Origin of the sequence: Nonomuraea typhae, assembly GCF_009760925.1 — a bacterium.
In the GTDB taxonomy this organism is placed as follows: Bacteria; Actinomycetota; Actinomycetes; order Streptosporangiales; family Streptosporangiaceae; genus Nonomuraea; species Nonomuraea typhae.
The window spans coordinates 111,943-169,613 of sequence record NZ_VRLV01000023.1; the positions used below are offsets into that span (position 1 = coordinate 111,943).

The window sequence follows — 57,671 nt, forward strand, 5'->3', positions numbered from 1 at the left end:
GTGAGGTAGCCGGTCTCGCCGGTCGATCGCGAGCACGCGTGCGCTAGATCACACCTGGCCTTGCGGAGACGCGGCGTCGTCCTAAGCCGGCACGGGCGGAATGGTCATTCCTGGATCCTCCTGCACACGCCGCCCGTCCGGCCCGTGGCGCTGGCGCCGCTTGCATCGGTGACGGCGATCTGGACATCGAAGGACCGGCCCACCACGCAGCCGACCCGCAAGGTGGATGAGTCTCTGAAGAAGGGCTGTTCCACTCCGTTGACCTTCCACGTGATGCCGAACGGCGGCGTCCCGTCGATCGTCGCGGTGCAGACGATGAGAGCGGCACCGGAGTCGCAGTCGAAGTAGGAGATGCCGGCGGTCCTCGACGAGAAGTCCGCGGCGACGGCGGGCGCGGCTCCCGTGAACAGACCTCCGACTACTGCGGCCAGCAGCATGAAGATGGCTATGGTTCGTCGGCGCATCTGATCTCCTCATCAGGTAGATGCTGGTTGATGGTGAGTTGTCCTCGATGGACGACGTAAGTACTACGCTCGCCGGGCATTCACGGATCACCGATTCCAGCACCCGCCCTGGGGCTTCAACACGCCCGAAACCATGGGGACCGGTTCCGCCGACCCGTAGGCCGACGGAACCGCTACGCGGGTTAGATCTCGTAGCAGATGCGCTCGTTGCTGCAGCTCTGGATGGTGACGCCGCCGCGCTCACCTGCGGTGTCGGCCTGGGCCGGAGCCGAGGCGAGCGTCAGCGCGCCGCCGACGGCCACGGTGGTGAGGGCTGAGGCGACGAGCAGCTTGACCTTGCTGGTCATGGAGTCTTCCTATCTGTTCCGGCCACCCCGGTCGGGTGGCTCGGAGTCAGCTGACACCCGCCCCATTGATGGGACATCGACACTCATGCCGGCCGGCGTCAGGACGGCGTCGCGGCGCCGTCATGGCGGCGTGAAGACGGCTGTCCAGGGCGTTTAGCTGACATTTAGGTCGCGGCTTCATCGACGAGCACGGCTGATCATCATAGGGATCTCAAGATTCCGGCAAAGACGCCTTCTCACGCTGGAAATGCCACAACAGCATCGACGGCGTCCCCGCGATCGCCGCGTGCGCCGCCTCGGGCGCCAGGTCGCGCAGGGCCCACGGCCACACATCCCACGACTGCAGAACCTCGCTTCGCTCGCCGGGCCGGCCCGGCGGGTGCAGGGGCTCCTCGCACCGCCGTACCCGGAGTCCGGCCGCGAGCGCGGCTCGCAGGTAGTCGCCGACCAGGTGGCGGTAGGTGGCCACCCGTCCCGGACGGCCGTCGGGCAGCCGCACCGGCGGGACCACCCCCAGGGCCACGCCCTCGGGATGGATGTCGGCCAGCACCAGATGCCCGCCAGGCCGCAGCACCCGGGCGAATTCGGCCAGCGTCGGGCCCAGCGCGGGCACATGTGTCAACGCCAACGAGCAGACCACCAGGTCAACGGACTCGTCGGGCATGGGCAGCGACGACAGGTCCCCCAGCTCGAACTCCGCCTGCGGCGCCCGCAGGCGGGCCCGCTCCAGCATGTCGGGCGAGCTGTCCAGGCCGCGCACCCGATGGCCGCGCCCGGCCAGATACGCTGCGATCCTGCCGGTGCCGCACGCCGCGTCCAGAGCGTCGCCGACCGGCAGCGCGTCGACGATCTCCCTGATGAAGGGCTCGTCGAGGTCGAACGAAGCGTTGGGCCCGTCGTAGGTCTGCGCCCAGATCCGGTAACCCTCCACGGTATCCACGGAGGCGACCTCGACAGCGGCGCCGGAAAGGGAGTCGCCGTCGAGGAACGTGCGAATCTCGGCCAGGCGCCTTTCGATGAACGCGCGGTCGTGCTCGCCGGCGTAGGCCCGCATCAGCGCGATGCCCTCAAGTCCGAGCACGTACGCCAGAGGATGCTCGTAGATCACCGCGACACGCTAACGGCGGCCGCTGCGGGCAGGCTACCGAATTTCCCCTCAGGGACACGATGCGGGCGTGGAGGGCGGTGAGCGCATTCCGGTAGGCGCCGACCGGGTAGAACTCACCCAACCCCCGCAGGCCGGTTGCCGGGTCCTCATGGTCAGGGCCGGCGGGATCGTGAAGGCGGTGAACACCGCGCCGCCGATCTGCTGCATGACGCGCACCTGTTTCCCTGATCGCCGCGGTCGCCTGGGCCGCGGAGCGAACCCCGGCGCAGGGCGAGCACCTGCCGGCCGTCATGCTCGACGGACTCCGGCAGCCGACCGTGGAATGCCGTAATTCAGCTGGGCGGTAGGGTGATCGTCCTTGCCGTGAAGGATGACGGGGGTGCGCGGGCATGGGCGATGACCTCGGGTTTTCGGTGCTTGGCCCGGTGCGGGCCTGGCGTGGTGGCCGGGAGTTGGAGCTCGGCTCGCCGCAGCAGCGCCTGGTGCTGGCCGTACTCCTGCTCGCCGAAGGCAGGACCGTCAGCGGCGACCAGCTCATGGACGCGGTGTGGGGTCAAGAGCTCCCGCGTACCGCGGCCAATGTGCTGCGCACCTATATCTCGCGGTTGCGTGCGGTGCTGGGGGCGGAGGTGGTGGTGTCCGTTGGCGATGGTTATGCGGTGCGGGCGGGCTCGTGTGATGTCACCGAGCTGCGGATGCTGTACGGCGAAGGCCGCTACGCCGAGGCGCTGGCCCTGTGGCAGGGCGAGCCGCTGGCCGGCCTCGGCGGCGACTACGCCGAGGCCCAGCGCGCCCGTCTGACCGAGCAGCGGCTGACCGCCCTCGAACACCGCCTCGGCCAGGATCTCGACGAAGGCAAGGACGCCGTGGTGGTCTCCGAGCTGACCGCCCTGTGCGCCGAGCACCCGACCAGGGAGCGGCTGCGCGCCCTGCTCATGCTCGCCCTCTACCGCACCGGACGGCAGGCCGAGGCCATCGGCGTCTACACCGACACCCGCAGGCTGCTGGCCGACGAACTCGGCGTGGACCCCTCGCCCGGCCTGGCCGAGCTCTACCGGCAGATCATCAGCGCCGACCCGGCTCTCGGCCGGGCCCCCATCCGGCAGAGAGCCGCCGCCACGCCGGCCGCCCAGCACGTTCCGCGGCAGCTGCCCGCCGACGTGGCCGACTTCACCGGCCGCGAGGGCGAGGTGGAGGCGATGGTGGAGGCGCTGCGCTCCGGGGAGACCTCGGCGCTGGTGGTCTCCGCGGTGGCGGGCACGGGCGGGGTGGGCAAGACCACGCTGGCCGTGCACGTGGCCCACCGGCTGGCCGGGGACTACGCGGACGGGCAGTTGTTCGTCGACCTGCGCGGCTCGGGCGCCGAGCCGCTGGAGGCCGAGCTGGTGCTCGGTTCGTTCCTGCGCGCGCTGGGCGTGGAGGAGGCGCCGGAGGAACCGGCCGAGCGGGCGGCGCTGTATCGCTCGATGCTGGCCGATCGCCGGGTGCTGGTGGTGCTCGACAACGCGGCCGGGGTGGCTCAGGTGGGGCCCTTGCTGCCCGGCTCGGCCACCTGTGGCGTGCTGGTCACCAGCCGGGCCCGGCTGAGCGGGCTGACCGGCGCCCGCCAGGTGGATCTGGAGGTGCTGGGGCCGGTGGCGGCGTTGCGGCTGTTCACCGGGATCGTGGGTGAGCAGCGGGCGACGGCCGAGCGGGGAGCTGCGATGGAACTGGTCGCGGCGTGCGGGTTTCTGCCGCTGGCGATCAGGATCGCCGCCGCCCGGCTGGCCGCCAGGCCCAACTGGAGCGTGGCCGGCATGTGCGACCGGCTCTCCGACGAGCGGCGCAGGCTGGCCGAGTTGCGCGCGGGCGACCTGGCGATCGAGGCCACGTTCGCGCTGAGCTACGACCAGCTCGATGAGGCGCATGCACGGGCCTTCCGGCTGCTGGCCGTACCGGATTGTGCGGATGTGTCGCTGCAGGCCGCGGCCGCGCTGCTGGATCTGCCCGAGCAGGAGGCGGAGGCGCTCTGTGAGGCGCTGGTCGACGTCAGCATGCTCGAGTCGCTCTCGCCCGGCCGCTACCGCTTCCACGACCTGCTGCGCGTGTTCGCCAGGAGCCGGGTCGAGCCCGGCGCCGACGCGGCGCTCGACCGGCTGCTCGATTACTCCGCCGCCGCCGTCGCCAACCGCTTCCGCTCGCTGTTCCCCGGCGACCTGCGCGCCGAGCTGCTGCCCACCGGCGCGTGCGAGGCCGCCTTCGATCCCGCCGAGACCGACGCCCTGCTGTCGGTCGTACGGCAGGCCGCCACGCGAGACCACGCCGACCGCTACCGGCTGGCCTGGATCGTGGACATGCTGACGGACGTCGCACCCGAGTCGGTGGCCTTCCGGCACACCCTCGACCTCCTGGTCGCGCGGGCCGCAGCCGAGCCGCGGGCCGAGGGCCTGGCCCGCTACCTCCGGTCGACCCTGTCCTCGGCCGATCGCGAGGCGCGGCGGTCCGACGCCCTGGCGGCCAGCGATCTGGCCCAAGGCGACCCCTACGTGACGGCCGCCACCACCGCCTCCCTCGGCGTCCATGCCTACGACGACGGCGACTACCAGACCTCGGTCGAGCTCATCAGGCGGGGCGTGGACATCTTCGCCGGCCGCGGCGACAGGGGCGCCCAGGCTCTCTGGCTCGGCATGCTGGCCCGCTCACTCGCCGCCGCGGACGAGCCCGGCCAGGCCGTGGAGGCGGCCAGATCGGCCTACCGGGTCCACGCCGAGCTCGGCGGCGGCACCCCGCGGCACCCGTGGGCGCCCTACCAGCTCGCGGTCACGTTGCAGGCCGTGGGTTCGCTCGACGAGGCGTTGCGCATGTACGAGACCGCGGTCACGGGTTTCCGTGAGATCGGCGAGCTCGACTGGATCGGCACCGCCGGCACCCGCATGGCCGACATCCACCTCACCCTGGGCGATCACGCACGCGCCCTCGAACTCGCCGAGCAGGGCCTGGCCGCGCTGCGCGAAGCCGACGACGAGCACTGGCAGGGCAAGGCCCTGATGATCCTCGGCCGGGCCCTCACCGCCACCGGCCAGCAGGAACGCGGTCACGCCTGCTACACGGAAGCGCTGGAGATCTTCGATCGCCTCTCCCTGCCGGAGGCCGACGACGTGCGCACCCTGCTGGCCGCGGTGCACGCACAGCTGTGACCTTGACGGATGGGCCGGGGCCTCACGTCAGCAGCCGAAGCCGCCTACGTTGGTGCCGATCGCGATCGTGTTGCGGCAGTAGTACGAGCCGGCGTCGGGGCCGGAGGACAGCTTGATGACGCCGTCGCCGGATCCCTGCCCGGTGCATCCCTGACCGAGGAGATCGTCCCCCGGACGGTGCGTTCAGAAGATGAGCGCGATCTTCCCGTTCAGGCTCCCCCGCCGGAAGTGCTCGTGCGCGGCTTTCACGTTCTGCACGGCGTACTGCGCGTCGACCCGGATCTTCAGCCGCCCGCCGTCGACGGCCGCGGCGAGTTCGGCGAGTCCACGGCCGTCTTCGCGTACCTGGTTGACCGTCGTGCGCACCCCGCGATGCGACAGGTCGGGTACGGGCCCGGCCTGCGTGGCGATCGAGGCGTACCTGCCGCCATCGGCCACGGCGTCGGTGACGAAGGCGCCGAAGGTGTCGAAGACGGCGTCGTAGCCGCCCGTCGGCAGGGTGGTCCGGTCGGTGGTGGCGTGATCGGCTCCCAGCTCCCGCACCTGCTCGATCTGCGACTGCCTGGACACCAGCGCGTCCACCTGCGCTCCGCGAGCACGCGCGAGCTGCACGGCGAGTCCGCCGGCGGCTCCCGCCGCACCCGTCACCAGGAGTTTGTCTCCTTGGCCGATCTGCAGCCAGTCCAGAGTCTGCAACGCGGTCAGTCCCGGCAGGGGCACGGTCGCCGCCTCGACCAGGCTGACCGACGAGGGGGCCGCGGCGATGGAAGCAGCCGGGATGGCGACCAGGTCGGCCCATGAGCCGCGCCCGGTCGCCAGCTGGTGCGACATGCCGAACACCCGATCGCCGGCGGACAGCCCGCTCGTGCCCGGGTTGACGACGATCCCCGCGAGTTCCCAGCCCAGCGTCATCGGCAACGGTGGTGTGCCTTCACCTATGGCCCCTTCCCGGGTCTTGTCATCGACCGGGTTGATGGCGGAGGCGATGACCCGCACCAGCACCTCGCCCTCGAGCGGCCGTGGTTCCGGCGCGTCGGCCAGCGCCAGCACGTCAAGATCTCCAAAGTGTTCGATCCGCAAGGCCCGCATGTCCCACGCTCCCCAGAGTCAACATGTTCGATGAGCGTCCAACACTAACGCTGGTCTGCCGCGGCGCGGGCAGTGAGGTGCGGCGGCCCTGGGCGTTCGTGCCGCTCAGGTGTTCGGCCAGAGGACGAACAGGGGATAGGCACGCCGGCTGGGCCGGTCACCGATCTCCTTGATCGCCGCACGGATCTCGTGCAGGTGCCCGACGGTCAGGTGCAGGGGAGGCTCGTCGGGCTGGTAGGTGGTGCGGACCGGGTAGTCCACGCCTGGCTGCCTGGTCATCTCGATGTGGCAGCCGAGCACGTGGGTGACCGGCCAGCGCTCGGAGAAGTCGATCAGGCGGTCGATGGTCCGGGCGAAGGCCGGCCAGTCCTGGATGTAGAGACGGCCGGGGTAGACCGTGTCGCCGGTGAGCAGGAATCCGGTCCACCGGTCGTAGAACGTCACCGCCGCCTCGTGGTGGCCCGGGGTGGCCAGGCACTCCAGCACCCGGCCGCCCAGGTCGACCCGCGCCACGGCATCGGGATCCTCGCTGAACCCGAAGTACTCCCAGGCGGTGGCCAGGTCCGCGCCGACCACCGTGGTGCCGGGGCGGCCGGCGAACTGATCGTCGCCCGCGATGTGGTCGCCGTGCGGGTGGGTGTGCAGGACCAGCAGGTGGTAGTCCTCGCGGGGGTGGCGGGCGAGCCAGCCGGCGACGAGCTCGTCGACCACCCGGCGCAAGGGGAAGAACTCAGCGGATGCCGTGGCGCCGGTGTCGATCAGCACCGCACGCGCATTGCCCATCAGCAGGAACAGGAACGGCGCCTCATAGTTGATCGCCATGTTCTGCCGCAGGATGAACGTGTGCTCGTCGTACGCGTGGAGCTGGATGTCCGGATCGGTGTTGTGCTTGGCCGACGGTGAGCCGTGAATCCATCGGATGTCCAGCGCACCAGGCTGCGGAGTCGCTCCGGTGAAATCGACCGGGGCCGTGCCTGCATCCATGAGGTCTCCTTCGAGTGCGTCGTCTTTGCAGGCCGGGTACGGCGCACGTCTCGTCCGGGGCAAGCACTCGCGGGCTTCCACGGCGAAACTAGCACGGCCCCGGGGAGGAGCGACGAGGTGCTCCCCCGTCTGAAACAGGAGAGGGACCCGGCCGACGTCTACCAGGAGCTCGGCCCTCTCAGGGGACGATCTCGAATGCCGGAGGCTTGAGGTCCTTGAGGCAGCCGGTGTTCGGGGCCGCGGGGGCGCCGAAGAAGGAGACGGTGATGGACTGGGCGCACTTCGACGTGGCGAAGACCACGTGGGGTTCGTAGGGCACCGTGACGACGGTGGCTCGAGACAGGGTGCGGGCCACGTACCGGCCGTTCTCGGCGCCGGTCTGGGAGTCGAAGCCGCCCGACAGGACGAGCGTGGGGATGTCGCTCCGGGTGACGTCCCGGATCGAGCGCGGGGCGGCGGGGACGTCCCAGGCCGCGCAGTCCGATCGGAGGAAGGTCAGCTGCGGGGCCTGGGCCAGGACCGAGCGGGGGAAGGCCGGGAACGCGGCCTGGCCGCCCCGCATGGCTTCCGCCTCGCTTTCGTACGGCACCCACTCCCTGCAGAACACGCCGTAGGCGAGGCCGTGGGAGACGCGGCCGAAGGTCCGCGGGTCGATCCTGCCGCCCGCCCACTGCTCGGCGATCCGCCGAGGTTTGCCGTGGGCCAGTTCGTCGAGGGAGCGGGGGACGCCGGGGGCCACGTGGGTGGCGGAGGTCAGCCAGTTGACCAGCGCTCCGCCGTCCAGGACGACCTTGACCGGGTTCGGGCTGCCGGGGGGCGTGACGGTGGTGGTCACCGGCTTGGCCTCCAGCTCGCGGACCAGGCGGTCGAAGGTGGCGGACAGGTTCGGGTAGCGGCGCTTGCACGCGGGCTGCTCCGCGCAGGCCCTGAACAGGCCGTCGAAGCCCTGCCGGGCGCTGCTCCAGGTCAGCGCCGATCCTGCCGTGGACGGCGGCAGGATGCCGTCGATGCCGACCGAGCGGATTCCCTCCGGGTGGTCGCGCATGTAGACGAGAGCGAGGTGGGTGCCGTACGAGATGCCGAACACGTTCCATTGGCGAAGGTTGAGCGTGCGGCGCAGGTCGGCGTAGTCGGCCGCGCTCTCGATGTCGTCGTAGGCGGCGAGGTCGGCGCCGCGGCCCGCCAGTTGGTCGCGGCAGCTCCGGGTCGCCTCGACGTGCCGGCGCTCGGTGGCCGGGGCGTCGTGGACCAGGCCGACGACGCGCGCGTTGAACTCGTCGATGGTGCGGCAGGTGAGCACCGGGTCGGCCGAGTACGTCCCCCGCTGGGACATGAAGATCACGTCCCGGTCGCGGTTCAGGCCGCCGTCGATCGCCATCTTCGCCTCGCCGACGGCGTCGTCGCCGGGCCCGCCGGCGAGCCACACGATCGGGTCGGGTTCCGGCTCGCCGGCCGCCGCCGCCACGATCGCGACACTGAGGGTGATCGTGCGGCTGTCCCGTTTGGTGCGGTTCTCGGGCACGGTGAGCGTTCCGCAGCGAGCACCTTCGAGTACGGCGAGCGGCTCCGGCGTCCGCGGGCAAGGGCCCGGCTCGAATCGGGCCTCGCCGACCGTCCGGGCGATCGTGCCGGGCGTCTCCTCCTGCGCGTTCGCCGGAGCCGTGAGCAGACCGGTGAGGAGGATCCCGGTCGCCGCCGCGGACGACCTGGTCCCCAACCGTCGTGCGGGTGACCGTGCCATCTGTCCTCCCAGTCACTTCGGGGTGATCGTGAACGGTTCCCACCTGAGCCCCGCCACGCAGCCGGTGTCGGGCGCGGCCGGGCGGGCGAGGAAGGACGCCAGCACCTTCTGCGCGCAGGGCGACTGCGGGACCGCCCAGTGCCCGATTCCGGGCACCGCCACGACGGTCGAGCGGGACAGCGTGCGGGCCGTCCTGCGCGCCCAGCCGGCCCCGGTCTTCATGTCGAACGTCCCGTTGATGAAGAGCACCGGCACCGACTGGACGGTAGGCACCCGTTGTACGGCGGTGCGGTCCGGGACGTTCCAGATCCGGCACAGCCGATCCTGGAAGGCGAGCTGAGGCGCCTGGGCCTGGACCGCCTCCGGCCAGCCGGGGAACGCTTCGCGGCCCGCCTTCAGCACGTCGGAAGGCGAGTGACCCGGCACCCATTCGCTGCACACCACCGACTGCGTCAGACCGTGGGCGATCTGGCCGGCCACCTGGATCGCACCGGCGGCCCGGGCACGGGCGAAGCGCTCAGGACGCCCGCGGCCGAGTTCGTCGATCGCCGCCGGGACGTCGGCGAGCGGGATCGACTTGGCCACCAGCACGTTCAGGAGTGCGCCGCCGTCGAGGACGACCTTCACCGGGTCTCCGCCCTGCGGCGGCCGGGCGTTCAGCGTCAGTGGCCGGGCCGCCAGCTTGCGCACCTGCTCGTTCAGGGTCCGCTCGAGGTCCGGGTACCGGTTCTTGCAGCGCGGCTCGGCCGTACAGGCTTGGTAGAGGTTGTCGAGCCCCTCGCGGGCGCTGTGCCAGGCGAACGGCAGGGAGACGGACTGCGGCGGGGCGACCGAGTCGAGCGCCACCGCGCGGATGCCCTGAGGGTGCCGGCGCAGGTAGGTGAGGGCCAGGTCGCTGCCGTAGGAGTGGCCGTAGACGTTCCACTGCTCGATGCCCAGTGCCGTGCGCAGGTCGGCGAAGTCGGCGGCGTTCTGGGTGCTGTTGTAGGCGCTCAGGTCGGTGCCGCCGGCTGCCAGGCGGTCCCGGCAGCGTGCCGGGGCGGTTGGGGCGGGGCCCAGGAGCGTCACAAAGGTCAGAGCGGCTCCTGCCGCCGGCGCCCCGAGGTGAACTGCCATAGGATCCCGTTCCTCTGCCGATCGACGGCTGCCCCACCGGACGAGGCCCCGGCGGTGTTGGCGGAACGTACATAATCCATGTTACCGGAGGTCCGAAAACTCGACTGCGGTCTCAGGCCGCCGGTTCGTGAGGCCGTTCCAGCAGGTCGCCATTCCTCACGGGGACGCGAGCCCGGGAAGGCCGAGACTGACCAGCCCGAGGTCCGTGGCGACGACGATCTCCGATTCCCCCGTGAACGCGATCCCCAGTGGCCGCGCGGCCAGATCGATGACCAGCGGCCGCGAGCCTTCCACGTCGTCCCAGATCCGCACCGTGAGATCGTCCGCGCCCGAGACGATCACGTTCCGGTGGCCGGCCCTGCCCAGGGCGATGGCGTTGACCGCGCCGCCGTGGCCGGTGAGCGGCGCGCGCAGCGGTCGCCCCGCCGCGGCGTCCCACAGCCGGACCGTCGCGTCGGCGCCACCGGAGACGACGACGTCGCGACCGTGCAGAGAGCCGAGGACGACGGCGTCGACGGCCCCGTCATGGCCGGTGAGCGGCGCGCACGACAGCCGGCCGGCCTGCGGATCCCAGATCCGCACGGTCGCGTCGGCGCCGGACGAGACGACGAGCGTCCGTCCGCCGGCCGTGCCGATCGCCACCGACCGCACCGGCCCCCGGTGCCCGCTGAACGGATCCCCGGCGGGCGCGCCGGTCAAGGCATCCCATAAGCGCACGCTCCGGTCGTCGCCGCCGGAGACGATGACGGCACGGTCGTGGATCCGGCCGATCGCCACCGCGTTGACCGAACCGTCGTGCCCGGTGATCGGCTCGGCCTGCGCCGTACCCGTCTCGAGATCCCAGACCCGCACGGTCGCATCCGCCGATCCCGAGACCACGACCTCGCGCCCCGCGACCCGGCCCAGCGCCACGGACTGAACCCAGCCGCCGTGCCCGAGCAACGGATCGCCCAGCGGCACACCGGTCACGGCATCCCAGACCCGCACGGTCCGGTCATCGGAGCAGGAGACCACCCGGGCCCGCCCGGCGAAGCGGCCCGCGGCCAAGCCGTTGACGGCGCCGACGTGGCCGGTGAACGGCTTGCCCACGCGGACGCCGGACAGCGCGTCGCGTACGTGGAGGGTCGCGTCCGCCGAGCCGGAGACGACGAGCGCACGATCCCCGGCCCGGCCGAGGGCCACCGCGCGGACCACGTCGGCGTGGCCGTGATAGGTCCTGCCGACGGGTTCGTCCCCGCTGAGGTCCCAGACGCGCACGGTCGCGTCGGCCGCTCCCGACGCCACGACGGTACGGCCGGCGACGTCGCCGATCACGACGGCGGTCACCGCGCCCTCGTGCCCGTGCCAGGGCCGGCCCAGGCTCGCCCCGGTGCCCGCGTCCCACAGCCGGATCGTGTGATCCTCGGAACCGGACACGATCACGGCCCGGCCGCGGAGCACGCCGATGGCGACGGAGAGCACCCAGTCGGTGTGCCCGGCCAGCGGCTCGCCGATCGGCGCCCCGGTCGTCACGTCCCAGAGCCGCACGGTGGCGTCGGCCGCCCCGGAGACCACGACGGCGCGCGAGCCGATCCTGCCCACCGCGACCGTGCGAACCGCCCCGGTATGACCGGTGAGGGGCGCGCCCAGCGGCCCGTTGGCCCGCGCGTCCCACACCCGCACGGTCGCGTCGGCGCCGCCCGACACGACCACCGCGCGCCGCGACGCCCAGCCGATGGCCACGGCGTGCACGGCGCCGCGATGCCCGATGAACGGCCTCGCGAACGCGCCGCCGGAGACCGCGTCCCAGAGCCGGACCGTGCCGTCGGCCGAGCCGGAGACGATCACCGGGCGCTCGGTCACGCGGCCGACGGCGACCGACCGCACCCCGAGCGTGTGGCCGATGAGCGGATCCCCGACCGGAGCCCCGGTGACCGCGTCCCACCTGCGGATCTTCGCGTCCGCCGAACCGGACACGACGATGGCCCGCTCGTCCGCCCGGCCGATGGCGACCGCGTTGACGCTGCCGCCGTGCCCGGTGAACGGATCGTCGACGGGCGAGGCGAAGGGCGCGTCCCAGATCCGCACCGTGGCGTCGGCGGAGCCTGAGACGATCATGGTACGGCCGGCCGCCCCGCTCACCGCCACCGACCGCACCCAGCCGCTGTGACCGGCCAGCGGCTCGCCGATCGGCAGGCCGGTGGCGGCCTCCCACAGGCGCACGGTCGCATCAGCGGAGCCGGAGACGATGACGCTCCGCCCGTCGAACCTGCCGATGCCGACCGCGTTCACCGCGCCGCCGTGCGCGTTCATGGCGGCGCCGACGGGCCGGCCCGTCACGGTGTCCCACAACCGCACCGTGTGATCGGCGGAACCGGAGACCACCACGGCCCGCCCGTCGATCTCCCCCAGCGCCAAGGCGGTGACCGTGTCACCGTGACCGGCCAGGCACCCCCGCGTGAGCAGGCCCGTCACCGCGTCGCGGATCCGGATCCGCCCGTCGGCCGAGCCGGTGAGCAGCGCGGTGCGGCCGTCGATCTCGCCGATGGCCAGCGCGCGGATCGCACCGCCTGGTCCCTCCAGGGGGTCGCCCAGGCAAGTGCCGCCTGCCAGGTCCCACATCCGGATGACGCCCGTGGAACTGCCCGCCACCGCGATCGGGTGGCCGTGGACCACGCCGATGGCGACGGCCTCGACCGATCCCGGCCGCCGGAAGAACGGGTCGTCGATCGCCATCGCCGCTCCGGTGCCGACCTCCCAGAACCGCACCTTGCCGTCCGCTCCCCCGGTCACCACGATCCCGCGACCGCCCACCTCCGTGATGGCGATGGCGCGCACGCCGCCGACGTGGGCCGGCTCCGCGCCCATGAGCTCGGGCGCGGCGGAGGTCGCGTTCCAGACGCGCACCGCGCCGGCCTCGTCGCCCGAGACGATCACGTCGCGGTCGCCGATCCGCCCGAACGCCACCGCGTTCACCCCGCCGGCGTGGCCGGTGAGCGCCTGATGCGGCGGCTGGAGCCGCCACGACGCCCACTTCGTCTCCCAGGCCAGCGGCAGCCCGCTCGCGTTGATCGCATCGGCGAGCTCGGGCGCCCTGGCGCAGCGCGCGGCGAGCTGGAGATAGGCCAGATGATGGAGATCGGGACTGGCCGCGAGCCGGCCGGCCGCCCGGCGGAAGGCATCCATCGCTGCACGTTCCGGTATCGCCACGTTGCGGCCGGATGAATGACGCGCGTTTGACGCGGCGATTCGGACCGCTGTCAGCAGCCGTTGCAGATTGCTCACCAAGGCATCCAGTTGATCGGGCACCGGACCGCACGGCGACGCGGCAGCTGGGTCGTGTGCTTGTTACGGTCCATTCGCCCATCCAGTAACTGTGTGCCAGAAATTCAGCTATGTCTGCAGCGGGGCGCCATGAGATGCATAGTTGACTCTACAGAAACAAAGCGTCGCCTGCACCCATCAATGCATGATTGCCATCCGCTTAAACATGAGTCGCATACACGGATTGCGATCGAGTCAAATGAATGATCTCCGCTCGACCGCGGGGTGACCCACTGCTATCGTTTGGCCGGATATTTGCCCCCGGCGAGTACGACGGCACTCAATCCGTGGAGGTTCGCAAATGGCGCACACGACTTTCTCGGGCGACTCGATGCCGCGGGTGCTCGGCCACTACTCCCCCGCGGTCGGCTCCGGCAACCTGCTGTTCCTCGCCGCACAGGGCGGCATCGACCAGGAGACCGGGCGGCGGGTGGAGGGAGATTTCGCCGCCGAGTGCCGCCAGACGATAGCCAACCTCAGGCAGGCGCTACGGGGATGCGGCGCCGACCTCACCGACGTCGTCCGGACCACCGTCTTCTACACCGACCTCGCCAACCTGGAGGCCATCAACGAGGTCTACCGGGAGACGTTTCCCGCGGATCCGCCGGCGAGATCCGCGGTGATCGTGCAGCTGCCCGGTGGCATGCGGGTTTCCATCGACGCCATCGCCGTACTGCCGGACTGACGTCTCATTCACCCGTGTCGAGCCGATCGAGGTCCCGGGCGACCCGCCGGGTCTGCTTGTGGTTGTCGCCGAGGACCTCGCGGCAGGTGACGAGCAGCCTTTCGAGTGCGGCCAGCGCCTCCCGCCGCGTGGCCGGCGCGGGCGCGGGGCCGGAGAGAAGGGCGACGGCCAGCGTGTGCCTGAGGGCGAGCATCTCCGGATGATCCGTACGCTCGACGGCGGCGGCGTCCTCGAGGACCTGGCGCAGTTCGCCGATGGCCGCCTCGATCGCGCCGCGGGCGAGCCACGCGCGAGCGCGGGTGTATCGCAGCGTGAGCGTGTCGAAATGGGATGGCTTCCAGTGGCGCTGCCTGATCTCCATGATCTCGTCGATCATCTCCTCGGCCTCCGCCACGCGTCCGGGCGTCGCCAGGATCGCCTTGGCGAGGCTGTGCCGCGCGGTCAGCGTGTCGTGGTTCTCCGGTCCGCAGATGCGCGCCTCGCCCGCGGCGACCTCCCGCAACTCCGCCTCGGCCGCGGCCCAGCGTTCCTGCTCCATGAGCACGCGGGCGAGCTTGTGCCGGCTGAACAGGGTGTCGAGGTTCTCCTGGCCGAGCAGCGCGACCCGGAGCGGGATGATCCGCCGGAGTTCCGCCTCGGCCCACTCCAACCGGCCCTGTTCCAGCGCGGCCCGCGCGCGTTCGTGGCGCAGGTTCAGGATGGGCCGCCCGTCCATGTCCAGCCCGAGCTCCCGGCAGCGGCCGAGGCAGCGCTCCAGGAACAGCTCGGCCTGCTTCGGCAGACCGAAGGCCAGCAGGTAGCGCGCGATCAGGCGGGCGACGTCGAGGGCGATCGGCAGGAGCCCGTCCTGCCCCTGCTCCGCTTCGTCCGATGTGATCATCTCCAGATAGTCCAGGATGACCTCGACGCACTGCGGGGTCAGCATCTGCCACATCGGCCAGTGGCCGGGCTCGTCCGGATCGAAGTCCAGCTTCTTCAGCGTGAACGGCTCTCCCGGCCGCAGCCGCGCGAGGAGTTGTACGGCGAGCATCAGGTAGCTTCTTCGCTGCCCGAGAATCCCGAGCTGCCTGCGGGTGAGCTCGCGCACGAGCGGGTGCAGCGTGGCGACGTAGCAGGTCCGGCCCAGAACGGACTCGTCCAGCTTCTTCGGCTCCAGGAGCTTGAAGTCGGCGAGCCCGCCGATCGTCTCGAGGAGTTGCTCGCGGGTGATCGGGCCGAACAAGGGCGTCCGGGTCAGGCGCGCGGGATCGAGGAGGATGGCGTAGGAGATCGGCGCGTCGCCGAACGTGGACAGCAGGTAGAGGACCTGCCCCGCCCTGGTCAGCCCTCGTGTGCCGAGCTGTTCGATCGACATCTCCCAGACCTGCCACGTCTTGATCATCGCCTGGCCGAGGGAAGGCGAGTCCTCCTGTGCGCCGGCGGCGGGCAGAAGGCCGAGGCGCCGGTCGAAGCTGGTGAGGTATGCCTGGAACGTGGTGATGGAGTCGCCGGACCAGACGGTGTCCTTCTTGGCCCGCTCCAGGTACGCCCCCACTTTGGTCAGCGTCAGCGGATGGCAGCTCAGCTTGACGGCCAGCGCCTCGGCGTCCTCGGCGGAGCCCGACGACTCCCCGGCCACGTCGATGAGCACGTGCGCCCCGTCGCCCGGCTCCAGGTCGCGGACCTCGTGGAGCGCCGACCAGGTGCCCCAGGTCCGGGCGTTGCCGTCCCGCGTCGTCACGAGCACGAGACAGTCGCCCGTGGCGGGCTGCCGTAACCAGCCGGTGCCGTCCGCCACGGCGTCCTTCGCCTCGTCGCCCTCCAGGCCCTCCACCGCGCTGAGGAGCTGGGGCTGGTCGGCGTTGTCGAAGATCAGCAGCCACGGGCGCACGAAGGGCCCATCCAGCAGATCCCACACCAGGTCGACCGGGTTGCGGCCCTTCCCGGCCCAGACCAGCTCCAGCTGGCTGTCGGAGGCGCCCAGGCGGCCCGCGATCTCCCGCATTCCCGCACTGATCTGCTCAGGGTGCCTGGCATCGATCCACCAGACCTGCCAGCCCAGGTCGCTCATGCGCCGGGCCACCGCCAGGGCGATCTCGCTCTTGCCGCATCCGCCGAGCCCGTGCAGGACGTGCACCCGTGGGGCCGTCTGGTCCGGGCCGGCGGAGGTGAGGACCGCGAGCAGCGCATCGCGGCCGCGCAGGCGTGGACTCTTCCGCTGGAAGGGCGGAGCGACCGAGAATTTCCCACGCATCAACGACTCCTGCCATCGTGACTCTGGAACGGGATTCGGCGACCCTTAACAGATTCTCACTCCTCTTCGGCTGACAGTCTTACCGTAACTCCACGGAACCCGCCACGCTTTTCGATCAAGGTGGTAGGCGCGGTGCATATGAGTCACGCGACGGTCTGCGCCCTGCGATACTGGCGGCATGACCCGGCCCTATTGCGAGGTCGACGTATTTAGCGGCGATCCCTTTTCCGGTAATCCGGTCGCGGTGGTACTCGACGCCGACGACCTCAGCGACGAAACGATGCAGAGATTCGCCGCATGGACGAATCTGTCCGAAACGACATTCGTTTCTGCACCGTCAAGCAGCCGGGCGGACTATCGGGTACGAATATTCACACCGACGGAAGAACTTCCCTTTGCCGGACATCCGACACTCGGGTCCTGTCACGCCTGGCAGCGCCACACCGGTGCGCCGCCGCGCGAGGTCACCTATCAGGAGTGCGCGGCGGGGCTGATCCCGATCCGGCGGACGGACTCGGGGCTGGCGTTCGCCGCCCCGCCGGTCCGCGCCGTCGAGCTCGACGAGGCACTCCTTGGCCGTGCCGCCGAGAGCCTGGGCCTCGACCGCGCCGCGGTCGTCGCCGCGCACCACGGCGACAACGGGCCGCGCTGGCTGGTCCTGCTGCTGGCCACGGCGGCCGAGGTGCTGGCGCTCCGGCCACGCTCGATCGACCTCCAGATCGGGGTCGTCGGGCCCTACCCCGCGGGTTCGCCCGAGGCGTTCGAGGTGCGTGCCTTCGTGCCCACCGGCGGCGGGGTCGGCGAGGATCCCGTCACCGGCAGCCTCAACGCGATCGCCGGGAGGTGGTTGTTCGACACCGGGCGCGTGGCCGGGCCGTACGTCGTCAGCCAGGGGACCGCGGTCGGGCGCCGCGGCCGGGTGCACGTCGCGGATTCCGGCGGCGCCCTCTGGGTCGGCGGCGGGGTCATAACGTGCGTTACGGGCTCAGTGGAAATCGGGCCGGGTTGACGATCGTTTATAGTGACGCTGCGGACAACGGATGGGATCGCCACGCTCTATCACGGAGCAGGAGGCAGCGATGACAACCCCCGGGCCCCGAGCGCCCGAGTCCCTCGACCCGCACTTCTTCTACAAGATCGAAACCACCGAGCTCGCCCCGGACCACCTGATCAGCCTCGCCGCCGGGCTGGCGGGCGCCATTCACGTCAAACGATTGCTGGAACCGGAACAATGCGCCCGGTTCGTGGCAGCGTTACCGGCCCAGGATCTGTCCGCGTTCGACGAGGCGCGTTATCAGGTGGCCACCTTCCATTTCGGTCCCATCATCAATCATTTCCTGCCGGCCGGCCGACTCACCGACGAGTACTGGCGGCAGGCGGAGGCGGCGAACGCGTTCTGGCTGAGCTGCCCGCTCGGCGATCTCCGCAGGCACTGCCTGAGCCGGGTGGAGGCGGCCTGGCCGTACTCCGGCTCCGCCCGGCCGGCCGTGGTGGACGGCCGGGAGGTGTACTGGGGGATGATCCGTGAGAACAGCCACGGCGCGCCACCGCACTGGGACGAGATCGTCCGGGAGTTCCCCGCGGGCTTGCTCGACGTCCGGCCGATCGTGCAGCTCGTGTTCAACCTCTACCTGACCATGCCCGCCCGGGGAGGGGCGACCACGATCTGGTCGCGGCGCTGGCATCCGCAGGACGACGCGCACCGGGCCGGCTCCTGCTGGCCGACCCTCACCCCGCTGGAAGAGGCCCTGACGGTCCGCCCCGAGGCGGGCGACGCCGTGCTGTTCGACCCGCGTCATTACCATGCCGTCAGCCCGTGCTCCGGAGGCAGGCGGTTCGCGCTGGCCTTCTATCTGGGCATCACGGCCGACGGGCGGCTCACGATCTGGTCCTAGGCCGGCCAGACGTCCGTCCGTGCTCGGCCGACTACTTTCCGGACGGCACTTGCCTGTGGTAAAAGGCGGTGTTATGTTGCCACTTAGTAGATCATCTGATCAATCTCATCGAGTGGTCGCATGGCTCGGCAGCGCAATGCCGCGCGAAATCCCCAAGGGGCCGGCATGGCGAAGACCGAGGTTTTGATTCTCAGTTCCCCCGATGACCCGCACGTTTATGACGTCGTTTCCGAGCTGCGCTCGATGAACTGCGAGCCGGTTCTCCTCGACACCGATGACATTCCGCTCGACACCACGCTCACCCTCGGCCTGGCGGCCGGGCGGCCCGCCTGGCGCAGCGAGATCCTGCTGCGGCGCGCCGGCCAGACGCTCGATCCCGGCGAGATCCGCTCGGTGTGGTGGCGGCGTCCCGGCAAGTACTTCGGCCTGCCGGGCGATCTGTCGGTGCAGGAGCGGGAGTTCGCCCGCTGGGAGATCCGCCAGGTCATGCGCGGCCTGTGGGCGACGCTCGACTGCTACTGGCTGAGCTACCCGGAGCGGATCCGCCAGGCCGACGTCAAGATCGAACAGCTGCAGCGGGCCGCCTCGCTCGGCTTCGAGGTGCCGGCCACACTGGTGACGAACGACCCCGACGCGGTCCGCTCCTTTTATGACCAGCATCGCGGGAACATCATCTTCAAGGCGCTCACCGACCCCTTTCTGGGCATGACCTCGATGGCCGAGAAATATCCCGAGGAACCCCCGCACCACGCCGAACCCCACGAGCTGGCGACCACCCTCATCACCGAAGCCGAAATGGCGCACATGGAAAGCGTCCGGCTCGTTCCCTCGCTCTTCCAGGAGTACGTTCCCAAACACCTGGAGTTACGCGTCACGATTATCGGCGATGAATTGTTCGCCGCCGAGATTCATTCGCAGGAAAGAGCGGGCACGAGCGTCGACTGGCGCAACTGGGCCGACGGCGGCCTGGAGATCACCTACCGGAAGGCGACGTTGCCGGCCGACGTGGCCGAACGCTGCATGACGCTGGTCAGAGGCTACGGGCTGAACTTCAGCGCGATCGACCTCATTCTGACTCCGGACGGGCGTTACGTCTTCCTGGAGAACAACCCGAACGGCCAGTTCATCTGGGTCGAGAAGCTGGTGCCCGAGCTGAGGATGACCGCCGCGCTGGCGTCCTGCCTGGCCAGAGGGGCCAACAGCTGATGGCCGAGCTCACCGCGCAGCTGGCCGGGCTGGAGGCGCGTTACGGGCATCCGATGATCCTTTACGCGGTGGACATCGCCGACGAGACGGTCCGCGTGGTGTACGAATGCCTGCGGGCGGCCGGCCGTACCGAAAAGCTGGGGTTGGTGCTCTCCACCACGGGCGGCGAGATCACCACCGCGCGGCGGCTGGCCCTGCTGCTGCGCGAGTTCACCAAGGAACTCATCGTGTTCGTCCCCTATCGCGCGCGGTCGGCGGGCACGCTGCTCTGCCTGAGCGCCGACTCGCTGGTCCTCGGGCCCATGGCCGAGCTCAGCCCGATCGACGCGAACATGGCGTCGCTGGCCCCGCCCGCCGACGGGCCGGCAACCGTCTCGGCGGAGGAGGTGCGGCTGTTCAGGACGATGGCGGAGACGTGGTTCGGCGTCACCGGTGAGGAGGACCGCGTCCAGGTGCTCGCGCTCGTCGCGCAGCGCATGTTCCCGACCTCGCTGAGCTCGCTGTTCCGCTACGACCGGCTCGTCCGGTCCATCGCGCACGAACTGCTGGCCTACCAGCTGCCCGACGCGGGCGGAGCCGAGCGCGACCTCATCGTGAACCGCCTGGTCGAGGGCTTCTTATCGCACGAGGCGACGATCTTCCGGCACGAGGCCGCCGCGCTCGGGCTGAAGGTGCGCCTCGCCGGCGAGGCCGAGGAGTCGCTGCTGTGGGAGCTGGCCGAGACGTGCCGCCACGAGCTCCAGTCCTGGCGCGGCGAGGGCGTCACCGGCCTGATCGCCGGTCCGGGCTTCTGCGCCCGCCGGGTGCGGAACTGGGTCGACGACCCCGCCGGCGAGCAGCTCCGGACGATCTGGGAGATGTGATGGCCGAGTTGTTCCTCAGGATCACCGTCTGCATGGTTTTCGCCGTCTCCACGCTCGGAAAGGTGCCGGCCATGCGCGCCTTCGAGGTGGCGGTCGAGGGCTTCAGGGTGGTGCCGCGCCGCCTGGCCGGGCCCGCCGCGATCGCCGTGGTGGCCGCGGAGCTCGCCACGGTCGCGGCGCTGCTCGTGCTGCCCGTGGCGGGCATGGTGCTGGCGCTCACGCTCCTGACCGTCTTCTCCCTGGCGGTGGCGAGCGTCCTGAAGCGCGGCATAGGCACCACCTGCAACTGCTTCGGCCCCTCATCCCGCAACCTGTCCGTGCACGACCTGGCGCGCAACGGCGTCACGATCGCCATGTGCGCGACCTGGTTCTTCCTGTACGGCGGCGCCGCGCCCCCGGCCCCTGCGATGGTCCTCATCGCCGCCATGAGCGCCGTCGCCGCGTTCGTCCTCGTGAACACCCGCGAGCTGATCGAAACCCTGCGCCTGTAGGCATCCAGAGAGGAGGGACAGGTGGAGAGCCTGCTCCTGGTCAGCCTCACCGCCCTGTGGATCACGCTTCTGCTCACGCTGGCCGTACTCCTGCGCGTTGTCAGGTGGGTGCACGCCAGAGAGGCCGAGCGCCTGGGCCAGATCGCCGGCAACCCCGAGCTGCGCCTGAACTCCCCTGCACCCGAGTTCCAGGCCGGGGACCTGTCCGGCAGAACCGTCCGGCTGTCCGACTTCCGGGGCGCCCCGGCGGCGTTCGTCTTCGTCTCGCCGTTCTGCTCGACCTGCCTGATCGAGATCCCCAAGCTGGTGGCGCTGGCCCCGCAGGCCCGCGAAGCCGACGGAACCGCGCTGGTCCTGGTCAGCGACGCCGGCGCCCGGGAGACCAGGACCTGGCTCGACCAGCTCCAGGCTCGCGAGGGCCTGCGGCTGGAGGAGCTGACCGTGCTCATCCCGCTCACCGGCGCGAGCTTCCTGGCCGACTACAACCCGAAGGGCCACCTTCCCTACTTCTGCCTTCTCGACGGGGAATCCCGTGTCCAGGCCAGATCACTCCTGATTCACCCTGAATGGTCCCGGGTCAGACGGCTCTGGGAACGGACACCGAGACTGGCGCCCTGGATGAACGTCCACGGGCCGGGAGGAGGCGAGCGGACGAGCCCCAGGTAGGAACCGAACGAAGGAGAACAAGGATGCGCAGCCAACTGCTCGCGTTCAAACTGGCCAAGCCCATCGAAACCCATCCGACCGGCAGCACCTGGAACGGCGAGGCCAAGGCCGTCGCCGGCTGGTATTGCACCAAGAACAGCTGCTGCTGGAACCACTGCGAGGTCGGCTACTACGGCGGAACCTCGCTTGAATGCCGGGAGATGGCCTACGGCCTCGGCCGGCTCAAGTGTGACCGCAACTAGATTCGATCAGGTCACGGGTGTCGCTCCCCGGAACACCCGTGACCCCTCCCCAGCAAACGTCCGCGGACGGGATCCCCATGGGACGATGAGCGCGTCGGATGCCCCTATGCCGTGAGACATCCTTTTGCTTTTCACCAGCAGCCGGGCATGGCCTCAGATTGGCGGCATAAATGGTACATCGTCCGGAAACTAGGGAATGGTAGCTGTCATGCGTGAAAAGCTGGATTTGTCCGATCAGCAGTTTGTCGCCAACCCCTACTCCACCTACGCGCGACTCCGCGAGGAGCAGCCGGTCTGCCCCGTGACACAGCCGAACGGCTTGTACGGCTGGATAATCACCCGCTACGACGACGCATGGTCGGCATTGGCCGATCCGCGGCTGAGCCACGACCCACGACGCGGGCCGGCCGACTGGCAGCAGGCGGGCCGCGGCATGCCCCTGGAAGACCGCTCCGGGCTGGGCACCCATCTGCTCACCACCGACCCGCCCGAGCACACACGTCTGCGCCGCCTCGTAGCGTCGGCCTTCACCCCGCGCCGCGTCGAGAGGCTGCGCGGGCGCGTGCACGAGATCACCGACACATTGATCGGAAAAATCCAGCCGCGTGGCACCGCCGAGCTCATCGACGATTTCGCCGTCCCGCTGGCCGGCACGATCATCAGCGAGCTCATCGGCATCCCCGAGGAGGACCGGGCCCGCCTGCACGAGTGGACCGCCAGCGTCGTGGGCGAGCAGGGCGCGCCCGTCACGCGCCAGCAGGCGCTGGCGAACCTGGGCGACTACCTCCTCGGTTTGATCGCCGTCAAACGCGCCGCGCCCGCCGAGGACCTGGTCAGCACGGTGCTGACCGCTCACGACGAGGCGGGCCGGCTGACCGAGCAGGAAGCCCTGTCGCTGATCTTCATGCTGCTGGTCACGGGGCAGGAGTCCACCGTGGCTTTCATCGGCAACGGAATGCTCGCCCTGCTGCGCCACCCCGACCAGCTCGCGCTGTTGCGGGAACGGCCGGAGCTGATGGGGCCGGCCGTGGAGGAGATCCTGCGCTATGACGGGGCGGCCGAACGGGTGGCCTGGCGCTTCCCCACCGAGCCGGTCCAGATCGGCGGCACGTGGCTCGCTCCGGGAGACCCCCTGCTCATCGCCCTGGCCGCCGCGGACCGTGATCCGGTCCGGTTCGCCGACCCGGACCGGTTCGACATCACCCGGTCCGACAGCCAGCCTCACGTGGCCTTCGGCCGCGGCATCCACTACTGCCCCGGCGCGCCGCTCATCCGGCTGGAAGGCCCGATCGCGCTGAGTGCGCTGATCAACCGCCTGCCGGACCTCGACCTGGCCGTGCCGTACGACCGGTTGCGCTGGCGCAAGAGCCTGACGTTGCGTTGTCTGGCCGAGCTCCCGGTCACGTTCGCTCCGGCGGCCCAGTAGCCGTGGCCGGCAAGGTCCGCATTCGGGCGCGTACCTGAGCCGCACGCGGATCACCGACCAGGTCGTACAGCGCGAGTGCGGCTTCCCAGGACTCGCGCGCCTCTCCCCGCCGGCCGAGCGCCTGCAAGATCTCCGCCTTCTGTGACAGGAATTCCGCTTCGCCTCGCCGGTTTCCGACGGAACGGTAAACGTCGGCCGCGCGGCTGAGGTGGGCGAGGGCCTGGTCGCGGTCGTTTCGGATCAGATCGAGTTCGGCCATCTTGAACCACACCAAGCCTTCGCCGTCGAGGTCACCGATGTTCTGGTGGATGCGCAACGCGGCTTCATACGCGCGAGAGGCCAGCGCGTCGCGCTTCAGCCCGAGGTAGGCGTCACCTGAGATCATCGTGGCCGCGCCCTGGCCGTGGTCGTCGCCCACGTCCTGGAAGATCGACAATGCTCGGCCGGCGCGCTCGTGGGCTTGCTCGAAGCGCCCGAGGTCGATGGCCAGGAACGCCGAACCGGTCAGCGTCCAGGCCAGACCGTGCTGATCACCGACCTTCTCCCGTATGGCCAGCGCCTTGTCGTAGTACTCCTGCGCGCGACGGTGATTGCCCAGCAATCGGCAGCCCTCGGCCAGATTCGTGGTGACCCATCCTTCCGCAGGCAGATTCCCGGTACGGCGGGCGGCGTCGCTGGCCAGTTCGTGGGTGATCACCCACAGGTGCTCGTGTGTGCGCAGCCGCCGCAGGTAGTCCCACAAGGCCACGGCAAGCTTCCAGATGCCGTCGTCCTGCTGATGGTCGGCGGCCAGCTGCATGATCGCCGGGAAGTTCACCGCCTCGGCGTCGTACCACCGCATGGCCTGCTCCTCGTCTGCGAACTCGGGAACGGTGATGTCGGCTCCCGGTGGTTCCAGCGTCAGCGGGTGAATGCGGTAGGGCGCCAGAGTCCGCCCGCCCTGGGCGGCCGTGTGTAAATACCACTCCGTCAATCGGCTGACGACGGCTCGCTGCTCTTCGCGTGACTCCTCGGCTTGGCAGCGCTCGGCCGCATAGACGCGGATGAGATCGTGCAGGCGATAGCCATGCGACGCCAGCTCGATCAGGTGCACGGCAAGGAGCTTGTTCAGCAGGCGCCGGGCCTGCGTGACCGGCGCCCCGATCAACGCGGCGGCGGCCTGGGCGCTGATGTACGGGCCCCGGTGCAGTCCCAGCCGCCGGAACATGACCGCCTCCTGGCTGCCGAGGTCCTGGTAGGAGAGTTCGAAGGCGGTCCGTACCGCGAGAGTCTGATCGTCGGTCGCGAGCGCGTCCAGGCGCTCTCTCTCGCTGGCCAATTCATCGATCAAGTCCGCGAGAGGGTGGAAACGGTGCGCCGCCACCCGTTCGGCCACGATGCGCAAGGCCAGCGGCAGACACCCGCAACAGTGGGCGAGCGTGACCAGTTCCTGCGGCTCGGCATCGGGACGGGCCTTTTCGATCACTGCGCGCAGGACATCGATGGCTTCGAACTCGGTCATCGGCCCGAGCTCGATCTCCTCGGTTTCGACCAGCATCGCCAGCGGTGTCAGCTTCAGGCGGGAGGTGATGATCACGCCGCAGGCCGACGCCCCGGGGAGGAGCGGCTCCACCTGGGTGGCCGAGGCCGCGTCGTCCAGAACGATCAGCAGCGTCGACACCGCCAGCAGGGAGCGGTACAGCCCCGCACGCTGTGATGTCGTCAGCGGGATCTCCTGCGCGGGAACGCCCAGCGCGAGCAGGAACTCTTCCAGGACCTCACCGGATTCGGCGGGGTGTCCGTCCCGGGAGTGCCCGCGGAGGTGGACATACAGTTGCCCGTCCGCGAACCGGTCCGGATGATCCCGCAGGAGGTCGTGCGCGCACCGCAGCGCCAGCGAGGTCTTGCCGACACCGGCGGGGCCGTCGATCGTCACCACCACCGGCTCCCTCTCCGCGTCCGGCCGGATCAGGGCGTCCCGGATCCGCTGCCGCGCACCGCTCCGGCCGGTGAAGCCGGGAGGCGGCGCCGGAAGCTGCGCCGGGTGGCGGGTCCGCCCCACCGCCGCCAGCGCTATCAACGCGCCGCCGGCCTCGAGTGCCTCATCGCATCGCCGTACCAGATCGGCCGAAGGCGCGGCTCCGTTTTTGATCTTGCTCAGCCAGCTGGGGTCGTAACCGACCAATGCCGCCAGCTTCCGCCACGACAGACGGCGTCTGTCCAGCATTCGCTGCAGCTCGGCGACAAACGGTGAAGGCATGGGGCCGGGCGTCGCAGACACGGGGTCTCCTCACAGACGCGGCAATGGTGCCCACATGCGGGACACTACCCCCGACAGAGCCGTCGCCTGCTGCGAACGGGATGCGATGTCGGGGTATCTACGCGACTGTGCTCGGTGGTCTGCGGTGCTGACAGGTCAGACGTCAGCGCAGATCGTCGCGGCCCACGAGCCCGTTCTCGTAGGCGTGGATCACCGCGTGCACGCGGTCGCGCAGGTTCAGTTTCTGCAGGACGGCCCGGACGTGCGACTTCACCGTGTTCTCGCTCAGCACCAGTTCCGCGCAGATCTCGCTGTTGGACCTGCCGCGGGCGATGAGGCCGAAGATCTCGGCCTCGCGCGGGGTGAGGCCGTCCAGCGCCGCCGTCCTGCGCATCGGCGTCTGCCGTACGAGATCGAGGATCGTCGCCGCCACGCCCGGGGCCAGCGCCGAGGTTCCGGAGGCGACGTCGCACACGGCCTGGGCCAGGGCGGCGGGCCGGACGTCCTTGGTCAGGTAGCCGCTCGCACCGGCCCGGATGGCGGCCACGACCAGCTCGTCGTCCTCGAAGGTCGTCAGCATGAGCACCCGGGTCGCCGGTGCGATCCTGACGATCTCCGCCGTGGCGGCCACCCCGTCCATGCGCGGCATGCGGATGTCCATCAGCACCACGTCGAGGCGGTGCCGCCGGACGACCTCGATCGCGTCGCTGCCGTTCGCGACGTCGTGGGTGACCTCGATGCGTTCGTCGGCCGACAGGACGGTACGGAGCGAGGCCCGCAACAGCTCCTGATCGTCGACGAGCATGAGACGGATCCCGGTCACGCCCCCTCCTTCGTGGGCAGCCGCACCCGCAGCACCCATCCGTCGTCCCCGTCGGCTATCGACAGGGTGCCTCCGGCGGTACGCACACGTTCCTCGATCCCCATCAAGCCGGTGCCCTGGCCGCCGGGGCCGCGAAGCGCCGTGCCGCCGTCGTCGCGCACCTCCACCTCCAGCTCGGCCGGCGTCCAGTGCAGGCGAACGCTCACCTCGACCGGTGGTTCGAGGTGGCGCAGCGCGTTGGTGATCCCCTCCTGGACGGTACGGACCGCCGCGACCTCGGCACTCAGGCTCAGGGGCCGCCGCAGGCCCGCTTCGGCGAACGTCACCGCATGGAGCGGGCTGGCCGCCGAGGCCACCAGGTCGGGGAGGGCGTCGAGCGAGATCGGGACCTCCCCGGGCCGGGAATCGGCGCGCGGCGCCACGATGGCCAGCATCGCCCGCAGCCCTTGGTGGGCGTCGCGGCCCGCCTCGGCGATGTCGCCGAGCTCGCGGCGGGTCGCCGGATCCGCCGTCGTCACCGCCGCGGCCTCGATTCGCGCGATCATGACGGTGACCGTGTGGGCGATCACGTCGTGCAGGTCGCGGCGGATGCCGGCCCGTTCGTCCGCGATCGCCGCGGCCAGCCGTTCGCTCTCGGCTCGCCGACCGGCCTCGTGCCTGCGGCGTACCAGCAGGGCCGCCAGCCACACACCGCCGACCACGAGCATCAGCATCCCGCCCTCCGTCAGGCGGGTCCACCCGGGGACGTCGGCGGGCTGCCTGGCCCACGCCACCAGCTCGGTGAGGACGATCCCGAGTACGGCGACGCCCAGGGCGAGCGCCGAGGACCTGACCGAGACCAGGCCGCTCAGCCTCCACAACATGAAGGGAAAGCACACCGCCGAGGGCAGCAGGCCCGGTGACCAGCCCGTGAAGGGGATCACCACCAGGACGAGCATCGCCAGCGCGCCGACCGCGTACCCGGCCCACGGCCGTCGGCGGGCCACCACCACTCCCCCGTGGAGCAGGCCGGCGGCACCCGCGGCGACCAGGACCTGCCACGGGTCCGCGCCGAGGTACCAGACGCCCGCCAGGACGATCAGCGTCAGGAGAGCCAGGACGACGTGCGTCACCGACGCCGCCACCCGCCATGCGCTCCGGCGCTGGGAGGCCGTCACGGTCGTCGCCTCCCGGTGGGCTCGTGATGGGGAGCCGTACCTGGCTCGACGTGCCACAGGATAGCCAACCGTCAGTGATGTCCAGGGTGCGGACGGGAGCATCCCGCGCAACTCCAGGCTGGTCGTGCGCTACAGGCTGGTCTTGCTCTACAGGCTGGTCGTGCGCTACGGCGCCCGGCGGCTCGGCGGTGCCTGACGGCCGGCGCGGGCGTTCGCGCGACGGGATGCCGGCATGGGCGCCTCGGCATCAGTCGCGGGCGAGGAGCGCCGTGGCCATCTGCTGGATGGACCGGGTGAACCGGCGGGGGTCGCCGGGTGCGGTCAGGTGGCGGATCAGGTCGCCGTCGAAGGCGGCGAGCACGGCGTGGGCCAGGAAGTCGGCGTCGAGGTCGGGGCGCGCCTCGGCGAACAGGGTGCACAGGTGGCGGTGCCAGAACCGGTAGCTGGGGTCGCCGTACTTGTCCTGGGCGCAGGCCTGCTCGTGCGCGGACAGCAGTACGGCGTTGCCCTCGGCGATCGCGCCCAGCCCGTCCAGGAAGGCCAGCAGCCGCTCGCGGACGGGCCCGCCGGGTCCCAGCGGGGCGGGGCCGTCCGTGATCGCCTCGCGCAGGTCGTGTGATCTTTCCTCCAGCAGCGCCTGCAGCAGGCCGGCCCGGCTGCCGAAACGGCGGAAGACGGTGCCCTTGCCGACTCCGGCCAGGGCGGCGACGCGATCGAGGGAGACGTGTTCCCCGCCGCCTTCGGCCAGCAGTCGCTCGGTCGCGTGCAGGACCGCGCGGCGGTTGCGGACCGCATCGGCCCGCTCGGTGCGCTGTTGAGCCATGCGTTCCTCCGCCGATACGGACTGCCAGTCCGGCTATGCTAGCGTACGAACCCAAGCGGACCAGTAGTCCGATTAGCCGCCTGCCCAGGAGCAGCCCGTGACCATGCACGCCCTCATCGTCGATCCCGGCGCCCCCGCCTCCCTGCGTCTCGCCACCACCCCCGAACCCCAGCCCGCCCCCCACCAGGCACTCCTCGAAGTACGCCACATCTCCCTCAACCGCGGCGAAATCGCCTTCGCCGCCCGGCAGCCGCCCGGAACCGTCCACGGCTACGACGCCGCCGGCATCGTCATCCGCCCCGCCGCGGACGGCACCGGACCCGCCGCCGGCACCCGGGTCGCCGCCTTCGGCCCCCACGCCTGGGCCCAGTACATGGCCGCCGACACCGGCGCGCTGGCCGAGGTCCCCGCCCACGTCGACCTCGTCCACGCCGCCGCACTGCCGATGGCCGGCATCACCGCCCTGCGCACCCTGCGCGCCCAGCCCCTCCTGGGCCGGCGCGTACTGATCACCGGCGCAGCCGGCGGGGTCGGCCGCTACGCCGTACAACTGGCAGCCATCGGCGGCGCCCACGTCATCGCCTCCGTGGGCTCGGCCGAGCGCGCCGGCGGCCTGACCGCACTCGGCGCCCACGACGTCGTCATCGGCCTGCAGGGCATCGACGAGCCCGTCGACCTCATCCTCGACAACGTCGGCGGACCACAACTGGCCGCCGCCTGGGACCTCCTCGCCCCCGGCGGCAGCGTGCAGAACATCGGCTGGGCCTCCGACGAGCCCGCCGTCTTCGCACCGTACTCGCTCTTCCACATCGGCCCGCCCAAGACCATGACCACCTTCGGAGACACCCGCCGACCCGGCCCCGACCTGCTCACCCTCCTGAACTTCGTGGCCGCGGGCAGGCTCTCCCCGGAAGTGGACTGGCGCGGATCGTGGAAGCGCGTCACCGAGGCCGCCCAAGCCCTGCTGGAGCGCCGCATCGCCGGCAAGGCAGTCCTCGACATCGAGCAACCCACTGGCCGGCAGTAGGTTCAGCGCAGGCCGGTGACGGCTTGTATCTCCTGTTCGGTGATCTCCCACAACGGTGCGCCGTCGTGGTTGCTGAGGATGACGCCGACCCAGCCGGTGTCGGGGTAGATGTTCCAGCTGGCGCCGACACCGGGGTCGCCACCGGCACGTCCCCACAACCATTGGCCGTTGACGATGTGGACCGGCATCGAGTAGGCCCCGAACCCTGCGTCGGCGGCCGCCCGGCGGCCGGCCCGCAGGCCGCCTCCCTGCGGGGGAAGGGGGGTCCTGGGCCCGGTGAGCACCTCGGCGTAGCTCCGGTCCAGCACCGTGCCATCGCGGAGCGCCTGCGCGAACCGGATCAGGTCAGGCGCGGTGGCGAAACCGCCGTCGCCGGGGGCGTCGATGAAGTTGCGGCCCGGGTTCTTGCCCGGGGTGTGCGGGCTGGGGCTGCCCTTGTCCAGGTTGCGGACGGCGTCCACCACGCTGCCGTCGGCCAGTTGCATGTACGGGTGCGCGATGTGCGGGTCGGTGAGCCACTGCGGCCTGGTGTAGAACGCCGTGCCGCTCATGCCGCAGCGCCGGAAGACGTTCTCCTCGACGTAGTCCCAGTACGGCTCGCCGCTCACGGCCTCCACGATCTGGGCGGGAATGGCGACCTCGGCCCCGACGTGATCGGTGGGAGTGCCGGGTGCCGCGACCAGCTTGGCCTGCCGGGCCCACTGCTCGTTGTACTCGTGCACCTCCTCCCGGCTCTGGAAGACGCGTTCCAGGTCCACGTCCGGGTTGTCCAGTCCGGAGGTGCCGGAGAGCAGATGGTGGATGGTCACCTGCTCGGCGATCTCCTTGGTGAAGCCCTTCAGGTGGGTGCCCACCGTGTCGTACAGCTTCAGCTTGCCCCGCTGCGCCAGTTGCAGGATGGCCACCGCGCCGAACGGCTTGCCCGCCGAGCTGAGGCTGAACGCGATGCCCTCGTGGTTGCGGACCCCCTTCTCCTTGTCGGCCATGCCGTAGCTGCGCGACAGCACCGTCCGGCCCCGGTGCGCCAGCATCACCACCCCGGAGAACCTGCCCTCGGCGGCCAGCTTCGCCACATACCGGTCATAGGCTCCGCCGGGCCGAGCGTCCGGCGGGATGACGCCGGAGTCGGCCGAGGCCAGGGCGGCGTTGCCACCTGGGCCTAACAGCGGCGCACCGGCCGCCACCCCGACGGCCGCCAGCCCACCCCACCCCAGCAACCGCCGCCGGCCGACAGCACCTACGGAATCCGAGTCCATGATCACACCTTTCCCCTGATCGGCGAACGGACCGTCGATGCGCAGCGGCCCACGCCTCCACCCAAGACGGAGGGGTGTTGCGGGGACGTATGCGTTTTTCGATACGCCGCCGATACACCCGGCCCCGGGCATCAAGGGCGTGGGCTCTTCAGTTCCGGAGCGGGCTCCCTCCACACGATGACGCTGGCGCCGATCGCCAGGATGGAGGTCGTCGGGAAGGTGGAGCGAAGCCCCCAGTAGGCGAATCGTCCCCCGGGGAAGCGGGTTGTCCTGGACGAAGTGTTCCCAGCCCAGGTTGCGCCGTCCTACACGGCATTGCGCACCTGAAGACCCGTCGGCACCATGGCACCGACCGTCAAGGTGATGATCAGCGCCTGCAGACCGGTCAAGTGCACGATCTCGGCCCGCAGTGCCGTCACTTCCGCGACGGCCAGAGCGGTGGGATCCCAGCCCGCAGGAGTCTCGGCCACACCTCGGTACCTACCTCGCCGATCGATCGGCCGGTTGCCGGCATAGCGCTTCGGTAGGTGACCGGTGGGCGAAGGCGGCCTGGGGTCAGGAAAAGCCGAACCAGTGGAAGGCGAAGATCACATTACCCGGGGGAATATTGGTGATGCACCAGCTTTGTCCTTTTCGCAGGGGAATCGTATAGGTGGAATCGTCGCCCGCCAGGGTCACTTGATAGGCCGTGTCGCTGCTCCCCTCCTCTTTTATGTGAAAAGTCGCGATGTAGCGGCCGGGGAGTTCGGCGAAGACGAGCATGATGCCGTCGCTGTCGACGGGGATGTCGGTGCCGTCGAGTGTGGGATCGAGCTCGACCGCCTCGTCGAACAAGGCCCCGAGGTCGGCCTTGCCGAGGGCCGTCAGCCGGCCGGAGACCGTCAGGCCGCCGCCGACGTTCACGTCACGGGTGCCCAGCTGCCCGTTCACCGTGAGCGCGGAGTCGGCCGTCATGCTTCCGGAGACCCGGAGTCCGTCCGTCTGGCTGGTCGTGAGCTTGGCCGGCACGGTCAGGTCGGTGGCGACGAGTTCTTCGGTGACGGTCACGTGGCGCAGGATCGGGTTGGCGATGGTGAGGGTGATGGTCGCGTACAGGGTGGCCGGCTGGGCCCCGGGGGTGCCGGAGGTCAAGGTCGCCTTCAGCGTGTACGTGGTGTCGTTGACGACCTTGTCCGCAGGGATGGAGCACGACGTGGCAGCGCCTTCGTAGAGGGACGTGCCGTCGCCGTCGTAGAGCTGGAAGGCGCTGCCGTTGCTCTCCCAGGAAAGGGCGACCTCGTCGCCGGCGTTGAACTTCGTCCTGGGAATAGTGGGTTTGTCCGGGGCCACGGCCAGGAGGCTATTCAGGTAGAAGACGGGCTCTCCGGTGGGCAGCGTCAGATCCAGGCGGTCCTTGCGGCTGTATGAGCCGCTGGTCGTGCCGGAGGTCTCGGTGATCGAGCAGGCGAGCGCGCTGCCGGTGGCGGTGATCGCGAGGTTGCCGCTGATGGCGAAGCTCAGCGTCCCGTCGACGAGGTCGAGATCCGGCATGGGAGGCTCGAAGACGACGTGGAAGTAGTTCTGCGCGTCGGCGAGGCCGAGTTCTCGCCCGGATTTCAGCTGGGCCGTCGGCGGCTTCCAATCGCCGCCGGTGATGACGCCGTCCGGGGCCTCGGTGAAGTAGGCGCCGCCGCCGTCCGGTGCGCTCGCCGGCAGGGCGACGTCGATCTTGTCGCAGTACACCTGCTGACCGGACGGCGGAGTGACGGTGAGGTTGATGGTGTTGAAGGCGGGCTTGTCCGAGCTCCCTGCCTGGAGGGGCGTCGGGCTGGTGCTGGTGCCGTAGTGCAGCAGGGCGTCGGCCACGGGAGGTCTCCTATTCCGAGTCGGGTTCGGTGACGAGGCGGAGCAGACCGTCTTCGAGCCTGGCGGAGGCGCCGGGGAACTGGGCTTCCGGCGGAGCCGGGGTCAGCTCGTACGCCGTCCCGACGGCAGGGCGCAGCCACGACCAGGTGCCGTGCTTCTCACCTGGGCGGGGAAAGGCGAGGGTCTGGTCGTGTTCGGTGGTCAGGACGGGGCCGAAGCGGAAGAGCGCCTGCAGCCGCCGTAGCGCGTCGTCGACGTGGGCGGGTGGTACGGCGACGCCTGCGGTGGGGGTGATTCCGCTGGTGGCGTGCACGGCGGTGCGCGGGTCCAGGAGCAGGAGCAGCCGGGTGGGGGCGGAGTCGCCGAAGGCCAGCTGGACCTGGCCGGCGTCCGGAGCCCCGATCCGCGTGATGTAGTCCTGCCCGTCGCCGGGCGCGGTGACGCTGTGAAACCTGTCGTAGCGATCGGCGGCGAAGTAGCCGATGAGGCCGTCGTCGCGGGCGGCCTGGTCGCCGAGACGGATCGTGAACCGGTCGGCGGTGAAGGCGGGGGCCGGCGGGTCGAGGGTGGCGGCCCAGCGGGTGTCGGTCAAGGGCGGCCCCTGGAGGCTCAGCCGTACCTGTGCGGGGACGAGCGCCAGGGGGCGTCCGATGAGGAGCGACAGGTTCTGGTCGGCGCGCTGGCCGAGTGGCTCGGTGGTCCACAGGGTGGAATCGATGACATCCAGGAAGGCCGTGAAGTTGGCCTCGGTGGCGAGCTCGGGCGCGGTGATCAGGCCCGCGACCAGGGGGGCGAGCGCCGCGACCTGGTCCAGGGCGGCGAGGGTGCCGTCGGGCGGGGGCTCCCACTGGCCAGTGCGCTGCCCTTGGGCGCCGGTGAGCAGGCGGAAAGTGCCGAGCAGGCGGCCCGCGGCGTCGTACAGCAGCAGGCTGTGGTCGAGGTGGTTGGGCAGGATCCAGCCGCCGATGGGGCTGGGGTCGGCGGCGGTGCGCACGACGCGGGTGCCGGTCCCGGCGTCGAGGAGGTCGAAGTCGAGCCGGGCGGGCTGCAGAGGGCGGGGCGGCAGCTGGGCGACGGCGGCGACGTCAGGGGTGAGCGAGGTCTCGGCGGCCAGGGCGGTGTCGATGATGAGGGGGAAGTTGCGGTAGTCGTGCAGTCCGCCGGTGCGGGTGTCGGAGCTGACGACCTCGAGGACGCGGCCGAACTTGTCGTAGAGGAAGAGCTCCTCGATGTGGATCTGCCCCTGCCGCATCTCGTGGAAGGGGGCGTCGGCGCCGTCGGGCAGGTACGGGACGCTGGTGACCCGGCCCAGGTAGCGGGCGGGCAGGCCCTCGCCGGTGGCGGTGTCGGGGTAGCCGGCCAGGCCGGCGAGGTGCGGGTGGTCGGGGTCGTCGGGGGTGGGGCGGCGGAAGGCGCGGCCGTCGCGGGCGGCCAGCCGCTGGTTGAAGCCGGTGAGTTCCTGGGCCAGGAAGGGCCAGTCGCCGATCGCGGCCAGCCAGTCGCCGAGCCGGTCGCGCTGGTCGTCGGTGCCGTAGTGGGTGATGAACTCCTTCAGCCGGGCGGCCAGCAGGGAGCGGGGGTGCGGGCCGAGGCCGGAGATGCCGCTCACGGTGACCGGGTCGGAGGCGAGGCCGGCCGTACCGGAAAGGTAGCGGTAGTCGGTGCCGTCGAACGTCCATCCGGCGTGCGGGATGTGCCGGTAGGCGACCTTCCATTCCATGATCAGGGGCTGCCAGGGCTGCGTCCAGGGGCCGAGGCCCAGCGCCGGGAGGGTGCCGGTGTAGTCGTCCGGTCGGTGCGCGGCGATGACGGCGGCGATCTCGTCCGCGGGCAGGCCGGTGGCGGCGGCCAGCGCGGGCGCGCTGCCCGGATCCAGCAGGAAGAACTCCGTGAGCAGCCAGGCGACCTCCTGCGGGAGCGCGGGCAGACCCTCGAGCGCGGGCGTCGGCCCCCGGATCGTCGTGCCCGCGACCGTGACCGCGCTGACCAGGGGCTCGGGGCCGTCGCCGGTGAGCGGCCGCACGGGCAGCGGCTCGTCGGGGACGACGGCGTCGACCGGCGGCAGGACGCCGGACAGGCTGACCACCGGGTCGTTGACCTGCCAGTACGGCTGGCGTGGGACGGCCTTGAGCGTGACGCCGCCGGCCGGCCCTCGGGCTTCGGCGAAGGCGTTGATCCCGGCGGTGAGCGCGTCGTGGTCGCCCGGGTGGGAGCTGCCGGCGTCGGGCTGCGGGACCTTCGCGGCCAGGTCCCGCGCCTGGGCCGTCATGGCGCGCACCGTCTGGGCGAGCGAGCCCTCCCGGTCCGGGTCGAGTTCCTGCCGCATCCGGTCGGGGTCCGGCGCGTCGCCCGGACGCGGGGACAGCGCGTCGGCCAGGCCGTACTTCCACCACAGGGCGTTCAGCCGCCACTGGTGGGCATACAGCTCGCCCAGTTGCTCGTCCAGTCGGCGCTGGTCGTCGTTGAGGGTGGCCAGCCAGGGCGGCGCGTCCTCGGGGGGTGCGGTCACCGTCCAGTGGTCGCCGCCGGCCACGGCGCCGAACGTGGCGTCGTGAAGGGTGCGGCGCACCCGCGCGTCGCCGCCCTTCTCGTCGGCGAGGTCGAGGACGTCGTGCAGGAAGGTGCGCAGTAGCTGCACGTCGGCGCCACCGGCGTGCAGCATACGGCCGGCGAGCGCGGTGAAGGCGTCCTCGGTGGTGTTGCCGATCGCGATGTTGAGCGCGCCGCTGTCCCGGATGGTGTCCAAGGGGTCGGGGGCCGGTGGCGAGCCGGGATCCCAGGAGACGGTCAGGGCGGTGCCGCAGTACAGGCTGCGGGTGGCCGTGTGGTCCTGCCCGGTCCAGCCGAGGTGCTCGGGCGTCAGCGTGGCGAGGACGTCGGCGTCCGGGTTGGAGTACCAGCCGATGACCTGATAGCCGAGGGTGTCGCCGGCGGGGACGTCGGACAGGTCGTCGAGGAAGGAGAAGACGTTGCCGTTGTGCGGCGTGTAGGCGGTGAAGTACGGATTGCCGGTGGCCATGGCGGTGACGTACAGGGGGACGTCCGCGGCTCGTTCCGTCCAGGGGGTCGGGAAGGCGAGCCCGATGAAGGTCTGCTGGGACGTCACGGTGTTGCGGTAGGGGTCGGCGCACGCCTGCCAGGCGTGAAGGATGTCCGCGGAGACCAGGTAGGGGCTGGAGAACTGGTAGGAATGCCCGTTGTGGTAGGCGGTGGTGCCGTACGGGCAGTCGCTTTCGACCACCCACGCCTTGGCGCGGCGGGTGGTGCTCCCGCTGAACCGGACCACCAGCCACCGGTTGGGCACCAGCGGATATCGGATTTCTCCGGTCTGCGCGTCCTGGACGCCGTGGCGCAGCCCTCGGGGCAGCGTCCAGTGCAGGCGGACGCCGGTGTGGCCGTGGGCCTGGTCGCCGCTCTGCCGGTCGCCTTCGTCCGGTTCTGGGCTCATGTAGTCGTTCAGCGCCCGGTAGTTGGGCTGCCAGGTGCGGAAGCCGTCGCGGCCCTGCAGGGCGGTGTTGACCACGAGGGCGTCCAGGCTGACGGGGACGACGAGCGTGGTCATCGGCGCTCTCCGTCCGGGCCGGTGAAGTGGATGGCCTCGGGGACCTTGACCATCTGCATGGCCAGGTCGGCGGGCCCGACCGGGCCGACGGCGGCGCCGTGCGCGGCCTCCAGCGCGGCCGTCAGCGCGGGGACGAGCGAGCCGAGGTCCAGCACCCTGCCGTCGCCCGGCCGCAGGTGGTCCAGGACGGGGAAGGTGACGTCGGCGCCGATCTGCTCGCCGAGCGGTCTCGGCGGCAGCAGGTTCCGCAGCGGGATCAGGCCGTGGTCTTCGACGCCGAACCGGAAGCCCTCCTGGGGTTCGCGCAGTTCCACCGTCGCGGGCAGGCCGCCGAACAGGCACAGAAGGACGGCGGGCGAAAGGTGGTCCATGCGCAGCACCGGCAGCGGCGCGCCGTCCGCGTCGAGGGCGCGGACGGCCAGGTTCGGCCAGCCCGAGACCAGCGCGGAGCGCAGCAGCAGGCCGGAGACGTGCTCGGCGGGGCCTTGGGCGCCGGGGCCTTGGTCGTCGGGCTCCTGGGCGCCGGGGCCTTGGTCGTCGGGCTCTTGGTCGTCGGGTACGGCGCCGCGGATCGTCTCCCGGTGCGCGGCCGCCACCCTGGCCGCCGCCGCCCGGACGGTGGCGGCCACGATCCGGTCCTGGAAGGTGTCCCGGCTGGATTGGGCGCCGACGCAGAAGGCGCCGGAGACCAGCGCGTCCAGCCAGCTGGGGTCGAGGTGGAAGAAGCGCAGCGACTCCTTGGGCAGCATGCGCTCGTCGGGCACCAGATGGGTGAAGGGCACGGGGTAGAGCAGCATGAGCCGCCCGAGCCACTGCGCGACGGGGGCGAAGTGTTCCTTCAGCCCGTCGGCCTCGGCCAGCGCCTTGCCGAGGGCGGCCTGGGTGGCGTCGGAGCTCAGGAAGTCCCGCAGCGCCCCGGTCGTGTCGACCGGCGGTGCGGCCGGCGCGGGCGGTGACCACGGGGTGGTGGGCCTGCCGGGCGAGGCGCCGAGGGTGGTGAGCAGGCCGCCGTCCAGGAGCGTGCCGAACGCGGCTCGCGCGGTCCGCGGCCCGTCGCCGTCCTGTGGCAGGTGGTTGCTGGTGGCCTGGTTGTAGAGGGTGTCGGCCAGATGCCGGGCGGCGTGCTTGAACGCCAGCAGGTGCTGGGCGAAGGCGGCGTCGGCCACGGCGAGCGCCCGGCCGGTCTCGAACGCGGTGGCCAGTGACAGGTCGAAGCTGCCCCAGGCGGGGTCGTAGCCGATGAGCGCGTCGGCCGTGGTGGCCTGTGCCGCCGCCGCGGTGGCCACGGGCACGACGGGGGTGAGCGGGCCCCGGTACCAGCCGAAGGTGGCCTCGCCGGAGCGGGTCAGGTACGGCAGCGGCACGTAACCGTCGTTGATCCGCCGGGCCACCTGCCGCCGCGGCGGCGGGGTGCCGTCGGCGTCCGGGTAGGGGGAGGCCAGGCGTAACCACAGGTCCTGACGGGCGGCCAGGGCGCCGTCCGGGGCGCGGGTGAGCCCCTCGGCGAGATCGGCGAAGTCGGCCTGCGGGTCGGGGTAGGCCCAGAACGACCAGCTGGCCAGCGACAGCAGCGCCACCGAGGTGCGGCCGCGGAAGTCCGGATCGGCCACGAGGACGTCCTCGTGGCCTTCCAGGGAGACCAGGTGCACGATGTTCTTCGTGGCGGCGGTGGAGCCGGCCGGGAAGCGGCCGGCGACGACGACGGCGAACAGCCCGTCCTCCTGGATGCCGAGGATGGGCCGGTCTCCGGTGTTGGCGCCCCGGCAGTGCGCCAGGAACCGCAGCTCGTCCAGGCGGGGCGCCACCGCGTGGAACTCCCCCGCGGCGACCTGGATGTAGGCGCAGGGATCGGCGTCGCCGACGTCGGCTTCGACCTTGAGGGCGGGTTTGAGCACGGCCGCGTCGGAAGCCAGGAACGCGCCGACCGTGCCGGCGATCGTGCGCGTCGGGGTGTCCGTGCCGCCGACGAGCTGGTCGTCGGTCAGGACCAGGAGCGCCAGCCAGGGGGTGTCGCGGGAGGCCCCGCGCAGGGTGCGTTCCCACGGCAGCATGGGGTCGCCGAGCACCACGTGGGGCAGCACCTCGGCGAACCTGCCGCCGGAGCCGTCCGGCGGCTGCCTGGCGACCACCGCGCCGGTGTCGATCGCGACCTGCGGGCCGCGGACGGTGAAGTTCTGCCGGGCGGTGAACTCCTGGCCGATTTGCAGCGTGTGGGTGACCTCGACGCGGTAGTCGCCGGCGGGCAGGGCGGGCAGGTAGTTGTCGTGCAGTTCGAGGTCGCCGAGGGGGATCGTGTCACGGGCGGGGTGCTGCGGGCTCGCGGTCATGTCCGGCTCCCCGCGTTCTGGGTCATGGGGGCCTCGCCGTACAGGTGACCGGCGCCGTCCGCCAGGCCGGTCAAGGCGTCGTTGGGGCCGGTGAGCAGTCCGGCCTCGGTCAGGGCCGCGTACACCTGGTCGCGCCCGTTCTTGGCGTCCCCCCGGTCGGCACGGCCGATGAGGGCCACGCACGAGGCGTCGGCGGCGAAGACGAAGTCGTCGTTGGCGGCGGGTCGCAGGGGCAGCGGTGAGAGGCCGGGCGGCAGCTCGTCCTCGCTGTACTCGCTCAGCGGGAACACCCCGCGCGAGGCGGCCAGCGACGGTCGCGGCGCCTGGACGTCGACGCCCACCGGCCGGTCGGGGACGACCTCGGCGCTGGGCGCCGTCGTCCGCGACTGGCCGCCCCACAAGGAGGCGGGCACGTTCCGGGTGCGGGGCGCCGGCGTCCAGCCGTCGGCTTGGAGGAGCTCGTTCTCGCGGTAGAGCTCCAGGCGGTGCTCGCTGGTCAGGCCGACGAGGTTCATGGGGCGGATGTCGACCAGCGGGCCGGGGATCAGGGTGTCCCCCAGGCGCAGGTGGCTGGCCGGGATCGCGGACTGGGTGAAGAAACGCAGGTCGCGGGAGCGGACCAGCCACCTCTTGCCGCCGGCCTCGTCGATGGCCCTGTCCAGGCCGCTGACCGGCGCGATGGTCACCATGTCCGGCGGTTCGGGCAGCATGGCGGCGAACTCCGGCCAGCCCAGCGCCCCGGTATCGGATCCGGAGCGGCCGCAGCCGAAGCTGATCGTGATGGTGAAGCACACGATGTGGACGGAGACCGTGCCGCCGACGGGCGGCCCCCACAGCTCCACGTCGGCGCCGATCGTGGCCGAGATGGTCTTATCGACACGCCGCCGCCGACCGCCCAGTCGATGCCCAGCCGCGGTACCCGTGGGTAGGGCGCGGGCGGGTGGAAGGCCGGGTGGTAGCCGCCGAGCGTGATCACGAACTGCCCGGCGTCCGGGCTGGGGCCGTACCAGACGGCGCAGGCGAACCCTCCGGTGAGGTGGCAGGCGGGCGTCAGCACGTACGAGGCCGGGGACAGCTGCGCCTCCAGCGTGAAGGTTCCCTGGTTGGGCCGGATCACGGCGTCGAGGCCCAGCTCGGCGTAGACGTAGGTGCGGGTGGCGGATTCGGCGGGCAGCGGAAGCTGGAGGATCGCGGTCCCCAGCACGGCCACCACCAGGTCCTGGCCGAACTCCGCGGCCAGGAGCAGCTTGGCGTTCACCACCTCGGCCACGGTGAACTCCACCCCCAGCGCCAGCCAGTACGAGCCCTCGCGCGGGGCGATCCACCGGCGTGCCGGGTATGGGGGGGCGGCCGGCCGGCGCCCTTCCAGGACGTCCAGCACCTGGGGCGCATCCGGGCCCTGCTTGTGCAGAGCCAGCAGGGGGAAGCCGGGCACCTCCGCGGCCGACGACGGCAGCGACAGCTCCCGGTTGAAGCCGAACCCGGCCATCAACCCGGTGATCAGGACCGGCGGCGCCTCCAGCAGGGCGCCTTCCAACTGGGCGAAGACGAACAGGGACGGCGCGCCGTCCCGCAACTGCGCATACGAACCCACCGCGGCCACGGAGAAGTTCGGCAGGACGATCGTGGCCGTGCCGTCGTACTGGAACGCCACGCCGGGGGCGAGCTCGCTGCCGGGCAGGTGGAGCAGGGCGCCGGAGATCTCGACGGGAGGGGCGCTGTAGGAGAGGGCCAGGCCGGAGAGGTTGAACGTCGGCGCGAACCTGTCCAGCGGCGAGCCTGCCGTCAGCCCGTCGAGCGTCATGGACAGCGGGCCCAGCGCGACCGCGGCGTCCAGGGCGAACAGCAGCTCCTTGTCCTGGTACTGCACGCCCACCCGGTTGATCTGAATGACGCCGAGCTTCTTCTGCACCGAGATCCAATGGACGGTGGAGGCCGGCGCGGCGGCCTTCGGGGCGGGAGCGTTCGCGGAGGGGGGCACGTCGAGAGCGACCGGGGTGGTCTCGTTGCCCGCCTTCAGCTCCGCCAGCGCCGCCACCCCCTTCTTCAGACCGGCCTGCGGAAGCGGCACCACCTGCGCCTGCCCGAGCAGCCCGTTGACCACGCCGGCCGCCTGGGCCTGGAGGTCGCCGGAACTGTAGAGGATCTGCAGGTTCTCCACGCTCAACGTCCCCGCCTGCGACAGGAACCCGCCCACCAGGGGAAGCTGGGCGAGGTCGACGGCCGCCGACAGGTCGACGCCGACCACGAAGCCGGCCGGGCCGCTCGCGGGCTTCACCCGGACGAACTTGGCGTCCTTCACCTCGATCCGCAGGCTGTCGGGGACGTCCGCCGCCAGATCGGCGGAGAAGTGCGCGACCAGGTCCCGCAGCACGATCTCGATGCCGTTCTCGCCACCGCGGAACGCGGCGGCCAGCACCTCGAGGCCGGACCTGTCCTTGTCGAAGACGACCTCGAAGTCGAGGCTCGCGATATCCAGCGTCCCGGCGTACCGCGTGCCGGACGCGTCCTGGGTGATCGTCACGCCGAGCGAGGCACGGATCCCGTCGGCGATCGTCATGTCCCCCCGGAGCATGAAGCCGAAGACGCTCGCGCCCGTGGTGTAGGAGAACCACAGGCTGGTCAGCTCCAGGCTCTCCAGCGGCTCGGGCACGTCCGGCAGGCCCAGGGCCGCGGTCACCTCGGCCATGCCGAGCGCCGCGTCAGCCGCGAGACCGCCGCTGAAGGACCAGCCGCCCGCTTTGCCGAAGCTCTTGAAGGCGGAGACACCGATGCCGAAGGACGAGCCGATCGCCACGGTGCCCGCGACGCCGGCCACGAACGTGCTCACCTTGTCGTAGGAGAGCACCAGGGAGAGGGAGGTGATCTTGAGGTGGCCGATCGACCACAGGCCGGTGACCGTCATCCGGGCGACGTAGGCCACGCCGAGGGCGGCGGCGAACGACAGGTCGCCGATGGCGAGGTCCGCGGGCACCTCACCCGCGGGTATGCCGAACGACTCCAGCAGCGCCCCGACGCCGATCGGCTGGTCGTCGCGCAGCGCTCCGGTGATGGTCAGGTCGGGAAACCACAGGGCGATCTGGAGCGGAAGCGCCTTGACGTCGAGCGTGGCCACCACCGCCGCGGACCGCGCCTGGTAGCCGGCCGCTCCCTGCCTGGTCAGGCGGATGTCGAAGCCGGCGACGTCCTTGAGGTCGAAGCCGAACTCGCTCAGCCCGTCGCGCGCGGCCGGCCACGCGTCCCCGCCGAAGAACTCGCCCAGGTCCTCCAGCGCGGCGGCGAAGGCGCCCGGCCGGAGCGGCCGCACCGCGGCGGTCAGCTGCTCGGCGGCGGTCGCGGTCACCGTCGAGGTCACCTCGACCTGGTCGAACGTTCCGCCGAGGGTGAGGGTGACCACGCCCTCGCCCGTCACCGCCGCCGTCACCTCTGTCACCGCGACGGCCTGCCAGATCGTGGACGCGCAGGTCAGGGAGAGCGTCAGCGTGTCCCGCCCCGCGTCCGCCTTCACCCGCCCCGAAGCCCGGCAGCCGCCGTCCGGGAACGTGGTGAGCATGTCCCGCAACGCCGCCGGAAGGTTGCCGTCCGCGGCGCTCAGCAGCGGCGAGTCGCCCAGGCTCACGAGGTACGCCTGCAGCGCGCCAAGGTTCACGGTGTCGTCTGCCACGGCTCACTGCTTCTTCTTGGCGCCGCCGCCGGAGCCGGCGCCAGAGCCGGCGCCGGAGCGCAGTTGCACTCCGTCACCCACGATGGCCTTGCAGTCGTCCTGGGACAGCGTTTTGAGCACGCCGTCCTCGCGATATTGCGGCATGCCCGTGTTGTCCCTCGCCTGCCTCAAGATCTTGTCCCACAGGTTGATCACTTCGCTGAAGGGCGGAAGGGCTTCGGTGATTTTCCGCGACTGGCTCCAGTCACCGGGCCACCACCTGCCCAGGAAGTCGTCGAAGTACGCGCCGAACCTGGCCATCTCCGCGGTCATCCTGACGACCAGGCTGAAGGGCAGCTTGTATTTGGTGTGGTCGAGTTTCCGGCCCGCTTTCACCGCCGTCAAGAAGTCATAGAGTTCGCCCAGGGCATCCTCCAAAGCCTTTTTGCCCAATGGCTGCAGGCCGGCGTCCTCGAGATGCTCGACGGGGAATCCCTTGCCGTCGTTCTTCCGGACCGCCTGTCCGGGTTGCGGAATCTTGTCGTCGCCGACTTTTATGTAGTCGCGTTCGTTGTCGATCGTCCAGCCGACCAGATAGAGGCTCTCCTTCAGGAAGAACAGCTGAATAGAACCGTCGCGCAGCGTGTTCTTCTCCGTGGGCCCCAGTTTCATGTCGACGCAGCAGAACCGCAGGTCTCCGTTGCGCGCGCAATCCGCCTGGTTGTAGCTGTCATATCGGCCGCGCAGGAACCTGACCACTTCGCGAAGGCCCCCGCCGTGCGGCACGCTTTCCGGGTCGAAGTTGAGCGACTTCGCGCCAATGTGGACATCGGCTCTGTCGGCAAGGAGCGTCGGACGGTTATCCGGCTGGGCGTCCACTCGCCAGGGAAAGCCTGTCTTCGCCATCGTCGCCCTTCGGCTGTACGGCACCCTCTGAATGACTCTGCCATTCTCGCGGCGGCAACACAATGCTTGATCGGCAGCCAAACCAGAAGGCCCTTTTATGCCCCGCCGTAATGTCTACTCGGCTCGAATTCCGAGGTAGAGAGCCGCGATTTCGGGGTGTTCGGCGATCTCCCGGGCGGTTCCGGTGAGGCGGACCCGGCCGCCCTCCATCACCACGCCGTGGGTGGCCAGGCCCAGGCCCAGCCGGACGTTCTGCTCCACGAGCAGGACCGTCACCCCGCTGGCGTTGAGGCTCCGGATGAGGCCGGCGACGCCGGCCAGGCTGCGCGGGTCGAGGCCGAGCGACGGCTCGTCGAGCAGCAGCACGGCCGGGTCGAGCATGAGGCAGCGGGCGATCTCCACCATCCGCCGCTGGCCGCCGCTGAGGTTGCCCGCGCGGTCCCCGGCCCGCTCGGCCACCAGCGGCACCTGCGCGCCGACCTGCTCCAGCCGCTCGCGCAGCAGCTTCCTCTTGCGGCGGATCAGATAGCCGCCCATCAGCACGTTCTCGCGCACGGACATGGCGGGGAAGAGCGCCTGCGACTGCGGCACCTGAGCCACGCCGCGGCGCAGGATCTCCTGAGGGCTGCGCCCGCCGAGCCGGGCGCCGTTCACGGTGATCTCGCCGGACTCGGGGGAGATCAGTCCGCTCAGCACGCGCAGGACCGTGGACTTGCCCGCGCCGTTCGGGCCGACGACGCAGGTGATGGACTGCCTGGCGCACTCCAGGTCGACGCCGTGCAGGACGCGGCCGCCGCCGTACCCGGCCACGACGCCTTTCATGATCAGCACGTCACACTCCCAGGTAGGCGTCGAGGACCAGCGGGTCCCGCCTGATGCGGCCGGGCGGTCCCTCCACCAGCGGGGCGCCGGCGGAGAAGACGATGACCGGGTCGCACAGCTCGCTGACCAGCGGGATGTTGTGCTCGACCACCAGGAACGTCACGCCGCGCGCGTTCACGTCGCGGATCACCTCGACCAGGCGGCCGAGCAGGCCGGGGTTGACGCCTCCCGCGGGCTCGTCGAGGAGGACGAGCTTGGGGTCGAGCATGAGAACCTGGGCGAGTTCGACCAGTTTCTGCTGGCCGTACGAGAGGGTCCCGGCCTTCTGGTGCGCCATCCTGCCCAGGCCGACCAGGTCGAGCAGGTCATGCGCGCGCTCGGCCTCGTGACCGCTGACCGCGTCCGCGAACATCGTGCGCCAGCGCCCGGTGGGCAGTGGCGCGACCACGTTCTCCCGGACGGTCATCTCCTTGAACAGCCTCGTCACCTGATAGGTACGGCCGAGCCCCAGGTGACCGCGGGTCCAGGGCGGCAGCCGATCGATGCGCCGGCCGTCGAACCAGATCTCCCCCCGGTCCGGCTGGAGCCCGCCGGTGACCAGGTTGAACAGGGTGGTCTTGCCGGAGCCGTTGGGGCCGATCAGCGCGGTGATCGTGCCCGCGCGGACGACCAGACTGGCGTCGTCGACCGCGGTCAGGCCGCCGAAGCTCCTGCTCAGGCCGCGCACCACCAGCAGCGGCTCGCCCGCAGGCCCGGGCGTGTGGACGACGCCGCGCGCGACCTGCTGTTCGGTGTACGCGACCGGCTCGGGGTGCCGCCTGGCCCACCATGCCTGCGCGGTCGGCAGGATCCCCTTCGGCAGGAAGAGCACGACCAGCACCAGCACCAGCCCGAAGATCAGCACCCGTGACTGCGTGCCGCCGTAGACGGTGGCCGCCTCGCTCAGGAACTGCACCAGGAACGCGCCCAGCACCGGCCCGTACAGCGTCCCGCGCCCGCCGACCAGCGCCGCCAGCACGATCGTGACGCTGCCGAGGATGGAGAAGGCGCCGGTCGGACTCACGAAGGTCAGGAAATATGCGTATACGCCGCCCGCGACGCCGATGAAAAACGCGCTCGCCGCATAGGCGATGACCTTGAAGCGGGTGGTGTTCACCCCGATCGAGCCGGCCTTGCCCTCGTCCTCGCGGATCGCCACCAATCCCGTTCCGAGTTTGGTACGGCGCAGCCAGCCGCTGAACGCCACCGCCGCCACCAGCAGGACGAGAAACAGGTAGTAGAAGGGGATGTTCTGGTAGTCGCGGCTCCAGAACGGCAGCTCGAGGGCCAGGCCGTCGGAGCCTCCGGTGAGACCCCGGGCGTTGGTGGCCAGGATCTGCGCCGCGAGCAGCATCGCGATCGTGATGATCACGAAGGCGTGCCCGCGGGCCCTGAGCACCACCGACCCGATGGCCAGCGCTGTCAGGACCGCGGTGACGCCGCCGATGGGCGCCCCCCAGAGCGGGTTGATCCCGAGATTTACCGACAGGATGCCGGCCGTGTAGGAGCCGAGCCCGAGGAACATGCCATGTCCCAGCGAGGCGTATCCGGCATATCCCGAGATGATGTTCCACCCTGTCGCCTGGATCGCCAGCAGGAACGCCAGCAGCAGCACGGCCTGGGGATACGGCTGCCACGGATTCACCACCGGGTAGGCGGCCAGCACCGCCAGGCACCCGAGAACCACCGGCCGCCTCATGCCGCGTCCTCCCGCACCCGGGCGCCGAACAGGCCATGCGGCCGGAACAGCAGCACCACCATGATCACCAGGTAGAACACCAGCGTCGACCAGCTCAGCGAGCCGTACGTGGCGGTCAGCGTCTCGGCCAGTCCCAGCACCACCGCGCCCGCCAGCGCGCCGGGCAGGCTGCCCATCCCGCCGAGCACCACGATCCCGAGCAGCTTGGAGATCCACTCGTAGTGGGAGGCGGGGAAGAACGGATACAGCACCGACAGGATCGAACCGCCCACCCCGGCCGTCGCCGTGCCCAGCGCGAAGGCCAGCGCCGCCGTTCCCGATGCGCCCACGCCCACCAGCGCCGCGCCCGCCGGGTTCTGCGTCGCCGCCCGGATGGCCCGGCCCGTCCAGGTCCCGGTCAGCACGCCGTACAGCACCGCCAGGACGAGGACGGCGGCCAGGAAGCCGAACACCTGCGCCTTCGGCAGCGCGATCGCGCCGATCCTGAAGGACTCCTCGAAGTAGGGCGGCGTGGCCGAGCGGAACCTGTTGCCCGCGACGATCGTCAGCAGGCCCTCGATGATCAACGCCAGGCCGAACGTGAGGAGCACGGACATCGCGGGCGAGGCGTCCTTGACGCGCGAGACGAGAATCCGGTGGATCAGCCAGCCGAGCCCCGCCATCAGCGGCGTGGTGACGACCGCCGCCAGGATCGGGTCCACGCCCGTCTGCCGCCACAACCACCAGGTGGCCATCGCCACCAGCACCAGGAACGCGCCGTGGGCGATGTTCACGATGCGCATCACGCCGAAGATCAGGGTCAGGCCGGAGGCCATGAGCGCGTAGACGCCGCCGATCAGCAGGCCCAGGGCGACCGCCTGGACGAACTGGGTCATCGAGCCGCCTTCCAGCCGGGCTTGGGGTTGATCGCGTTCGCCGTGGTGGCCAGGTTCTTCGGGGCGATCACCTCGACCTTGCCGCCCTGCCACTGCGCGAGCATGAACGAGCCCTTCGGCTCGCCGGTCGGCATCCAGCTCAGCGGGCCCAGAATGGTCTCGACCGTGTTCGCGTGCAGCCAGGCGCTGATCTTCTCCTGATCCACCGCGCCGACCTTCTCCGTCGCCGCCTGCAGCACCTGGGCCGCGGCGAAGGCGTCGGCGGCGTCCTCCGCGGGCGGGGCGTTGTCGTGGGCCTTGCGGTAGGCGGCCACGAACTCCGCGTTCAGCGGCGTCTGCGCCTTCTCGTTCCAGCTCACCGTGTACAGCACGCCCTCGGTGCCGGCGGCGCCGACGCCGTTGGCGTACTGCTCGCCGTTGCTGGGGGCCGAGGTCTGGAAAAGCATCTTGGGCGAGTAGTCGAGCTGCTTGAGCGCCCTGACCAGGCCCACGCCGTCCTCGAAGACCGCCCCCTGGGCGATCAGGTCGGGCTTGGCGGCGCTCAGGGTCGTGGCGAGCGTCTGGAAGTTGGTCGTGTCGCCGGGATAGACGTCGGCGTTGACGGTCTTGACGCCCTGGGCCTCCAACTGGGAGCGCAGGGAGTCGATCACCGGTTTGGCGAACGGGTCGTCCTGGCTGGGGTAGGCGGCCGTCTTCGGGCGCTGGTCCTCCGGCAGCGACGTGATCCACTCGGCGAACACGTCCGCCTGGTGGCCGGAGGCCGCGGGCTGGGCGAAGAACAGGTACGTGAAGCCCCGGTTGAACATCTTGGCCGCGCCGCCCGCGGGCTCGATGAACACCATCCGGTTCTTCTCCGCCACCGCCGACGCCGGGTAGTTGAGCAGCGAGGAGAACGTGCCCAGCACGAAGTCGACGCGATCCTGGGTGATCAGCTTGGTGTAGTCGGCGACCACGGTGTCCTGGTTGCTCGCGTCGTCGACGATCTTCAGCTGGACCTTCCTGCCGAGCAGGCCGCCCTTGGCGTTGACCAGGTCCCGCCAGACCTCGTAGCCGCGCTTGGCCTCACCGCCCGGCTGCGCGAAGTCCCCGCTGAGGGGCAGCGAGATCCCGATGACGAGATCCCCGCCGCCGCGCTGCGCCGACGGCGGCTGACCACACGCTGCCAGCGTCAGAATCGTTACTGCGGCCAGCGCCATTCGTTTCATGGGCACCTCCTCCGCAATCGATTGCGTTATGGTGGAGCATGAAAGGCGGTTGGCTCGGTGTCAATGGGGGCAGCGGGCATGCAATCGAATGCGCTACCGTCTCCGACCACCTTGGGCCGTACATCCGGCCCGATCAGGTGAACGATCAGGTGAGCATCGTGAGAAGCTCCGCCTCTTCGGCCGCCGTGAGGCCGGAGCGGCTGACCGTGTGGCCGGACTCGCGCTGCCAGGCCAGCGTGTCGCGGGCCGTACCGGCGACCGGGCGGATGCGCAGACCGGCGGCCAGCGTGACGGAGGTGTCGCGGGTCATGAAGCCGGCGTACTCCGGCAACGGCAGCCACATCGGCAGTGACCGCGGCCCCGTCCACGGCTCCACCTTCTGCTCCACGAGGAACTCCTGGCCGGCCCAGACCAGCTCGGGCTCCACCTCCACGCCCTCGGCGATCTCCGCCAGCAGCCGGCCGCGGCTGAAGGGCATGGAGATCGCGTCGTACGGCCCGGCCAGCCCCTCCTCTGCCGCGTCGAGCGTCCAGGCGGCCAGATCGCGCACGTCCACGAGCTGGACGAGTTCGTCGGGCGAACCGGGAGCCAGCACGCGCCCGCCGCGCGCCAGCCTGGCGACCCAGTAGGTGAACCGGTCGGACTGGTCGTCCGGCCCCACGATCAGCCCGGCGCGCACGAGGAGCGCTCCGTCGCCGGCGATCTGCTCGCAGGCCACCTTGGCCGGGCCGTAGTTCTCCGGGTCGCTCTCGTCGGCGTCGGCGGCCAGCGGCTCGTGCATGACCTGGTTGGCCGCGCCGAAGTCGGAGTAGACACTGCACGACGACACGAACGTCCAGTGACCGGCGCGGCCCGCGAGCTCCGTGACGGCCCGCCGTACCTGGCTCGGCTGCCTGGCGACGTCGACGACGAGGTCGAACGCCCCCTCCACCGGCGCCAGCCCGCCGTCCTCGCTCCGGTCGACCCGGACGAACTCCACCTCCGGCGGCGGATCTCCCGCGAGCCCGCGCGCCGCGCACACCACCTCGTGCCCGCGGTCACGCGCCTGCCGGGCGATCTCCCTGGACAGGAACTTGGTACCACCCAGAACAAGTGTCCTCATCGCCCCATCCTGGCCCACCCGGCCCGGATGGGCGCCGCCCTTCTCTCCTGGCGCAAATCCCCCGGCAGGTGGCCGGGGCCGCCGTTCAGCCGGTGGTGTGGTGGTAGGCGGTGGTCAGCGTGGTCAGTTCGCGCGGGGACAGCACCTGGCCGATGTCGCCGAAGCCGCCGGGGGCGCGGGCGGCGACGAGGGCGAGGACGTCGTCGGCCGGCATGGCCCGGCAGGCGGCGGCGACGGCGTTGGCCTGCGGGCGCCGGGTCGCCTCGTAGGAGCGCAGTCCCCGCACCGGGTCCGGCGCCCGGGAGAGGGCGTCGGCCAGTGCCCGGGCGTCGAGGATCGCCTGGGAGGCGCCGTTGGAGCCGATCGGGTACATGGGGTGGGCCGCGTCTCCCAGCAGCGTGACCGGGCCCGTTCCCCACGTGGGCAGCGGGTCCCGGTCGGTCATGGGGAGTTCGAGGACCTCGGGCGCCGCCGCGAAGAGGGCGGCGAGATCCAGGCCGGGCAGCGACCAGCCGGCGAAGCGGGCGTCGAGGCCGGCGCGGATGTCGCGTTGCGTGCGGCCGGGCGCGGGCGCGGGGCCGCGGGCTTCGGCCACCCAGTTGAGGTGGACCAGCCCGTCGCCGGGGCGGGTGATCGGGTAGACGACGAGCTTGGCGTGGGCGTTGCACCCGTAGACGGCGACGGTGTGCTCGTTCAGGTACGGCGGGGCCGGGCTGATGCCGCGCCACATGGTGATTCCGCAGGCCAGGGGTTCTCCCTCACCGGGGTGGAGGCGGCGGCGCACGGCCGAACGCAGTCCGTCGGCGCCGATGAGCGCGTCGGCGTCGACGGTGACCGCCTGCCCCGACCTGCGGTCGCGGCCGGTGATGCGGACCTTTTGCTCGCCGTACCGGAAATCCTCGACGAGCATGCCGAAGCGGATGGCGTCGGCGCCGAGGCGATCGCGGACCGCGTGCAGGAGCAGCATCTGCAGTTCGCCGCGGTGGATCGCGTACTGGCCGGGGCGTGGCTGGCGCCAGATGAGGTTGCCGTGCCGGTCGTAGTGGGCCATCTGCGCGACGGGGACGCCGAGCGCGGCCAGGTCGGCGCCGAGACCGAGTCGCGACAGCTCGGCGACGGCGGCGGGCAGCAGGTTGATGCCGACGCCGAGCGGCCGGCACGTCGTGCTCGCCTCGGCCAGTTCGGGGGTGAAGCCGGCGGCGTGCAGGTGCAGCGCGGCTGTCAGGCCGCCGATGCCGGCGCCGGCGATCAGGATGCGCATCAGTGGGCGACCGCTTCCAGCAGGTGGGCCTCCAGCGGCAGGGCGGTGTGGGAGGTGAGGGTGAACCCGGCGGCGTGCAGCAGGTCGCGGTAGCCGTCCAGGGTGCGTTCGCGGCCGCCGGTGTTGTTGACCATCATGTGCAGGTCCCAGGCGGTGGCCAGGCCGGGCCGGCCGGGCTGGTGGGGCAGGAGCCGTTCGACGACGGCCAGGCGGGCGCCTTCGCGGCTGGCCCGGCGGCAGCGCGACAGGATGCGGGCGCAGGCGTCGTCGTCCCAGTCGTGCAGGATGCGCGAGAGCACGAGCAGGTCGCCGCCGGGCACGCGGGTGAACAGATCGCCGCCGACGGTGGTGACGCGGCCGCCGTGGCGGGCGGTGAGGCCCGGTTGCGCGGCGGCGACGGTCGCGGGCGTGTCGAACAGCACGCCGCGCACGTGCGGCGCGGCGTCGAGGATACGGCTCAGCAGCGCGCCGGAGCCGCCGGCGATGTCGGTCACGGTGGTGACGCCGGTCAGGTCGAGCCGGGCGGTCACGGCGTCGAAGACGTCGCGGCACTGGTCGGACATGGCCAGTTGGAAGACCTCCGCCTGAGCGGTGTGAGCCTCGAGGTAGTCGAAGGGGGCGCTGCCGTAGGCCAGTTCGAAGCCGCTGGTCTCGGTCCGGACGGCGTCGGGCAGGTGGCCGAAGCTGTGATAGAACAGCCCGCCGTACAGCAGGGCGACGCCGTGCAGGGAGAAGCTGGAACCGCGCGCGAGGGTGGCGCCGAGCCGGGTGAGCGTGATCAGGCCGTCGGCGCTGGCGACCACGCCGAGTTGTTCGAGGTAGCGCAGCAGGCGGGCGAGGCGGTCGGGCGGGCAGCCGAGCGCGCGGGCCAGGTCGCCGAGGGCCAGGTCGCGGCCGAGGAGCCGGTCGGCGATGCCGAGCTCGGCGGCGGTGCGCAGGGCCTGGGTCGTCCAGGCGCCGGTGAGCAGTTCGAGCATGCGGCGGCGTTCCTCGCCCGCGCCCAGGTGATGCTCCAGCTCCGCCCGGGCCTGACCGGCCACCACGATCTCCAGGCGGTCGCCGCCGCGGCCGGTGTGGAAGTAGAAGACGCTGCGCCCGCTGGCGCCCTCGGCGGGGTTGAAGCCGCCGCCGTCCGGGCGGTGGCCGTCGGCGCGCAGCGCTTCCAGCACCTCCAGGCCGGCCGCGGGCGCCTCGAAGGCCAGATGCGTCTCCCGGTTGTGCAGCCGCTCGTCGTCGGCGATCTCCTCCGGGCAGCCGGTGGCCAGGAACAGCTCCAGGGTCCGGCCGTGACCCACGTCGAGGTGGGCGATCGTGACCGCCAGGCCGTCCAGCTCGTAGCGTTTCGCCAGGCGCCCAGTGCGCCGGGTCTGATAGCGGCCGACCACACGTCCCCCTGTTTCACGCGGGAAGGCTAGCATCACGCTAAGTAGTTGAGAACTACTGAGAGTGACGCATTGGGGTCCGGCGGGGCTGCGGCTGCACGCGTTCACACCGGGTTGTTCAGACATTTCGTGATCGAGAATCGCCTGCCGGGCGTCTGGGCTTGCGGTCCCGCGTCGTATTCGTCGACGCTTCCGACGCACCAGAGGCCGAAACGTTCCAGCAGGGCCAGGGCGTCGTAGTCCCTGAGTTGCCGCGCCTCCATGGTGATGAGCAAGGAGCTCACGACGTCGACCGGCTGCCCGGTGTGGTCGCGCAGCACAAAGCAGAAGGTGGGCGGTATGAAGCTGCGCACGCCGTTGTCCGAGACCTGCACCGGCTCCACGAGGGGGACAGTCATCTCATCGCTCCTCCTGCCATCGCCCGATGGGGCATGCCTCGGTCGGGAGCCAGGCTTTGCGTCGCGTTTCACAACCGCACAGGTTGCACACCGAGCGGGCTCCGGTGAGCCGATGGACGAGGTTTCCCGTGGGTGCGACCAGGTGCTCGCAGGCCGTGCACGCGGCCAGCCGCCGGTCGTAGGTCGCCTGGCCGACCTTGCGAAATCCCGAGGACGCCCAGCGAACCACGGCCAGGCTTGCTCGCCGCAGCAGTTCCTGAGTGCTCTGGCCTTGGCGAGAAGCGACATTCGCGTCTGTCTCGCGCAGGAGGATGGTCATGAGGCGCTCATCCGTGCGGCATATCTCCAGGTGATGCAGGAAGAGCTCGTCTTCGGCGATCTTCAGCAGCAGGGCATCGGTTACCTGGCTCACCGGCAGGCCCAATTGTGCCGCGATCGCCTCTGGGCTGGGATTCACTTTCTCAACCTCGAACACGGCCGGGTTGCCGGGAGCCCTTTCAGGGGCCCCCGGCGACCGTTCAGCTTTTCTTTTACGCGGCGCAAGCCGGCTTGCCGGACAGGCGTACTGCCGCGTGATACGTGGCGATTCGGCAGGCGCCGGGCGGATGACCGCAGCCGGCGCTACCGCCCGGGGCGGTCGGCACGTTCGGCACGCTGAAGAAGTTCGCCATTTGCGCGATGGCGGCATCGGTTACGGTGATGTACTGAAAGCCGAACCAGACCCTCCGCATCGCGTCCCGCACCCCGTAATAGTCGGCCTGGCCTTCACAGGAAAGGCCGCTCGGGAATGTGGGATTGCCGCCGTAATGGTGCCCGATTTCGTGGGCCAGGACGAGGGCGATGGCCTCGGTCTCCAGTTTTGTGTGCCGGATCAGGCCGCCTTTGAGGGCGACATGCCTTACTCCGTTTTCGACCCATGCGTAGGCGTTGACGTCTTCGTCGGTCCAGTCGACATGGTAGGTGATGTCGGGATACCAGGCCCGGTGCAGGTGGACGAGCGCTTCGCTCCATTCTCTGGCGGCGGGATCGCTGAAAGCCCTCTTCGGGTCCTGCGCTTTTCTCGCCGCCTCTTCTTTCGAAATGAAGCTGCAGGCGTCGTCGGGCACGCGCAGCGCTATGGTCGCGGCGGGAACGAAGCTGTTGGGCTCCAGGTCCGGAGCGTTGTATCCCCGGGGGTCCACGATGACCTTCGGCTCGTTGAAGCCCTGCGGAAGCTGTGGTGCCTGCCGGCTGCTTTCTCCGTATTGCGCGGTGTACTCCGGCGAGCCGATCACCGGAAGGTCTTCCGCGGCGCTGAAGGCGGTGACGTCCTCGCTTCTCGCGCGAAGCTGGACCACGTAGTCCGCGCTGATCACGCCGTTGGTGTTGAGGAGCCGGCCGTCCAGGTCCTGGCCGGGCGAGTCCAGCGACGTGGCGATGTGATGGAAGCCGGCGTAGTAGTCCCCCACGTGCACCGAGGTGATCGGAACCGCCTCCCCTTGGGGGGAGACGAGGACGTCCGTCGGCGCGAGGCGGTCGGCGCGTTTGAGCGTGCGATTCTCCAGGAGGAAGAGGTGGTCGGAGGTGACGGCGATGGCGGTGTTCTGATAAACGACGAGCACGGTGAATCGCTGAAGAGAGGCGACCGTCGTTCCCGAGCTGAATACCACGGGTTTGGCCGACCAGTTGAGGTCGACTCCGGCGGCCAGCACTTCGTCGCCGATGCTGAACGTTTCGATGGCCTTGAACAGTCCGTCGCCGGTCTGCACCAGTGTGCCGAATGCCAGACATGAGCACGAGCACGTGCACGGGCCTTGTTCGTCCTTTGTGAGAACCGGATAGCCGGCCGGGAGTCCCAAGGAAGTGCATATTGCGTAGATTTCGGCGTCCGCTCCGCTGCAATGGGCAGAGTTGCACATTCTTAAACCATTAGGCATGGCACCCCTCCTTGCCGACCCACGTATGACCAGTACTACTCGTGCCGCGAGATGAGTCAAGACCCTGGGAGTGGGTTTCTCAAACGATCTGAATTACTGATCGCCCCAATGGTGTTTTTGGCAGCCTCCCCGTTTCCGAACGGCTACTCTTCTCGCCGCTCAGCTCGTGGACCCGGTGAAGGCGATGCCCGCGATCAACTGGCGCGGCATCACCACGAACATCACGATCACCGGCAGCGACGCCACCACCGACCCGGCGAAGAGGCCAGCTTCACCACCGGGGCCACGCTCACGGCCTGCCGTACAGTGCGGATCGTGCTGCGATTGAGCCCCGACGACGCCGTACGGCGGGCCGCGACGCTGGCCGCGTCCGGGAAGCGGCGGATCCTCGGCATCACCGGACCGCCCGGAGCCGGCAAGTCCACCCTGGCCCGGCTGCTCCACGACAAGATCGACGGGTCCGTGGTCGTGGGCATGGACGCCTACCACCTGGCGCACTCGGCTCTGGAGCGCCTCGGCCTGGCCGAGCGCAAGGGCGCTCCGGAAACCTTCGACGCCGCCGGATACGTCGCGCTCCTGCGCAGGATCAGGGCCGGCGAGCACGTGTGGGCGCCGGAGTTCCGCAGGGAGATCGAGGACGCCATCGCGGGGGCGGTAGCCGTACCGCCGGAGGTGCGGCTGGTGATCACGGAGGGCAACTATCTGCTCCTCGGCGGGGAGCAGTGGCGGCCGGTGCGTGCGCTGGCGGATGAGATCTGGTACGCCGACCTGCCGGAGGACGTCCGGCACGCCCGGCTGGCCGCCCGGCACGAGGCGTTCGGCAGGACGAAGGAACAAGCCTGGGAGCGCACGCTGGGCAGCGACGAGCGCAACGCCCGCCTGGTGATCGCGACCCGCGAGGCGGCCGACGCCGTCGTGGCCGTCCCGACGACCGGCGAGCCCTGATCCCGGCCGGCCGTCACCGCTCCGGTGTTCCGCGCAGGCGGGCCTGGACGGCCTGCCGGTCATTGAGGTGCGGGTACGGCTCGGCCGGCACGGGCACGCCGAGGAAGCCGCACAACGGCTCCCAGCCCTGACCGGTCTCGTAGACCAGGACGCGCCCGGCGGGCAGCGCCGCGGTGACCTCGGCCGTGTGCCGCCGGAACACCTCCGCGGCGTGGTGCTCGCCGGGCATCGGCTCGTCCAGCGTCGTGCCGAACGTCTCGTGCCAGATGCGCTCCAGCAGCGGACGCATGGTGACGGCCACGGCCTGGAGCCCGGCGGGCACCGTCGAGGGCTTGTTCAGCATCGCGAAGACGGTGTCGCGCAGGCTGGTGTACCAGGCGTGCTGGTCGTCGCGCACGGTGAGGATGACCTTGGCGTCCGGATAGGCCCGGGCGAGCGGGCGCCAGAAGTGGGCGCTCGGCCAGTCCACGGCCGCACGGTACCCCCGCAGCACGGCGTCCCAGTCGATCGGCCCGTCCATGGTCTGCCGCCACCGCGTCGCCTGCTCCGGATGGGCGCCGATCTCCCGCATGTGGTGGCAGGGGCCCAGGCCGAGCCGCTCCAGTGCCGCCTTCAACGACGTGGTCCCGGTGCGCGGCAGCCCCGCGCCGATCACGTTGATCATCCCCGCCCTCCCCGTTCGTTCCTTGGGCTATATCTACCTCCCTCCGTACGGGTGTGGGCGGGGCGAGGAGGTCAGCCGACGGCCAGCGGCTCGTAGTCGCAGTCGTAGCCGAAGTAGCGCGGCCCGGCCAGCTCCAGCCCCGCGGGGGTGCGCCAGCGTGCGTCGCAGGGTGCGCCGATGACGGTGACGCGCAGGCCGTAGCGCAGCGCCTCGGTGGTGACGGGCTCGCCGGACTCGGTGTCCAGGACGCAGATGAGGTCGGGGGTGGTGGCCACGGTGGTCCCGTCGCGGCGGGCCAGGAGGTGCTCGTTCTGGAAGCTGAGTTCGAGGGTGCCGTCCGGCGACTCCAGGCGGGCCGCGCCGCGGGCGAACCCCCCGGTCGTGCGGCGCTCGACGTCGACGACCTTGCCGGCGAACAGTTGCGTCCCGCCCAGCACCTCCAGTGCGGCCGCGATCGGCGAGGCGTGCGCGGCGCGCGCCAGCCGTACGGCGCGGCCCAGGTCCTCGGCCAGGGTCAGCGTGGCGGGCACGAGCCCGTCGCGCAGCTGCGACCCGCGCAGCACGGTGTCGGCGGAGGCGAGCTGGCAGCCCATGCGCACGCACGCCGCCCTGGCGATCTTCTCCGCCCAGTGGTTGGAGACGGCGTCCAGGACGAGGGTGTTGCCCTTGTCGTCGGCCAGCGCCATCGGTGTGTTGCGCACCCCCATGAGCGTGGGCAGGACCATTTGGGCCTCGGGGAAGGCGCGGCCCATGGCGTCGCCGTCGACCAGGGGCAGCCCGGCCTGGGCCGCCGCGGCGATGGGGATCATCGAGTTCATCCCGCCGACCTCGATGGGCACGATGTGCGTGGCGGGCCGGCCGATCACCGCCTCCAGCGCGCGCAGGACGGCCAGTTCCTCGGTTCCCGCGGGCAGCTTCTCCAGCATCACCGTGGGCGCGCCCATCGAGGAGATGGGCACGACGGTGGCGTCGGCGGGCACCTCGTCGATCGCGTACATGGACACCGGCCCGTGCTCGCGGATCGCCTGGCGGGCCAGCAGTTTGCCGACGTAGGGGTCGCCGCCGCCCCCCGTGCCGAGGATGCCGGCGCCGCGGGCCAGGTCGTCGAGCATGTCGACGGTGATCTCACGCATTGATCTTCTCCAGGTCCAGGTCGCCGACGGCCTTCACGCGGATGCGGGTGGCGTCGCCGGGCAGATAGGCGAGCGGAAGCTCTTCCACGTCCACGATCTGCACGCTGTCGGCGCGCGCCCCCGCCCGCTCGGCGCGGGTGGTGGCTTCGTCCTTGGCTTCCCGCAGTACGGCTTCGCGCGGCCCGGAGAAGACGCGGTCCACCTCCCCGCCCACCTGGGCGATGGCGGCGCCGACGGCGTTGGCCACCTCGAAGTGGTCCGGCCGCCGCACGTCGGCGAAGCCGGGCAGGGTGTCGATGAGGATGCTGCCGCCGCCCACCAGGACGACGGGCAACGGGGCGGACGAGGTGCGCATCCGGTCCACGGCTTCGGCCACCCGCGCCTCGATGTCCTTGAGCGCTTCCGCGTAGGACACCGCCGACACGCGCGCCGGGTCGCCGACCGCCGCCCGGCCGGCGGCCACGGCCAGGTCGGTCGCGGTCAGCGTGGACCCGCCGAACACCAGGGCCTGCTCGGTGAGCCGGTAGCCGACGCTGCGCGGCCCCGCCGTACCGTCGGGGGCGATGATCGAGCCGCCGCCGACGCCGATGGACAGCACGTCGGGGATGCGGAAGTTGGTCCGCACCTCGCCGACCAGCGCCTCCCCCGCGGCCTCGCGCGGGAAGCCCCCGGCCAGGATGCCGACGTCGGTGGTGGTACCGCCGATGTCGACCACCGCGCAGTCGCTCAGACCCGACAGGTACGCTGCGCCGCGCATGGAGTTGGTCGGCCCGGAGGCGAACGTGAGCACCGGATACCTGCGCGCGAACGCGACGTCCATCAGCGTGCCGTCGTTCTGCGACAGGAACAGGGGCGCGCCGATGCCCGCCACCCGCAGCGCCTGCCCGAACGCCTCGACGGTGCGCACGGCCAGCCGGCTCAGGGCGGCGTTCACGATCGTGGCGTTCTCCCTGGCCAGCAGCCCGACCCGGCCGATCTCGCTGGAGACCGACAGGTGGACGTCCGGGCCGAGCTCGGCGGCCAGGATCTCGGCGGCCCTGACCTCGAAGTCGGTGCTGACCGGCGAGAACACCGAGGAGATCGCGACCGACCGCAGCCCGCGGCGGCGGATGTCGGCGGCCACCCTCCTGAGCTCGTCCGGGTCGAGCTCGGAGATGGGGGTGCCGTCGTACTCGTGGCCGCCGTGGCACAGGTACGTCGCGCCGTCGACGACCGCGCGCAGCCGTTCCGGCCAGTCGACCAGGGGCGGCAGCGCGGCGGTGGCGGGCAGGCCGAGCCGTACGGCGGCGACCGGCTCGAGCCGGGCCGCCTCGACCAGCGCGTTGACGAAGTGAGTGGTGCCGATCATCACGGCGGACACCTCGGTGGCGCCGAGCCCGTCCAGGGCCGCGGCGACGCCACCGGTGACGTCCTGCGTCGTGGGCGACTTGACGGTGGCCAGGATCTGGCCGTCGTCGCCGATGAGGGCTGCGTCGGTGTTGGTGCCGCCGACGTCGATGCCGATACGCATGGGGAGGGGAACTTTCCGATCTATGGGGTGGGGACGAGTTGCTGCTCGCGGGTGCCGCGCACGAGGCCGAGCTTCCC

At 70.9% G+C, this 57,671-nt stretch carries 46 protein-coding genes, 1 pseudogene and 1 riboswitch (1 of these 48 running past the window's edge); of the genes and pseudogenes, 12 read left to right on the forward strand and 35 right to left on the reverse strand.

From position 1 onward, the window contains the following. Positions 1 to 104: 104 nt before the first annotated feature. The 3 genes from FVE25_RS50690 to FVE25_RS50700 all read right to left on the reverse strand — a co-directional run bounded on the left by FVE25_RS50690 (position 105) and on the right by FVE25_RS50700 (position 1,919). Positions 105 to 464 carry a hypothetical protein gene (locus FVE25_RS50690; protein WP_157254583.1) on the reverse strand — a complete coding sequence of 120 codons (360 nt, stop codon included), beginning with the start codon at positions 462 to 464 and terminating at the stop codon, positions 105 to 107. A 182-nt stretch (positions 465 to 646) separates the two neighbouring features. Then, entirely contained in the window at positions 647 to 811 is a 165-nt protein-coding gene (locus FVE25_RS50695) for a hypothetical protein (RefSeq protein WP_157254584.1), read from the reverse strand. A 211-nt stretch (positions 812 to 1,022) separates the two neighbouring features. After that, positions 1,023 to 1,919, reverse strand: a complete 897-nt coding sequence (locus FVE25_RS50700; RefSeq protein ID WP_157254585.1) for a class I SAM-dependent methyltransferase — start codon at positions 1,917 to 1,919, stop codon at positions 1,023 to 1,025. 389 nt (positions 1,920 to 2,308) lie between these two features. Here FVE25_RS50700 and FVE25_RS50705 point away from each other — a divergent pair, with 389 nt between their 5' ends. After that, positions 2,309 to 5,095 carry an AfsR/SARP family transcriptional regulator gene (locus FVE25_RS50705; RefSeq protein ID WP_157254586.1) on the forward strand — a complete coding sequence of 929 codons (2,787 nt, stop codon included), beginning with the start codon at positions 2,309 to 2,311 and terminating at the stop codon, positions 5,093 to 5,095. Between the two features lie 183 nt (positions 5,096 to 5,278). On the opposite strand, the gene FVE25_RS50710 is transcribed toward FVE25_RS50705, so the two are convergent. From FVE25_RS50710 to FVE25_RS50730, 5 genes are all read right to left on the reverse strand, one after another. After that, positions 5,279 to 6,184, reverse strand: coding sequence for an NADP-dependent oxidoreductase (locus FVE25_RS50710; protein ID WP_157254587.1), 906 nt, complete (start codon positions 6,182 to 6,184; stop codon positions 5,279 to 5,281). Between the two features lie 105 nt (positions 6,185 to 6,289). Next, positions 6,290 to 7,168, reverse strand: coding sequence for an MBL fold metallo-hydrolase (locus FVE25_RS50715; protein WP_157254588.1), 879 nt, complete (start codon positions 7,166 to 7,168; stop codon positions 6,290 to 6,292). 13 nt (positions 7,169 to 7,181) lie between these two features. Further along, positions 7,182 to 7,249, reverse strand: a riboswitch (guanidine-III (ykkC-III) riboswitch). Between the two features lie 97 nt (positions 7,250 to 7,346). Further along, complete coding sequence (locus FVE25_RS50720; RefSeq protein ID WP_157254589.1) at positions 7,347 to 8,909, reverse strand: alpha/beta fold hydrolase; 1,563 nt, start codon at positions 8,907 to 8,909, stop codon at positions 7,347 to 7,349. Between the two features lie 12 nt (positions 8,910 to 8,921). After that, complete coding sequence (locus tag FVE25_RS50725) at positions 8,922 to 10,025, reverse strand: alpha/beta fold hydrolase (RefSeq protein WP_219826013.1); 1,104 nt, start codon at positions 10,023 to 10,025, stop codon at positions 8,922 to 8,924. Between the two features lie 156 nt (positions 10,026 to 10,181). Beyond that, complete coding sequence (locus tag FVE25_RS50730) at positions 10,182 to 13,190, reverse strand: WD40 repeat domain-containing protein (RefSeq protein WP_157254590.1); 3,009 nt, start codon at positions 13,188 to 13,190, stop codon at positions 10,182 to 10,184. Positions 13,191 to 13,629: 439 nt separating this feature from the next. Between FVE25_RS50730 and FVE25_RS50735 the strand changes: the two genes are divergently transcribed. Continuing rightward, a complete protein-coding gene (locus FVE25_RS50735; protein WP_157254591.1) occupies positions 13,630 to 14,013 on the forward strand; it encodes a RidA family protein in 384 nt (127 codons plus the stop codon). 4 nt (positions 14,014 to 14,017) lie between these two features. On the opposite strand, the gene FVE25_RS50740 is transcribed toward FVE25_RS50735, so the two are convergent. After that, positions 14,018 to 16,246 carry a tetratricopeptide repeat protein gene (locus FVE25_RS50740; RefSeq protein WP_157254592.1) on the reverse strand — a complete coding sequence of 743 codons (2,229 nt, stop codon included), beginning with the start codon at positions 16,244 to 16,246 and terminating at the stop codon, positions 14,018 to 14,020. Positions 16,247 to 16,424: 178 nt separating this feature from the next. Between FVE25_RS50740 and FVE25_RS50745 the strand changes: the two genes are divergently transcribed. From FVE25_RS50745 to FVE25_RS50780, 8 genes are all read left to right on the forward strand, one after another. After that, on the forward strand, positions 16,425 to 17,255 hold the full coding sequence (locus FVE25_RS50745) for a PhzF family phenazine biosynthesis protein (protein ID WP_157254593.1): 831 nt from the start codon (positions 16,425 to 16,427) through the stop codon (positions 17,253 to 17,255). 70 nt (positions 17,256 to 17,325) lie between these two features. Further along, the gene (locus FVE25_RS50750) at positions 17,326 to 18,141 is read left to right on the forward strand and encodes a 2OG-Fe(II) oxygenase (RefSeq protein ID WP_157254594.1); all 816 of its coding nucleotides are present in this window, start codon (positions 17,326 to 17,328) and stop codon (positions 18,139 to 18,141) included. A gap of 165 nt (positions 18,142 to 18,306) precedes the next feature. Next, positions 18,307 to 19,347 carry an MvdC/MvdD family ATP grasp protein gene (locus tag FVE25_RS50755; protein ID WP_157254595.1) on the forward strand — a complete coding sequence of 347 codons (1,041 nt, stop codon included), beginning with the start codon at positions 18,307 to 18,309 and terminating at the stop codon, positions 19,345 to 19,347. Next, positions 19,347 to 20,210: an SDH family Clp fold serine proteinase gene (locus FVE25_RS50760; protein WP_157254596.1), complete on the forward strand. Its 864-nt coding sequence runs from the start codon at positions 19,347 to 19,349 to the stop codon at positions 20,208 to 20,210. Before FVE25_RS50755 ends, FVE25_RS50760 begins: the two co-directional genes overlap by 1 nt. After that, on the forward strand, positions 20,210 to 20,701 hold the full coding sequence (locus FVE25_RS50765; RefSeq protein ID WP_157254597.1) for a MauE/DoxX family redox-associated membrane protein: 492 nt from the start codon (positions 20,210 to 20,212) through the stop codon (positions 20,699 to 20,701). Before FVE25_RS50760 ends, FVE25_RS50765 begins: the two co-directional genes overlap by 1 nt. Positions 20,702 to 20,722: 21 nt before the next feature. Further along, positions 20,723 to 21,367, forward strand: a complete 645-nt coding sequence (locus tag FVE25_RS50770) for a TlpA family protein disulfide reductase (protein WP_157254598.1) — start codon at positions 20,723 to 20,725, stop codon at positions 21,365 to 21,367. Positions 21,368 to 21,390: 23 nt separating this feature from the next. After that, complete coding sequence (locus FVE25_RS50775) at positions 21,391 to 21,609, forward strand: hypothetical protein (protein ID WP_157254599.1); 219 nt, start codon at positions 21,391 to 21,393, stop codon at positions 21,607 to 21,609. 208 nt (positions 21,610 to 21,817) lie between these two features. Next, the gene (locus FVE25_RS50780) at positions 21,818 to 23,035 is read left to right on the forward strand and encodes a cytochrome P450 family protein (RefSeq protein ID WP_157254600.1); all 1,218 of its coding nucleotides are present in this window, start codon (positions 21,818 to 21,820) and stop codon (positions 23,033 to 23,035) included. On the opposite strand, the gene FVE25_RS50785 is transcribed toward FVE25_RS50780, so the two are convergent. From FVE25_RS50785 to FVE25_RS50800, 4 genes are all read right to left on the reverse strand, one after another. Continuing rightward, the gene (locus tag FVE25_RS50785; RefSeq protein WP_157254601.1) at positions 23,010 to 25,295 is read right to left on the reverse strand and encodes an ATP-binding protein; all 2,286 of its coding nucleotides are present in this window, start codon (positions 25,293 to 25,295) and stop codon (positions 23,010 to 23,012) included. The two genes, FVE25_RS50780 and FVE25_RS50785, sit on opposite strands and share 26 nt — an antisense overlap. A 142-nt stretch (positions 25,296 to 25,437) precedes the next feature. Next, entirely contained in the window at positions 25,438 to 26,097 is a 660-nt protein-coding gene (locus FVE25_RS50790) for a response regulator (RefSeq protein ID WP_246268737.1), read from the reverse strand. Continuing rightward, complete coding sequence (locus tag FVE25_RS50795) at positions 26,094 to 27,254, reverse strand: sensor histidine kinase (protein ID WP_157254602.1); 1,161 nt, start codon at positions 27,252 to 27,254, stop codon at positions 26,094 to 26,096. Before FVE25_RS50795 ends, FVE25_RS50790 begins: the two co-directional genes overlap by 4 nt. A gap of 247 nt (positions 27,255 to 27,501) precedes the next feature. Next, positions 27,502 to 28,077, reverse strand: coding sequence for a TetR/AcrR family transcriptional regulator (locus FVE25_RS50800; protein ID WP_157254603.1), 576 nt, complete (start codon positions 28,075 to 28,077; stop codon positions 27,502 to 27,504). A 103-nt stretch (positions 28,078 to 28,180) separates the two neighbouring features. Here FVE25_RS50800 and FVE25_RS50805 point away from each other — a divergent pair, with 103 nt between their 5' ends. Next, a complete protein-coding gene (locus FVE25_RS50805) occupies positions 28,181 to 29,104 on the forward strand; it encodes a zinc-binding dehydrogenase (RefSeq protein ID WP_157254642.1) in 924 nt (307 codons plus the stop codon). 2 nt (positions 29,105 to 29,106) lie between these two features. Here FVE25_RS50805 and FVE25_RS50810 read toward each other — a convergent pair whose 3' ends face one another. From FVE25_RS50810 to FVE25_RS50890, 18 genes and pseudogenes are all read right to left on the reverse strand, one after another. After that, a complete protein-coding gene (locus FVE25_RS50810; RefSeq protein ID WP_157254604.1) occupies positions 29,107 to 30,360 on the reverse strand; it encodes a serine hydrolase domain-containing protein in 1,254 nt (417 codons plus the stop codon). Between the two features lie 305 nt (positions 30,361 to 30,665). Then, positions 30,666 to 30,830, reverse strand: coding sequence for a hypothetical protein (locus FVE25_RS50815; protein ID WP_157254605.1), 165 nt, complete (start codon positions 30,828 to 30,830; stop codon positions 30,666 to 30,668). An 85-nt stretch (positions 30,831 to 30,915) separates the two neighbouring features. Next, positions 30,916 to 32,205: a hypothetical protein gene (locus tag FVE25_RS50820; RefSeq protein ID WP_157254606.1), complete on the reverse strand. Its 1,290-nt coding sequence runs from the start codon at positions 32,203 to 32,205 to the stop codon at positions 30,916 to 30,918. A 10-nt stretch (positions 32,206 to 32,215) separates the two neighbouring features. After that, positions 32,216 to 35,767, reverse strand: coding sequence for a hypothetical protein (locus tag FVE25_RS50825; protein WP_157254607.1), 3,552 nt, complete (start codon positions 35,765 to 35,767; stop codon positions 32,216 to 32,218). Continuing rightward, the gene (locus tag FVE25_RS50830) at positions 35,764 to 38,094 is read right to left on the reverse strand and encodes a hypothetical protein (RefSeq protein ID WP_157254608.1); all 2,331 of its coding nucleotides are present in this window, start codon (positions 38,092 to 38,094) and stop codon (positions 35,764 to 35,766) included. Before FVE25_RS50830 ends, FVE25_RS50825 begins: the two co-directional genes overlap by 4 nt. Beyond that, entirely contained in the window at positions 38,091 to 38,936 is an 846-nt protein-coding gene (locus FVE25_RS54775; RefSeq protein ID WP_343046194.1) for a DUF6603 domain-containing protein, read from the reverse strand. Before FVE25_RS54775 ends, FVE25_RS50830 begins: the two co-directional genes overlap by 4 nt. A 38-nt stretch (positions 38,937 to 38,974) precedes the next feature. After that, a pseudogene (locus FVE25_RS50835) lies at positions 38,975 to 41,647 on the reverse strand (DUF6603 domain-containing protein); the annotation flags it as partial. A gap of 114 nt (positions 41,648 to 41,761) precedes the next feature. Then, positions 41,762 to 42,643: a hypothetical protein gene (locus FVE25_RS50840; RefSeq protein WP_157254609.1), complete on the reverse strand. Its 882-nt coding sequence runs from the start codon at positions 42,641 to 42,643 to the stop codon at positions 41,762 to 41,764. 114 nt (positions 42,644 to 42,757) lie between these two features. Further along, positions 42,758 to 43,465 carry an ABC transporter ATP-binding protein gene (locus tag FVE25_RS50845; RefSeq protein WP_181019977.1) on the reverse strand — a complete coding sequence of 236 codons (708 nt, stop codon included), beginning with the start codon at positions 43,463 to 43,465 and terminating at the stop codon, positions 42,758 to 42,760. 10 nt (positions 43,466 to 43,475) lie between these two features. Continuing rightward, positions 43,476 to 45,203 (reverse strand): branched-chain amino acid ABC transporter ATP-binding protein/permease, encoded by a 1,728-nt coding sequence (locus FVE25_RS50850; protein WP_157254611.1) that lies wholly within the window; start codon positions 45,201 to 45,203, stop codon positions 43,476 to 43,478. Beyond that, a complete protein-coding gene (locus FVE25_RS50855) occupies positions 45,200 to 46,078 on the reverse strand; it encodes a branched-chain amino acid ABC transporter permease (RefSeq protein WP_157254612.1) in 879 nt (292 codons plus the stop codon). The genes FVE25_RS50850 and FVE25_RS50855 overlap by 4 nt, the downstream gene beginning before the upstream one ends. Beyond that, positions 46,075 to 47,283, reverse strand: coding sequence for an amino acid ABC transporter substrate-binding protein (locus FVE25_RS50860; RefSeq protein WP_157254613.1), 1,209 nt, complete (start codon positions 47,281 to 47,283; stop codon positions 46,075 to 46,077). The genes FVE25_RS50855 and FVE25_RS50860 overlap by 4 nt, the downstream gene beginning before the upstream one ends. Before the next feature lie 145 nt (positions 47,284 to 47,428). Next, the gene (locus FVE25_RS50865; RefSeq protein WP_157254614.1) at positions 47,429 to 48,385 is read right to left on the reverse strand and encodes an NAD-dependent epimerase/dehydratase family protein; all 957 of its coding nucleotides are present in this window, start codon (positions 48,383 to 48,385) and stop codon (positions 47,429 to 47,431) included. 85 nt (positions 48,386 to 48,470) lie between these two features. After that, entirely contained in the window at positions 48,471 to 49,646 is a 1,176-nt protein-coding gene (locus tag FVE25_RS50870; RefSeq protein ID WP_157254615.1) for an FAD-dependent monooxygenase, read from the reverse strand. Beyond that, a complete protein-coding gene (locus FVE25_RS50875) occupies positions 49,646 to 51,031 on the reverse strand; it encodes a methyltransferase (protein ID WP_157254616.1) in 1,386 nt (461 codons plus the stop codon). Before FVE25_RS50875 ends, FVE25_RS50870 begins: the two co-directional genes overlap by 1 nt. A gap of 101 nt (positions 51,032 to 51,132) precedes the next feature. Beyond that, positions 51,133 to 51,426, reverse strand: coding sequence for a hypothetical protein (locus FVE25_RS50880; protein WP_157254617.1), 294 nt, complete (start codon positions 51,424 to 51,426; stop codon positions 51,133 to 51,135). Position 51,427: 1 nt separating this feature from the next. Then, on the reverse strand, positions 51,428 to 51,901 hold the full coding sequence (locus FVE25_RS50885) for a hypothetical protein (RefSeq protein WP_157254618.1): 474 nt from the start codon (positions 51,899 to 51,901) through the stop codon (positions 51,428 to 51,430). 55 nt (positions 51,902 to 51,956) lie between these two features. Continuing rightward, positions 51,957 to 53,174, reverse strand: coding sequence for a M48 family metalloprotease (locus FVE25_RS50890; protein WP_157254619.1), 1,218 nt, complete (start codon positions 53,172 to 53,174; stop codon positions 51,957 to 51,959). A gap of 483 nt (positions 53,175 to 53,657) precedes the next feature. Here FVE25_RS50890 and FVE25_RS50900 point away from each other — a divergent pair, with 483 nt between their 5' ends. After that, positions 53,658 to 54,287 carry a nucleoside/nucleotide kinase family protein gene (locus FVE25_RS50900; RefSeq protein WP_246268739.1) on the forward strand — a complete coding sequence of 210 codons (630 nt, stop codon included), beginning with the start codon at positions 53,658 to 53,660 and terminating at the stop codon, positions 54,285 to 54,287. 13 nt (positions 54,288 to 54,300) lie between these two features. On the opposite strand, the gene FVE25_RS50905 is transcribed toward FVE25_RS50900, so the two are convergent. The 4 genes from FVE25_RS50905 to FVE25_RS50920 all read right to left on the reverse strand — a co-directional run. Next, positions 54,301 to 54,951 (reverse strand): sulfotransferase family protein, encoded by a 651-nt coding sequence (locus tag FVE25_RS50905; protein WP_181019976.1) that lies wholly within the window; start codon positions 54,949 to 54,951, stop codon positions 54,301 to 54,303. 71 nt (positions 54,952 to 55,022) lie between these two features. Beyond that, positions 55,023 to 56,084, reverse strand: coding sequence for an S-methyl thiohydantoin desulfurase family protein (locus FVE25_RS50910; RefSeq protein WP_157254621.1), 1,062 nt, complete (start codon positions 56,082 to 56,084; stop codon positions 55,023 to 55,025). Then, positions 56,077 to 57,594 carry a hydantoinase/oxoprolinase N-terminal domain-containing protein gene (locus FVE25_RS50915; RefSeq protein WP_157254622.1) on the reverse strand — a complete coding sequence of 506 codons (1,518 nt, stop codon included), beginning with the start codon at positions 57,592 to 57,594 and terminating at the stop codon, positions 56,077 to 56,079. Before FVE25_RS50915 ends, FVE25_RS50910 begins: the two co-directional genes overlap by 8 nt. Before the next feature lie 20 nt (positions 57,595 to 57,614). Next, on the reverse strand, positions 57,615 to 57,671 hold the final stretch of the coding sequence (locus tag FVE25_RS50920; RefSeq protein WP_157254623.1) for a purine-cytosine permease family protein. The gene runs 1,254 nt beyond the window's last position; only the last 57 of its 1,311 coding nucleotides appear in the window; its start codon lies beyond the right edge, outside the window — the gene reads right to left on this strand; its stop codon occupies positions 57,615 to 57,617.

Coding starts and splice junctions, on each gene's coding strand:
- FVE25_RS50690 (WP_157254583.1), bottom strand. CDS start 464: ATGCGCCGACGAACCATAGCCATCTTCATGCTGCTGGCCGCAGTAGTC.
- FVE25_RS50695 (WP_157254584.1), bottom strand. CDS start 811: ATGACCAGCAAGGTCAAGCTGCTCGTCGCCTCAGCCCTCACCACCGTG.
- FVE25_RS50705 (WP_157254586.1), top strand. CDS start 2,309: ATGGGCGATGACCTCGGGTTTTCGGTGCTTGGCCCGGTGCGGGCCTGG.
- FVE25_RS50710 (WP_157254587.1), bottom strand. CDS start 6,184: ATGCGGGCCTTGCGGATCGAACACTTTGGAGATCTTGACGTGCTGGCG.
- FVE25_RS50715 (WP_157254588.1), bottom strand. CDS start 7,168: ATGGATGCAGGCACGGCCCCGGTCGATTTCACCGGAGCGACTCCGCAG.
- FVE25_RS50720 (WP_157254589.1), bottom strand. CDS start 8,909: ATGGCACGGTCACCCGCACGACGGTTGGGGACCAGGTCGTCCGCGGCG.
- FVE25_RS50725 (WP_219826013.1), bottom strand. CDS start 10,025: ATGGCAGTTCACCTCGGGGCGCCGGCGGCAGGAGCCGCTCTGACCTTT.
- FVE25_RS50730 (WP_157254590.1), bottom strand. CDS start 13,190: ATGGATGCCTTCCGCCGGGCGGCCGGCCGGCTCGCGGCCAGTCCCGAT.
- FVE25_RS50735 (WP_157254591.1), top strand. CDS start 13,630: ATGGCGCACACGACTTTCTCGGGCGACTCGATGCCGCGGGTGCTCGGC.
- FVE25_RS50740 (WP_157254592.1), bottom strand. CDS start 16,246: ATGCGTGGGAAATTCTCGGTCGCTCCGCCCTTCCAGCGGAAGAGTCCA.
- FVE25_RS50745 (WP_157254593.1), top strand. CDS start 16,425: ATGACCCGGCCCTATTGCGAGGTCGACGTATTTAGCGGCGATCCCTTT.
- FVE25_RS50750 (WP_157254594.1), top strand. CDS start 17,326: ATGACAACCCCCGGGCCCCGAGCGCCCGAGTCCCTCGACCCGCACTTC.
- FVE25_RS50755 (WP_157254595.1), top strand. CDS start 18,307: ATGGCGAAGACCGAGGTTTTGATTCTCAGTTCCCCCGATGACCCGCAC.
- FVE25_RS50760 (WP_157254596.1), top strand. CDS start 19,347: ATGGCCGAGCTCACCGCGCAGCTGGCCGGGCTGGAGGCGCGTTACGGG.
- FVE25_RS50765 (WP_157254597.1), top strand. CDS start 20,210: ATGGCCGAGTTGTTCCTCAGGATCACCGTCTGCATGGTTTTCGCCGTC.
- FVE25_RS50775 (WP_157254599.1), top strand. CDS start 21,391: ATGCGCAGCCAACTGCTCGCGTTCAAACTGGCCAAGCCCATCGAAACC.
- FVE25_RS50780 (WP_157254600.1), top strand. CDS start 21,818: ATGCGTGAAAAGCTGGATTTGTCCGATCAGCAGTTTGTCGCCAACCCC.
- FVE25_RS50800 (WP_157254603.1), bottom strand. CDS start 28,077: ATGGCTCAACAGCGCACCGAGCGGGCCGATGCGGTCCGCAACCGCCGC.
- FVE25_RS50805 (WP_157254642.1), top strand. CDS start 28,181: ATGCACGCCCTCATCGTCGATCCCGGCGCCCCCGCCTCCCTGCGTCTC.
- FVE25_RS50810 (WP_157254604.1), bottom strand. CDS start 30,360: ATGGACTCGGATTCCGTAGGTGCTGTCGGCCGGCGGCGGTTGCTGGGG.
- FVE25_RS50825 (WP_157254607.1), bottom strand. CDS start 35,767: ATGACCACGCTCGTCGTCCCCGTCAGCCTGGACGCCCTCGTGGTCAAC.
- FVE25_RS50830 (WP_157254608.1), bottom strand. CDS start 38,094: ATGACCGCGAGCCCGCAGCACCCCGCCCGTGACACGATCCCCCTCGGC.
- FVE25_RS50840 (WP_157254609.1), bottom strand. CDS start 42,643: ATGGCGAAGACAGGCTTTCCCTGGCGAGTGGACGCCCAGCCGGATAAC.
- FVE25_RS50845 (WP_181019977.1), bottom strand. CDS start 43,465: ATGAAAGGCGTCGTGGCCGGGTACGGCGGCGGCCGCGTCCTGCACGGC.
- FVE25_RS50850 (WP_157254611.1), bottom strand. CDS start 45,203: ATGAGGCGGCCGGTGGTTCTCGGGTGCCTGGCGGTGCTGGCCGCCTAC.
- FVE25_RS50855 (WP_157254612.1), bottom strand. CDS start 46,078: ATGACCCAGTTCGTCCAGGCGGTCGCCCTGGGCCTGCTGATCGGCGGC.
- FVE25_RS50860 (WP_157254613.1), bottom strand. CDS start 47,283: ATGAAACGAATGGCGCTGGCCGCAGTAACGATTCTGACGCTGGCAGCG.
- FVE25_RS50865 (WP_157254614.1), bottom strand. CDS start 48,385: ATGAGGACACTTGTTCTGGGTGGTACCAAGTTCCTGTCCAGGGAGATC.
- FVE25_RS50870 (WP_157254615.1), bottom strand. CDS start 49,646: ATGCGCATCCTGATCGCCGGCGCCGGCATCGGCGGCCTGACAGCCGCG.
- FVE25_RS50880 (WP_157254617.1), bottom strand. CDS start 51,426: ATGACTGTCCCCCTCGTGGAGCCGGTGCAGGTCTCGGACAACGGCGTG.
- FVE25_RS50905 (WP_181019976.1), bottom strand. CDS start 54,951: ATGATCAACGTGATCGGCGCGGGGCTGCCGCGCACCGGGACCACGTCG.
- FVE25_RS50910 (WP_157254621.1), bottom strand. CDS start 56,084: ATGCGTGAGATCACCGTCGACATGCTCGACGACCTGGCCCGCGGCGCC.
- FVE25_RS50915 (WP_157254622.1), bottom strand. CDS start 57,594: ATGCGTATCGGCATCGACGTCGGCGGCACCAACACCGACGCAGCCCTC.